This window comes from Streptomyces sp. NPDC107654 (assembly GCF_055639035.1).
Map to the genome: position 1 here is coordinate 57672 of NZ_JBVKBI010000028.1, position 45809 is coordinate 103480.

Annotated in this window: 39 protein-coding genes and 4 pseudogenes (1 of these 43 only partly in view); 26 read left to right on the plus strand and 17 right to left on the minus strand. The window is 72.1% G+C overall.

The annotated features are described in order from the left end of the window. Positions 1-269, plus strand: partial view of an alpha/beta fold hydrolase gene (locus ACZ7N4_RS33620; protein WP_471366298.1) — the final stretch only. The gene continues 1756 nt to the left of window position 1, outside the view; 269 of the gene's 2025 nt are visible here — the last part of the coding sequence; its start codon lies beyond the left edge, outside the window; it ends in the stop codon at positions 267-269. A gap of 155 nt (positions 270-424) precedes the next feature. Here ACZ7N4_RS33620 and ACZ7N4_RS33625 read toward each other — a convergent pair whose 3' ends face one another. Then, the gene (locus tag ACZ7N4_RS33625) at positions 425-898 is read right to left on the minus strand and encodes a hypothetical protein (RefSeq protein ID WP_471366301.1); all 474 of its coding nucleotides are present in this window, start codon (positions 896-898) and stop codon (positions 425-427) included. Positions 899-1077: 179 nt separating this feature from the next. Between ACZ7N4_RS33625 and ACZ7N4_RS33630 the strand changes: the two genes are divergently transcribed. Further along, positions 1078-1785 carry a hypothetical protein gene (locus ACZ7N4_RS33630; RefSeq protein WP_471366305.1) on the plus strand — a complete coding sequence of 236 codons (708 nt, stop codon included), beginning with the start codon at positions 1078-1080 and terminating at the stop codon, positions 1783-1785. 76 nt (positions 1786-1861) lie between these two features. Here ACZ7N4_RS33630 and ACZ7N4_RS33635 read toward each other — a convergent pair whose 3' ends face one another. Next, positions 1862-2527 carry a TetR/AcrR family transcriptional regulator gene (locus ACZ7N4_RS33635; protein WP_471366310.1) on the minus strand — a complete coding sequence of 222 codons (666 nt, stop codon included), beginning with the start codon at positions 2525-2527 and terminating at the stop codon, positions 1862-1864. 307 nt (positions 2528-2834) lie between these two features. Between ACZ7N4_RS33635 and ACZ7N4_RS33640 the strand changes: the two genes are divergently transcribed. The 3 genes from ACZ7N4_RS33640 (at position 2835) to ACZ7N4_RS33650 (ending at position 7245) form a co-directional block, all read left to right on the plus strand. Further along, positions 2835-4157 carry a UDP-glucose dehydrogenase family protein gene (locus tag ACZ7N4_RS33640; RefSeq protein WP_471366315.1) on the plus strand — a complete coding sequence of 441 codons (1323 nt, stop codon included), beginning with the start codon at positions 2835-2837 and terminating at the stop codon, positions 4155-4157. A 142-nt stretch (positions 4158-4299) separates the two neighbouring features. After that, positions 4300-5508: a glycosyltransferase gene (locus tag ACZ7N4_RS33645; protein WP_471366318.1), complete on the plus strand. Its 1209-nt coding sequence runs from the start codon at positions 4300-4302 to the stop codon at positions 5506-5508. 120 nt (positions 5509-5628) lie between these two features. Further along, positions 5629-7245: an MDR family MFS transporter gene (locus ACZ7N4_RS33650; protein ID WP_471366324.1), complete on the plus strand. Its 1617-nt coding sequence runs from the start codon at positions 5629-5631 to the stop codon at positions 7243-7245. A 250-nt stretch (positions 7246-7495) separates the two neighbouring features. Here ACZ7N4_RS33650 and ACZ7N4_RS33655 read toward each other — a convergent pair whose 3' ends face one another. The 4 genes from ACZ7N4_RS33655 to ACZ7N4_RS33670 are packed head-to-tail and all read right to left on the minus strand — an operon-like array spanning position 7496 to position 11942. Then, positions 7496-8446: a ThiF family adenylyltransferase gene (locus ACZ7N4_RS33655; RefSeq protein ID WP_471366330.1), complete on the minus strand. Its 951-nt coding sequence runs from the start codon at positions 8444-8446 to the stop codon at positions 7496-7498. Between the two features lie 41 nt (positions 8447-8487). Beyond that, entirely contained in the window at positions 8488-9732 is a 1245-nt protein-coding gene (locus tag ACZ7N4_RS33660) for a hypothetical protein (protein WP_471366333.1), read from the minus strand. After that, the gene (locus tag ACZ7N4_RS33665) at positions 9729-11771 is read right to left on the minus strand and encodes a B12-binding domain-containing radical SAM protein (protein ID WP_471366337.1); all 2043 of its coding nucleotides are present in this window, start codon (positions 11769-11771) and stop codon (positions 9729-9731) included. The genes ACZ7N4_RS33660 and ACZ7N4_RS33665 overlap by 4 nt, the downstream gene beginning before the upstream one ends. Positions 11772-11780: 9 nt before the next feature. Beyond that, the gene (locus ACZ7N4_RS33670; protein ID WP_471366342.1) at positions 11781-11942 is read right to left on the minus strand and encodes a hypothetical protein; all 162 of its coding nucleotides are present in this window, start codon (positions 11940-11942) and stop codon (positions 11781-11783) included. A gap of 692 nt (positions 11943-12634) precedes the next feature. Here ACZ7N4_RS33670 and ACZ7N4_RS33675 point away from each other — a divergent pair. The 5 genes from ACZ7N4_RS33675 (at position 12635) to ACZ7N4_RS33695 (ending at position 18845) form a co-directional block, all read left to right on the plus strand. Next, positions 12635-13813, plus strand: a complete 1179-nt coding sequence (locus ACZ7N4_RS33675) for a cytochrome P450 (RefSeq protein ID WP_471366346.1) — start codon at positions 12635-12637, stop codon at positions 13811-13813. An 86-nt stretch (positions 13814-13899) separates the two neighbouring features. After that, positions 13900-15201 carry an MFS transporter gene (locus ACZ7N4_RS33680; protein WP_471366349.1) on the plus strand — a complete coding sequence of 434 codons (1302 nt, stop codon included), beginning with the start codon at positions 13900-13902 and terminating at the stop codon, positions 15199-15201. Then, positions 15201-17117 carry a RiPP maturation radical SAM C-methyltransferase gene (locus tag ACZ7N4_RS33685; RefSeq protein ID WP_471366433.1) on the plus strand — a complete coding sequence of 639 codons (1917 nt, stop codon included), beginning with the start codon at positions 15201-15203 and terminating at the stop codon, positions 17115-17117. The genes ACZ7N4_RS33680 and ACZ7N4_RS33685 overlap by 1 nt, the downstream gene beginning before the upstream one ends. A 65-nt stretch (positions 17118-17182) precedes the next feature. Beyond that, positions 17183-17686 carry a DUF5825 family protein gene (locus ACZ7N4_RS33690; RefSeq protein WP_471366352.1) on the plus strand — a complete coding sequence of 168 codons (504 nt, stop codon included), beginning with the start codon at positions 17183-17185 and terminating at the stop codon, positions 17684-17686. After that, on the plus strand, positions 17679-18845 hold the full coding sequence (locus ACZ7N4_RS33695; RefSeq protein WP_471366358.1) for a cytochrome P450: 1167 nt from the start codon (positions 17679-17681) through the stop codon (positions 18843-18845). Before ACZ7N4_RS33690 ends, ACZ7N4_RS33695 begins: the two co-directional genes overlap by 8 nt. A gap of 193 nt (positions 18846-19038) precedes the next feature. On the opposite strand, the gene ACZ7N4_RS33700 is transcribed toward ACZ7N4_RS33695, so the two are convergent. Then, the gene (locus ACZ7N4_RS33700) at positions 19039-20055 is read right to left on the minus strand and encodes a zinc-dependent alcohol dehydrogenase family protein (protein WP_471366362.1); all 1017 of its coding nucleotides are present in this window, start codon (positions 20053-20055) and stop codon (positions 19039-19041) included. Between the two features lie 320 nt (positions 20056-20375). Here ACZ7N4_RS33700 and ACZ7N4_RS33705 point away from each other — a divergent pair. Beyond that, positions 20376-20629 (plus strand): annotated as a pseudogene (locus tag ACZ7N4_RS33705) (transcriptional regulator); the annotation flags it as partial. Positions 20630-20808: 179 nt separating this feature from the next. On the opposite strand, the gene ACZ7N4_RS33710 reads toward ACZ7N4_RS33705, so the two are convergent. The 3 genes from ACZ7N4_RS33710 to ACZ7N4_RS33720 all read right to left on the minus strand — a co-directional run bounded on the left by ACZ7N4_RS33710 (position 20809) and on the right by ACZ7N4_RS33720 (position 23890). Further along, complete coding sequence (locus ACZ7N4_RS33710; RefSeq protein ID WP_471366367.1) at positions 20809-21534, minus strand: SDR family NAD(P)-dependent oxidoreductase; 726 nt, start codon at positions 21532-21534, stop codon at positions 20809-20811. 566 nt (positions 21535-22100) lie between these two features. Beyond that, positions 22101-23114, minus strand: coding sequence for a HEAT repeat domain-containing protein (locus ACZ7N4_RS33715; protein ID WP_471366369.1), 1014 nt, complete (start codon positions 23112-23114; stop codon positions 22101-22103). Continuing rightward, positions 23108-23890: a HEAT repeat domain-containing protein gene (locus ACZ7N4_RS33720; protein WP_471366372.1), complete on the minus strand. Its 783-nt coding sequence runs from the start codon at positions 23888-23890 to the stop codon at positions 23108-23110. The genes ACZ7N4_RS33715 and ACZ7N4_RS33720 overlap by 7 nt, the downstream gene beginning before the upstream one ends. Positions 23891-24141: 251 nt before the next feature. On the opposite strand from ACZ7N4_RS33720, the gene ACZ7N4_RS33725 reads away from it, so the two are divergent. Next, on the plus strand, positions 24142-26130 hold the full coding sequence (locus ACZ7N4_RS33725) for an ATP-binding cassette domain-containing protein (protein WP_471366375.1): 1989 nt from the start codon (positions 24142-24144) through the stop codon (positions 26128-26130). 51 nt (positions 26131-26181) lie between these two features. Here the strand turns inward: ACZ7N4_RS33725 and ACZ7N4_RS33730 are convergent, their stop codons facing one another. Next, positions 26182-26925 carry a dienelactone hydrolase family protein gene (locus tag ACZ7N4_RS33730; RefSeq protein ID WP_471366378.1) on the minus strand — a complete coding sequence of 248 codons (744 nt, stop codon included), beginning with the start codon at positions 26923-26925 and terminating at the stop codon, positions 26182-26184. A gap of 384 nt (positions 26926-27309) precedes the next feature. Between ACZ7N4_RS33730 and ACZ7N4_RS33735 the strand changes: the two are divergent. Next, a pseudogene (locus ACZ7N4_RS33735) lies at positions 27310-27876 on the plus strand (MMPL family transporter); the annotation flags it as partial. A 63-nt stretch (positions 27877-27939) separates the two neighbouring features. Then, a pseudogene (locus tag ACZ7N4_RS33740) lies at positions 27940-28324 on the plus strand (response regulator transcription factor); the annotation flags it as partial. Positions 28325-28432: 108 nt separating this feature from the next. Here ACZ7N4_RS33740 and ACZ7N4_RS33745 read toward each other — a convergent pair. Beyond that, entirely contained in the window at positions 28433-28864 is a 432-nt protein-coding gene (locus tag ACZ7N4_RS33745; protein WP_471366380.1) for a VOC family protein, read from the minus strand. A gap of 154 nt (positions 28865-29018) precedes the next feature. On the opposite strand from ACZ7N4_RS33745, the gene ACZ7N4_RS33750 reads away from it, so the two are divergent. Together ACZ7N4_RS33750 and ACZ7N4_RS33755 are read left to right on the plus strand one after the other, a co-directional pair. Further along, positions 29019-29669, plus strand: a complete 651-nt coding sequence (locus ACZ7N4_RS33750) for a GntR family transcriptional regulator (protein WP_471366437.1) — start codon at positions 29019-29021, stop codon at positions 29667-29669. A gap of 35 nt (positions 29670-29704) precedes the next feature. Beyond that, positions 29705-29950 (plus strand): annotated as a pseudogene (locus ACZ7N4_RS33755) (ABC transporter substrate-binding protein); the annotation flags it as partial. Here ACZ7N4_RS33755 and ACZ7N4_RS33760 read toward each other — a convergent pair. Continuing rightward, on the minus strand, positions 29938-30633 hold the full coding sequence (locus ACZ7N4_RS33760; RefSeq protein WP_471366383.1) for a ribonuclease FAU-1 family protein: 696 nt from the start codon (positions 30631-30633) through the stop codon (positions 29938-29940). The pseudogene ACZ7N4_RS33755 and the gene ACZ7N4_RS33760 sit on opposite strands and share 13 nt — an antisense overlap. Before the next feature lie 187 nt (positions 30634-30820). Between ACZ7N4_RS33760 and ACZ7N4_RS33765 the strand changes: the two genes are divergently transcribed. The 8 genes from ACZ7N4_RS33765 (at position 30821) to ACZ7N4_RS33800 (ending at position 40887) form a co-directional block, all read left to right on the plus strand. Further along, a complete protein-coding gene (locus tag ACZ7N4_RS33765) occupies positions 30821-32059 on the plus strand; it encodes a PP2C family protein-serine/threonine phosphatase (RefSeq protein WP_471366440.1) in 1239 nt (412 codons plus the stop codon). 201 nt (positions 32060-32260) lie between these two features. After that, the gene (locus ACZ7N4_RS33770) at positions 32261-34045 is read left to right on the plus strand and encodes a hypothetical protein (RefSeq protein ID WP_471366386.1); all 1785 of its coding nucleotides are present in this window, start codon (positions 32261-32263) and stop codon (positions 34043-34045) included. A 346-nt stretch (positions 34046-34391) separates the two neighbouring features. Then, positions 34392-35369 (plus strand): thiopeptide-type bacteriocin biosynthesis protein, encoded by a 978-nt coding sequence (locus ACZ7N4_RS33775; RefSeq protein ID WP_471366389.1) that lies wholly within the window; start codon positions 34392-34394, stop codon positions 35367-35369. A gap of 2 nt (positions 35370-35371) precedes the next feature. Continuing rightward, positions 35372-38011 (plus strand): lantibiotic dehydratase, encoded by a 2640-nt coding sequence (locus tag ACZ7N4_RS33780; protein ID WP_471366391.1) that lies wholly within the window; start codon positions 35372-35374, stop codon positions 38009-38011. A gap of 17 nt (positions 38012-38028) precedes the next feature. Then, entirely contained in the window at positions 38029-38181 is a 153-nt protein-coding gene (locus ACZ7N4_RS33785; RefSeq protein WP_471366393.1) for a hypothetical protein, read from the plus strand. Positions 38182-38248: 67 nt separating this feature from the next. Then, the gene (locus ACZ7N4_RS33790) at positions 38249-39433 is read left to right on the plus strand and encodes a lanthionine synthetase LanC family protein (protein WP_471366398.1); all 1185 of its coding nucleotides are present in this window, start codon (positions 38249-38251) and stop codon (positions 39431-39433) included. An 86-nt stretch (positions 39434-39519) separates the two neighbouring features. Next, on the plus strand, positions 39520-40443 hold the full coding sequence (locus tag ACZ7N4_RS33795) for an RNA polymerase sigma-70 factor (protein WP_471366401.1): 924 nt from the start codon (positions 39520-39522) through the stop codon (positions 40441-40443). Positions 40444-40482: 39 nt separating this feature from the next. Beyond that, the gene (locus ACZ7N4_RS33800) at positions 40483-40887 is read left to right on the plus strand and encodes a hypothetical protein (RefSeq protein WP_471366403.1); all 405 of its coding nucleotides are present in this window, start codon (positions 40483-40485) and stop codon (positions 40885-40887) included. A gap of 69 nt (positions 40888-40956) precedes the next feature. On the opposite strand, the gene ACZ7N4_RS33805 is transcribed toward ACZ7N4_RS33800, so the two are convergent. Continuing rightward, the gene (locus ACZ7N4_RS33805; protein ID WP_471366443.1) at positions 40957-41559 is read right to left on the minus strand and encodes a CatB-related O-acetyltransferase; all 603 of its coding nucleotides are present in this window, start codon (positions 41557-41559) and stop codon (positions 40957-40959) included. A gap of 244 nt (positions 41560-41803) precedes the next feature. Between ACZ7N4_RS33805 and ACZ7N4_RS33810 the strand changes: the two genes are divergently transcribed. Beyond that, positions 41804-42448 (plus strand): hypothetical protein, encoded by a 645-nt coding sequence (locus ACZ7N4_RS33810; protein WP_471366405.1) that lies wholly within the window; start codon positions 41804-41806, stop codon positions 42446-42448. A gap of 18 nt (positions 42449-42466) precedes the next feature. On the opposite strand, the gene ACZ7N4_RS33815 is transcribed toward ACZ7N4_RS33810, so the two are convergent. Together ACZ7N4_RS33815 and ACZ7N4_RS33820 are read right to left on the minus strand one after the other, a co-directional pair. Beyond that, positions 42467-43744: an ankyrin repeat domain-containing protein gene (locus ACZ7N4_RS33815; protein ID WP_471366409.1), complete on the minus strand. Its 1278-nt coding sequence runs from the start codon at positions 43742-43744 to the stop codon at positions 42467-42469. Positions 43745-44236: 492 nt separating this feature from the next. Further along, positions 44237-44767 carry a GNAT family N-acetyltransferase gene (locus tag ACZ7N4_RS33820; RefSeq protein ID WP_471366448.1) on the minus strand — a complete coding sequence of 177 codons (531 nt, stop codon included), beginning with the start codon at positions 44765-44767 and terminating at the stop codon, positions 44237-44239. A gap of 148 nt (positions 44768-44915) precedes the next feature. Here ACZ7N4_RS33820 and ACZ7N4_RS33825 point away from each other — a divergent pair, with 148 nt between their 5' ends. Continuing rightward, positions 44916-45224 (plus strand): hypothetical protein, encoded by a 309-nt coding sequence (locus ACZ7N4_RS33825; RefSeq protein WP_471366413.1) that lies wholly within the window; start codon positions 44916-44918, stop codon positions 45222-45224. Between the two features lie 193 nt (positions 45225-45417). Here ACZ7N4_RS33825 and ACZ7N4_RS33830 read toward each other — a convergent pair. Beyond that, positions 45418-45809: type 2 periplasmic-binding domain-containing protein (locus ACZ7N4_RS33830; RefSeq protein ID WP_471366415.1), on the minus strand; the 392-nt coding region annotated here is incomplete at its 5' end.

Sequence of the window (45809 nt, forward strand, 5' to 3'; positions counted from 1 at the left end):
CCGACTCGCCGCACGTCGACGCGGCGAGGGTGACGACGCCCGTGCTCATCGTGCACGGCGGCAGGGACCACCGTGTGCCGATGGGCCAGGCACTGAGCCTGCACCACGATCTCCAACGGCTCGGCGTGCCCGTCCGGTTCCTGCACTTCCCGACCGAGGGCCACACCATCGGAGCACCGCACCACATCCGCCTCATGTACGAGACGGTGCTGAACTTCCTCGACCACCATGTCCTCGGACAGGAGTGGCGACGGCCCGCGATGCTCTGACCGGGACGACCACACGCAGCCTCGGCGATGGCATCGATCACCTGCTGGACGGCGGTCAGGGAGCCGCCATTCAGGGGACCGGAGGCACCGGCCGTCTCCCCCTCGTCACGAAGGCAGTCGGCGGAAACGGCGCGGCCCCGGCGTAAGTCGCCGCGTCACCGCTCGGCTACGGGTGGCCGGCGGGCGAGGAACTCCTCGAACGCCGCCTTCTGCTTCGGGTCCATGAAGCCCTGGCGGACGTCGCGCGCCTGTTCCCGGAGCCAGTGCGCCTCGTCGGGGTGCAGTAGCTCGGCCACCACCACACCTCCGCGAGCGACCGCGGTGCGCCCTCCCACGCGACGGCGGAAGAGGGTGAACGCCCCGTACACCGCAGGGTGGGCCAGTTCCGGCTCGCCTGTGCCAGCCCGCTCCTCGCCCTCTGCGTCACTCGTCGGGTAGGCGGTGGGGGCCCAGTGCTCCCAGAGCGCCAGCGTGGCCGCGGGCACGAGCACGGCGTGCTCCGCCTCCGTACGTCCCTCCCACAGGAACGCGATGTCGACGGGCTCTCCGACCGCCTCGGCGAGCCCGAGCACCCGCTCCATCTCGTCGTTGACCGGATAACCCACCTCTACGTCCATCCGAATGCCCATGGCATGTGAGGCTACCGGCCGCTTCCGACCTGCCCGGCCCCCACGGAGAGCGCAGGGACCACCGCCACCGGTCTCCGCTCCCCCGGCGACTGACCACTCCGACTGGCGAGTGGCGACTGGCACTCCGCCTCGCCCACCGGCCGATGCGCCTGTCGATCCCTCGGTGCGAGGATGGTGACGTGCTGGATGCGATCGAGTCGGTGAACTGGGGTGCGGTACCCGGCCACCCCCGCTGGTACGACCCGGCGCGTGCCGCCAGGGGTCTGCGCGCCCTGACGGACGCGGCGAGCCTGGAACAGGCGGCCGAGGCAGGCACGCTGCTGGACGGTGGCGGCATCGTCCACGGCCACAGCGCCGCGGTGTTCCCGGCGGCTGTCGTCGCGGCGCCTCTGCTCCTCGACATCGTCCGGCAGGGCCACCCGGCAGCCGCGGACACCGCGTTGGGCCTCCTCGATCAGGCCCTGTCGTCCTATCCCCACGCCGAGTACACGCGCGTGACGACCCCTTACGGCGCAGCGGTGCCTGTCTGCTGCGCGATCGCCCACCATCTGCGGGCCCGTACGGAGCTCCTCGCGGGGCGGGGCAAGCGGGGAAGGGCGTTGCTCGCCGAGGCGGCCGAGCACTGGCGCTTCGAGATCCGCGAGTGCGTCGCCGACGGCGACGACACGGCGGCGTTCGGGACTTTGGCAGGCTGTCTCCCGGACGGTGTGCACGCGGCGGAACTGCACGTCGCCGTCGACTTCGACGTCCTGGACGAGGTCACCCTGGAATACCCGCCCGAGGAGGAGTCCCGTGAGGCGTGCCTGCGCGTGAGGGGGTGTCGCCCCGGCGAACTGCCACCGCGCGCCGTCCTGTTGCCGGCGGAGTGCGGTGAACGCGTCCACTGACCGGCCTCTCGGGCGGTACGAGGGCTGACCGGACGGGTCGTCGGCGCATCTGGGGGTGCCCCCTCGCACGCTCCGATCAGTGGTCGTCCGTGCCGGACTGGCCGTTGCCGGGCTCGGGCGGCTCCCCGTCGGACTCCGGCACGGGGCCCAGCAGGACCTCGATGCCCGCGCGCAGGTAGCGTTCCAGGGCGGCGTCGGGTGCCGAGAGCAGGGCCGGGGGGCGGATCTCCGTACGCATCAGGCTGGTGCCGAGCATCCAGGCCGCCAGGAGTTCCGCTCGCAGGCCGGCGTCGGGGCCGCCGAGGCGGGAGGCCAGGCGCTTGGTGAACACCTCCGTGAAGTCCGCCCTCAGCCGGGCGACCGCCTCGTCCCTGCCGGAGGAACGCAGCACCGACAGCACCGGATGCGGGAAGTCGCCGTCCTTGGGCGCCCCCAGGAGCAGCGCGCAGAACCAGTCGGGGATCGTCTCGACCGGCTCCCGCAGCAGCGGCTCGAATATCTTGCCGGTGCCCGTCACATCGTTGAACAGCGCTTCCTTCGAGCCGAAGTAGCGGTAGACGAGGGCGGCGTCCACGCCCACGTCGCCCGCGATGTCGCGCACGCTGGTGCCCTCGTAGCCGTACTTGCCGAAGCGGAACGCCGCGGCGGCCCTGAGCGCGGTGCGTGTGCGCGAGGCCGAGCGCCTGTGGGCAGGCCGGCACGCCTCCGCCTCCGAGGCCTCGCCGTCGTGTGCTGCGGTCACGTCACCGCACCTTTCGTCGTCTGCGAACGTCCCGTCGTCCGCCCCATGTTCCAGCCCGCCCCATGTTCCAGTCTGGAGCGACTGTCTCAAAGTCACCGACCGATGTCACCCATCGTTGACTTGTGTTCGCGCCGCATGCCATACCTGAGGCAGGTCAACGATTGATGACTTGAGAACTCGCTGTACCGGGCCGCACGACGGAGTCGGCCCGTTCCAGGTCGCCCGCACGGCGCGGTGGCGCACGTCCTCGACACGCGTGCCGGCGCCGCCGCGCGCGGGCCCCACCGACCGGAAATGGTGATCTTCTGTGCCTGCTCGTCATGTCGCCGTGATCGGAACCGGCTACGTCGGACTGACCACCGGTGCCTGCCTCGCCTCCCTGGGCCACTCCGTGGTGTGCGCCGACGCCGACCCGCACAAGGTCGAGCGGTTGCGCGAGGCCCGCGTCGACATCCTGGAGCCCGGTCTGCCGGAGACCGTGCGGGACGCCCTGGAAGCGGGCCGACTGGAGTTCACCGGCGACACCGCGGCCGCCGTCGCGGAGGCGGAGGTGGTGTTCCTGTGCCTGCCCACGCCGATGGGAGCGGGCGGCGCGGCCGACCTCGCGGCCGTGGAGGCCGTCGCCGGGCAGATCCGCGAGGTACTGCGACCGGGCTGTGTCGTCGTCAACAAGTCGACCGTGCCGGTCGGCACCTGCGAACGGGTCGCCGCGCTGCTCGGCCGTGCCGACGTGACCGTGGTGAGCAACCCGGAGTTCCTGCGCGAGGGCCGCGCCGTCCACGACTTCCTGCACCCCGACCGCGTCGTGATCGGCGCCGCCGACCGGGACGCCGCCCGCCGGGTCGCCGACCTGTACTCCGCCCTGGACGCGCCTTTGGTGCTCACCGACCCGGCGAGCGCCGAACTGACCAAATACGCGGCGAACTTCTTCCTCGCGATGAAGCTGTCGTTCGCCAACAACCTCGCCACTCTCTGCGAACGCCTGGGTGCCGACATCGCCGACGTCACCGAGGGAATCGGGCGCGATCCGCGCATCGGCTCGGCGTTCCTGCGGCCCGGGCCGGGCTGGGGCGGCTCCTGCCTGCCCAAGGACACCCATGCCCTGTTGACGGCGTGCGACCAGTCGGGCGTCGACTTCCCGCTGCTGCGCGCCACCATCGAGACCAACGTCACCCACCAGCGCCGGCTCGCCGAACGCGTCGCCGTGGCGTGCGGGCGCGGTGAGGGCGGCTCGCTGGACGGCGTACGGCTCGCCCTGTACGGCTTGACCTTCAAGGCCGGCACCTCCGACCTGCGCGACTCACCCGCGCTCGCCGTGGCCCGGTTGCTGCGCGACCGGGGCGCCGAACTCACCGCGTACGACCCGGCGTTGCACGAGGAGCGACCCGACCTGAGCGACCTGGTCGAGCTCGCCGACGACCCGGTGCGGGCCGCCGAGGGGGCCGCGGCCTGTGTGGTCCTCACCGAGTGGCCGGAACTGCGGGACCTCGACTGGGCGGCGATCGCCGCGCGTATGACCGGCCACGAGGTCCTCGACTTCCGCAACCTGCTGGACGCGGACCTGCTCGCCCGGGCCGGGCTGACCCTGCAGGGCATCGGACGTGCGGGCAGCGCGGCGCGGGTGGCCTGACGCGGGAACCACGCGACCGCCGTGAAGCGGGAACAGGGCGGCCGGGGATCCGCCACCGGCACCCCGGCCGCCCCGCCACCCCCTCCCTGCGCCACCCCCTCCCTCTGCCATTCCACCTTCCGTCGAGAGAAAGGCCCAGCTCATGCGCGTTCTCTGCACCACGCTCGGCAGTCCCTCCCACGGGCGCGCTCAACTGCCTCTGCTGCGCGCCCTCGCCGAGGCCGGGCACCAGGTGCTGGTGGTCACCACCGACGCCCTCGCCCACGTGTTCCGGGACGACGACGTGACGGTGAACGCCGCCTTACCGCGGTTCGACCCGCTCGCCATGATCAGTCCGTACGCGGCCGAACTGCCGGAGACCATCGACCTGACCGGGCCGGCGCCGGCGCTGTCCCGGTTGCTGATGCGGGCCTTGGCCGGGCCCGGCGCCAAGCCCCACCTGGACATCCTCCTCCCCCTCGCCCGGGAGTTCCGCCCCGATCTGATCCTGCGGGACGGCATGGACATGAGCGCGGTGCTCACCGCCGAACTCCTCGGTGTGCCACAGCTGCCGACGCCCTCCGGGTTCAGCAACATCATGGATCCCGCCGAGGTGCTGCCACTGCTCAACGAACGGCGGCGGGAGCTCGGGCTGCCCGAGCGGGACGATCCGCTGTCCGTCGTACCCCACGGTCGCGTCGACTACGTACCCCCCGCCTTCTCCTTCTCCCGGCACCTGCCGCCGACCTGGTCGTACCGGCAGACCGTGGACGTCGAGCGGCACGCGGTGCTGCCCCGGTGGGCCGCCGGACTGCCCACGGACCGGCCCCTGGTCTACGCCGCGATCGGCACCGCCCTGCCGACGCTGCGGGAGCACACGGCGGACCGGACCGCCCCGTCGCCGGTGAAGGTGCCGGACACCGCCGAAAGCCTGCGCGCGATCGTGGGGGCGGCGGCCGGACTGGGCGACTGCACCGTGGTCGTGTCGACCTCCGGCGTCCCCCTGGACACCGGCGGGCTGCCCGGGCACGTACACGTCACCGAGCGCGTACCGCAGCCGCTCCTGCTGGAGTCGGTGGACCTGTTCGTCACCCACGGCGGGTTCAACAGCATTCGCGAGGCCCTGCGCACCGGCACACCGCTGGCGGTGCTGCCGCACTTCGGTGATCAGCACGCCAACGCGGAGCGTGTGGAGGAGCTGGGTGTGGGCCGCCGTGTCACCGACCGCAGCGCGGAGGGCATCGCCGGTGTGTGCCGCGAGCTGCTCGCCGATCCCGTGCCCCGGGCCCGGGTCCGGTCGGCCCGGCTGGAGATGCTGACACTGCCGGACGTCGGGCAGGCGGTCGCCGACCTGGGCGGCCTCGCCGGATGACCCGCCTGCCTCCGCCCACGGGGGCCGTACCCGTACCCGTACCGGAAGACGGGTACGGCCCCCGACACCTGTAGCGCGCCCCTGGCCCGAACCCGAAGCTCCCACCCTCTAGGACGACTTGTGACCTCCTCCGACACCCGGCGGCAGGGTGCCGCCGGGGACGCGCCGGGGCGGCTCGGCCACCGGCAGATCACCACGGTCATGTCCGGTCTGGTCCTCGGCATGTTCCTGGGGGCACTGGACCAGACGGTGGTCGCGTCCGCGCTGCGGACCATCGCCGACGACCTGCACGGGCTGACGGCCCAGGCGTGGGTGACCACCGCCTACCTGATCACCGCGACCATCGTGACACCGCTGTACGGCAAACTCTCCGACATCCACGGCCGCCGGCCCGTCTACCTCGCCGCGATCGGTCTGTTCACGGCCGGCTCCCTGCTGTGCGGTTGCGCCACGTCGATCCACGAACTCGCGGCGTTCCGCGCCGTGCAGGGGCTCGGCGGCGGCGGGCTGATGTCGTTGGCCATGACGATCGTCGCCGACATCACGACCCCACGGGAACGCGGCCGCTACCAGGGCTACTTCATGGCCGTGTTCGGTGGCGCCAGCATCGTCGGACCGCTGGCGGGCGGGGCCCTCGCGGACCGGGAGACGCTGCTCGGCATCGACGGCTGGCGCTGGATCTTCCTGCTCAACGTGCCGCTCGCCGCGGTGGCCGCCGTGGCGATCGTCCGCGTCCTGCGGTTCCCGCACCGGCGGGTACGGCACCGGCTCGACTACCCCGGAGCCCTCGCGCTGGCCGCCGGGATCGTGCCGCTGCTGACCGTCGCCGAGCAGGGCCGCGCCTGGGGGTGGGGCTCGTCCCGGGCGCTGCTGACGTACACCGTCGGGGTGCTGGGGCTCGTCGTCTTCGTGCTGGTGGAGCGGCGGAAGGGGGACGCCGCGCTGCTGCCGCCGCGGCTGTTCCGCATCCGCGCCTTCCGGCTGGGTGTCGCCCTGCACTTCGTCGTGGGGATCGGCATGTTCGGCGCGATGACGACACTGCCGCTGTACCTCCAGATCGTGCGCGGCATGAGCCCGATGGCGGCGGGGCTCGCCACCCTTCCCACCGTTGCCGCGAATCTCGCCGTGACGCTCCTGGTCGGCCGGTTGATCGCGCGCTCCGGCCGGTTCAAGGTGCATCTCGTCGCGGGTATCGGCTCGTTCACCGCGGCGATGCTCGTCTTCGCCACCCTGCGCGTGGACAGCCCGCTGTGGTACGCCGCGCTCGGCATGGCGCTGATGGGCGCGGGGCTCGGTGCGTCGATGCAGACGCTCACCACGCTCGCGCAGTCCGAGGTGCCCCGTACGGAGATGGGCGCGGCGACGGCGTCGGTCAACTTCTTCCGTTCCAACGGCGGTACGGTCGGCACCGCCGCCTTCCTCTCCGTCCTGTTCTCCACGGCGGCCGGCCGCATATCCGAGCGGCTGGCCGAGGCCCGCCACGACCCCGCCTACCGCCGTCTGCTGGCCCGGCCCGACAACGCCCACGCCCTCGCGGGTGTCCTGCGTCCGGGCGGCGGCGTCGACCTGGAGGACTCTGCCTTCCTGCGCGCGCTCGACCGGAGCGCGGCCCTGCCGTTCCTGGAGGGGTACGTCGCCTCCATGCGTGTCGTCTTCCTCGCCGGAGCCGCGGTGGCCCTGGTCGCGTTCGTGATCGCGTCCTGGAGGGTCCCCGACCTGACGCTCTCCGACGAGTAGCCCCGCGGGCGGCGCTGCGGCCGGGGCGGTCAGTCGGAGAACCGGTCGTGCACGACGTGGGCCCAGCCGCCGTCCGGCCGGCGTCGGAGGATGACGGTGGTGGTGGACACCACCGGCCCCGGACCCGGCCGGGTGAGGATGGCGGTGCCCGACGGAGGCGATGTCGTCGACGCATCGGAACTCGTGCGGGTGCGCCAAAACTTGACGGGCGCTCACGAGATACCGGGGCCAGAGCTCTCCTTCCGCACTCTCAGGTCAAGGCCGTCCCCAGCAGCTCGACCCGACGCGAAGTCGTTCGGGCGCTCACACCGAGTATGCCGAAGATGAGATCACGGCCCATCGTCGCACCCACCAGCGTATTGACCGGGCCGAACGAGGCCGCCATAGGCGTAACCGCGGCTCCGGCCGCGGCCTTCGCCTCCTGGAGCGACGCGAGGAAGGCCGGGACGTCGGCGGGCCGGATCAGCGGGCCGCTCGATCCCGTCCGGAGGCCGCATCCGCCCGTGATCATCGACACTCCGCGTTCCAGACACGCCTGGGCACACAGTTCCGGCAGCGACGCGGGACGGTCGGCCGCCACGACGAGGAACCCGCCTTCGCGCAGGTGGGGCACCAGCGCCTCGCTGGTCGTGATGGTCTCCATGGCGGTGGTGAGCTCCGCTTCGGGGAGGCGCTCACGCACCCACTCGCCGGCCGCGTCGACCTTTGGCCGTCCGACGTCACGACGCCGGTAGAGGTACTGGCGGTTCAGGTTCTCCAGCGCGACCCGGTCGCCATCCACGAGCGTGAGTCCGCCCACACCCGCACCCACCAGCTCGGCCAGCACCACGCCGCCGATGCCGCCGACGCCGAGGACGGTCACGTGCGCCGCGCGCAGCTGTTTTTGTGCCGCGCCGGCGTCCAGACCCAGGGCCGCGAAGTACTCGACCTGGTTCCGCCAGGCGGACGACTGCCACGAACGGTCGAACGGTGCGACGACGAGGCGGAGCCGAAGGAGCGTGCGCACGATGGCGTCCGTGTTCCCTCCGCTCGGCGCCGGAAGGCCCAGCGGGTCGTCGGAGACCGCTTCGAGCCATGCGAACATCGCTTCGGGGCAGCGCCGGACCAGCAGCACCTCGTCGGAGAAGACGCGCAGCTCGTCGCCGTTGCGGGACCAGGTCGCCGCAGGCGAGAGCACGTAGCGGTCGCTTCCGTCAGCCATCCCTGGCCTTCCTTCGTAGCGAGATCACCGTTTGCCGGGGGTCAGGGAGAATCGGCGCGCCAGCTGAACCGGGGGAAGCGCACGGCGTCCATCGACGGCCAGGGCCGACCCGCCAGTGCCTCGTGCTGCAGCCAGTGGCCTCTGAGCCGCAGCAGCGGCAGGGTCTGGCACTGCTCGCGCACCGCTCGCCGCAGCTCGTCGGCCGCGTCCTCGTCGTCCGGGTCCTCGGACAGCCGGCGCAGCAGCGGCGCGAGGACCGGGTCGCGGCGTCCCGGGTCGAGCAGGTCCAAGGCGCCGAACGGATCCTCGAAGAGCGGACCCCGCAGGGCGAGGAGCAGGTCGAAGGACTGGGCCGAGCCCGAGACGAAGTCGGCGGGTGCCAGCTCGACATCGACGCCGAGGTTCTCGGTCAGCTGGGCCGCGACCTCTTCGGCCACGCCCAGGTTGGGGTAGTAGTCCCAGTACCCCAGGCGCAACCGTTCACCGGCGCCGGCGGTGCTGGGCGGTGCTTCGACGTGGTGGTCGGGCGCCGCCGACTCCACGCCGTTCCAGCACCGGGCGACCAGGCGGTCGTAGCGGAGCGCGCCGAGGAGCCGGCGGCGGAACCCCGCGTCGCCCACCGCGGACCGGCTGCCGGGGACGACCTCCAGGCACATCTCGATCGCGGTCGGTGCCGTATGGAACGCCCGGTCGTCCGCGAAGTCCGGGACGCGGTCGAGCGGAAACGCCGTCGCACACGTCACGTCGACCTCGCCCCGCCGGAACCGCTCCGGGGCACCGTGCGGATCCCGGCGCACGAGCACCCGCACGGGGGGCGTGCCGGCCCTGACAGGTTCGAGCCAGTACTCGTCGTCGGTGGTGCGCACGGCACGCTCGTACGCGCCGGAGGACAGCTGTCCGCACGAGGAGATGGGAGCGAGGTCGACGCTCTGGAGCAGGCTGGGGAGGTGCGGCACCGGGCGGCGGAGCTCGATGACGAGCGTGTCCTTCGAGGTGCGGACCGCGCGGATGTCGAGCAGGAACCGCTGGAGCGACGGCACCGTGAGAGCGGTCCGGATCGCCCGGGCGTGATCGCTCGCACGCACCGGGCTCCCGTCGGAGAAGGACGCGCCCTGCTGGACGCGGTAGTGCTGGCTGAGCCCGTCGTCCGTGACCCAGAGGAGGTCGAGCCGGCTGTGCTGGCTCGCCGAGGCGAACCAGCGGCTCAGGTAGTCGCCTCCCGTGGGTCCGTGCCATCGGATCGGGTCGTCGTCCACCTCGACGACGACGGGGCGCATGGTGCTCACGGGGTCAGGAGGGTGTTGTCGGCCGCCGGCGGAGTCCGCTCGGGGGCGTCCGGTGAGGCGTCCATCCGGGCACAGAGTCCCGCCACCGCCGTCGCGACCTCGCGCAGCCGGCCGGGGGCGACCTGGGCGAGGAGGGCTTCGCGTTCCTCGGGCCCGCGCGGTATGAGGGCCTTGAACATCCTGGCCTGCGCCGGTGTCAGGCGGAGAGTCGACACCTCCGCCTCGCTCGCGCGATACACGACCACGACGGTGGGACGGTCCAGCTCCGGCTCCCAGGTGATCTCCCGCGGGTCGGAGACCATCGCGACGACGTCGACGTCGAGGTCCGCGGTCAGGAAATGCGGCTTCTCCCTCACGGTGGCGGGCCGCCGGTACACGTTGACGAGTTCTTCCTCGACCTCGTCGCCGCGGAACTCCGCGAGCATCGAGTCGTACGTGAACAGCGCCCTGGCGGTTCGCGCGTGCGCGCCGTCCAGCCTCACCAGAATCTCTTCGAGCGCTTCCTCGACCGGCATGCCGGACCGCTCCAGCAGTGCGTCGACGACTTCCACGTACGTGAGCCCCGCGCCCTGCTTCAGGAAGCGCAGCAGGTGGTAGTAGCGACGCGTGAAGTACCGGGAAAGGCGCAGCACGTCCTGGTAGTACTCGTACTCCCGGTTTCCGCTGCGGATGAAGCTGAAGCCGGTGAAGATCTCCGCCTCTTCCCTGATGAGCGCGCGGACGTCCGGCGGGAGGAAGGTTCCCATGACGTCGAGTTCGCCCTTGAGCGGTTCGAGTTCGGCCCGGTACTCGTCGGTGATCTCGGCACCGGGAAGCGGCTGGAGCACGCTGAGGTCGCTGTTGACGGCCCCGTAGGCGATCGCGTCGAACACGACCTCCAGAGACTTCTCGAGGTCCTCGGCGGCTTCCTCCGGGTAGCCGACGATCGTGTTCGTCTCGAACTGGATGCCGACTTCCTGGGCGGACCGGAAGAACTCGTAGGTCCGCTTCGTCGAGGGCATCTTCAGCATGGACTTGAGGATCTTCTCCGATCCCGCGTCCGTGCCGCAGAAGATGTTGAAGCACCCGGCGTCGGCCATACGACGCAGAAGGGACGGATTGACGTTGTCCGGCCGGACCGCGCAGCCCCACTCGAAGATGTCGTTGTGCTCGGCGAAATAGGACACGAACTCGTCGAGGTACGTGCGCTTGTTGGCGAAATTGTCGTGCAGGAAGTTGAACTGGGTGACTCCGTAGGTGCGGTGCAGGAACCGCAACTCGTCGAGGATGACCGCAGGGTCCTTGATCCGGAAGTCGCGGTCCCAGAACGTCGACGTCATACAGAACTTGCACGAATAGGTGCACCCGGAGCCGATGTGCACATCGAAGATGTGCGGGGTCGAGAGCCGGATGTAGTCGCCCATCGGTACGGCGTCGTACGCGGGCATCGGCACGAGGTTCAGGTTCGTGGTCGGCTGCGGCCCGCTGGACACCACCTGGCCGTTCTTGCACGACCAGAAGCCGCGCACCTCGGCGGGGTCCACCCCGTCGGCGAGGGCGTCCGCGAGAGCGGTGATCGCGAGCTCTCCCTCGCCACGGCACACGAAGTCGACGCAGTCGGCGAAACGCGGGAGGGCGTCGGGGAAGACACCGAACGTCCCGGGTCCACCAAGCACCACCGTGACATCGGGCCGGAGCGACTTGACCCGGCGCCCGATGAGAAGGCACGACGGGAGGGTGTCCGCGAGGCAGGTGAGGCCGACCACGTCGGGATCGGCGGCGAACAGACGCTCGCAGGTCTGGTCGAGCCAGTCGGCGTCGCCGGGCTCGAAGGCACCGATCCGGTGCTCGTACTCCAGGTCGACGACGACGGTGGGGTGGCCATGCGCCATCAGGGGCGAGGCAATGCAGAGAAGTCCGAGAGGAACGAAGAAAGGGGAATTGACGTCGGAATTGATCAGGGGCCGACCCAGCGTCACGCGAACATTCCGCGTGGACGAACGGACCGACACCTGGCCCTCCCCGGCGAACGAGAGGGCCAGTCGTTTCGGAGTCGCCATCAGATGCGATCAGCAGCGCCGCGCGACGATGGCACCCAGGGTGGCCGATGACAGGGAGATGAGCTCCACGTCATCGACGAGGTCAAACCCTTCGCCATCGGTGAAAAGCACCATGTCCGGCTCCGCCTCGGTCGCCGCGATCACCGGGCGCTCCTCAAGTTCCTGCATCATCGTTGTCCTTTCTTCACCTCGACTGGCACCAACATCTCCATCCCATACAGACCTTGAGGTCCTGTCAATGGTGAATGCACACCTAGTCCGGCGCGTCATCCGATCCCGGTTCCCGTCGGCGAACGGCGGGACCGCCGCCGGCCGATCTGTTCCGCCTCCCCTCCGGCCGTCGACCCGGCATGCCATGAATCCCCTGGTCAGAAGCCTTGTAACGCCAAAACATGGAGGGGCACGTCGCCGCTCCGGACGGAGAGCATTCCGCAGCGCTGGAACCGCTGACGGCCCGCGCGGTTCGGGCGATTTCGCTTGGCAGAAATCCTGCTTCGGGCACGTTCCCGGATCTTCGCCGGCCCAAGGATGCAGTACCTTCCTGCCTCTTGTAGGGATTGATCAACCCTGGGTAGGGTGCTTCGGGTCCGGAACAGTGCCAGACGGAGAGGTCACCGTTCAACGATGCCCGCCTTCAGCGGGTAAGGGCCGGGTATGACCGGTTCTCCAGCCTGGTGCGCAAAGATCGAGCACCGGAACCCGCAGGCCGCGGAAGCCGATCCGGCGATCACACCATTCAGCGGGCATCGGCCCCCATTGTTCATGCGTCTTCCGTTATGGGACATTCGGAACGGAGCCAGATTGTGACGTCTTCGCATGCCAACGTTCCCGAGCTGGAAGCCACGGCAATCCCGTACTTTCCGATGCCCCGGGCGTCCGGTTGTCCGCTGGATCCGGCACCCGAGCTCGCCGAGTTGCAGGAGCGGGCGCCGCTGGTCCGGGTCCGGCTGTGGGACGGCAGCACTCCGTGGCTGGTGACGCGGCACGCGGAGCAGTGCGCGCTGCTGTCGGACCGCCGGGTCAGCGCGGACTGGATGCAGCCGGGCTACCCGTTCCACACCCGGTTCCTGCGCGACCACCACGGCGAAGGCCAGTTCCTGACCGCCATGGAGGGCCCCGAGCACCTCCGGCTGCGCCGGATGATCGCCCGGCCGTTCACCCCCCGCATGGTCGAGAAGCTACGGCCCACGATCCAGCAGGTCGTCGACGACCGCATCGACGCCTTGCTGGCCGGCCCGCAGCCGGCGGACTTCGTGTCGGCGTTCGCCCTGCCGATCCCGTCCAGGGTCATCTGCCACGTGCTCGGCGTTCCCTACCAGCACCACGACTTCTTCCATCACGCCATCAGGGCGGTGACCGAGAGCGACGTCCCGGCCGACGTCGCGAGCAAGTCCGAGCGCGAGCTGTACCACTACCTGGCCAAGCTGATCGGCCACAAGCTCGCCCACCCCGATGACGGCCTGCTGTCCCAGCTCGCCACCGAACGGCTGGCCACCGGTCAGCTGAACCGGCACGAACTGGTGATGCTGGTCCTGTTCCTGCTGATCTCGGGGCACGAGACCACTGCCAGCATGATCGCGCTGGGCACGCTGGCCCTGCTACTCCATCCCGACCAGATCGCCGTGCTGCGGGACGCCGGCGAAGCCGGGGTCGCCGGGGCCGTCGACGAGCTGCTGCGATACCTGACCACCGTCCAGCCCGGCCGCCGCCGCGTGGCCGTGGAGGACATCGAGATCGCCGGACAGCTGATCCGCGCCGGTGAGGGCCTGATCCTCCCGGAGGAGATCGGCAACCGCGACGAGAGCGTGTTCCCCGACGCCGAGAAGCTGGACCTGGGCCGCGACGCCGGCCAGCACCTCGCCTTCGGGTTCGGTGTGCACAAGTGCACCGGCCAGCCGCTGGCCCGCCTGGAGCTCCAGGTCGTGTTCACCGCCCTGTTCCGGCGCATCCCGACCCTGGCACTGGCCGTCGACCTCGACGACCTTCCGTTCATGGACGACGGGCTCGGATACGGCCTCAAGGGAATGCCGGTGAGCTGGTAAGTGAACGAGGCCGAGCAGGAGCCGAGTCCGCCCGTGATGGTGGAGAACGTCCTTGACCACCGCAGTCACCAGGGGGAACCCGCAGCATGACCGGCACCACGGAGGCCCTTGACGGATCGGCGGCGGTCGACGCGGCACGAAGCGTCACGCGCCCGTTCTACCTCTACGCTGTGCTCTCCAACTCGATATTCCAGCGCGGCGTGTTCGTCATCTTCCTCTACCGGCAGGGCTTCTCCGCCGGGCAGGTGGCCCTCCTCCAGACCCTGCTCTTCCTGGTCAGCGGACTCGCGGAGCTGCCCACGGGGATCATCGCCGACCGGATCGGGAGGCGCGCCAGCATCGTGATCGGCCAGGTGCTGGTGGCCGCATGCCTGCTCGGTCAGGTGGCGACCTCCGACTATTGGCTGTTCCTGGCGCTGTTCATCGGCCAGGGCGTGGGCATGGCCTGCGTGTCCGGTTCGGACACCGCCCTGCTGTACGACCTGCTCGTGCGCCGTGGCGCGACGAGTGGCTACGTCAGGATCCGGTCCCGGTTCACCATGCTCGGGACGGTCACCTCGGGGGTCGCCATCAGCCTCGGCGGGCAGCTGCAGCGGCTCTCCTGGGGGATCGTCTACGCCGCTTCGGCGTCGTGCCTCATCGTGGCCGTGCTGGTGCTGCTGACCCGGGTGCCCGAGATCCGCGGCACGGACGCGGAGGACGAGCGGGACGGAGCCGGGAAGAAGCACGGCGACACCACGGCATGGCGGGCGATGCTCCGGGTCGCCACGCCGGCGCTCGTGACGCTCGTCGTGGTGTCCGGACTGATGCACGCGACGCTGACGCCGTACATCATCTTCACCCAGAAAACGCTCTCCGATCAGGGCGCGAGCACCGCACTGGTCAGTGTGGTCGTCTCGGCGGGATTCTTCATCGGCGGCCTCACCCCCCTGCTGTCGGACCGCGCCGACCGGCGCGTCGGGTACCGGGTCATCGCCCCGCTGTCCCTCCTGGTGCTCGCCGCGGCCCTCGGCCTGACCGGCCTCGGCCTCGTCTGGGTCACCATCGCGGCATTCCTGCTCCTGGTCGGAGTCCCCGAGATCACCGCCGTGCTCGTGGACAACGTGTTCAACGAGGCGGTGCCGTCGCGCCACCGGGCGAGCCTGCTGTCGATGATCGCGTTCGTGGAATCGGTGCTCATCGGCATCGGCTATCTCGTCCTCGGCGCGCTCATGGGCGGACTGGGTTCCAGCGTGGGCATGGCCGTCTACGCAGCGGTCCCCCTGCTGGCGTGTCTCCTGTGGCTCCCGGTGCTCATCCGAGGAACGCGGGTGACCACCGGTAGCGAACAGGCCGCCGTCCCGTCTCGGACAACGCCCCTGACCGATGAGGAGCCGAAGTGGAACTGATGCAGATCGGGCACAAACAACCGGCGCCGGATCCCACCCCGCCGGTCGTGCACGAGGACGCCCTTTCGGTTGCGCTGGTCTGCATGCCCTGGGCCGTGGTCGACATGCCCTCCCTGGCCCTGAGCACGATCGCCCCGTTGTTCGAGCGACGCGGAGAGGTCGAGAAGCTCGACGTCGTCTACGGCAACATCCGGTGGCTCGACCACCTGGTCCGGGAGGTGGGCCTCGAACGTGGGCACTACGAGCTGATCGTCGACGCCGAAGTGTTCGGGGTCGGCGAATGGGTTTTCTCCAGTTGCTTCCGCCCCGGTGTCGACCCGCGCCACACGAGCTTCTACGACCTCGTGCGCGACAGCGAGCATGTCGACGCCTACTGTGCGATGTTCAGCGCGGCGCCCGCCTTCATAGACGAGCTGGCCAGGGATCTCGTGGCGTCGGGCGCCGACGTCCTGGGGCTGACGACGACCTTCGACCAAAACATCGCCTCGTTCGCGCTCGCGCACCGCGTCAAGGAATTGCGGCCGGACGTCGTGACCATCCTCGGCGGGGCGAACTGCGACGGCGTCCAGGGCACAGCGGTCCACCGCGCCCGCCCGGAGTTCGACTACGTGATCCGGGGGGAGGCGGAGCACTCGATCGCGCCGCTCGTCGCCCACATCGCGGAATGCCGCAGCGGTGACGGGAAGACGGACGACGGACTGCTGCGTGCCGTGCCCGGCCTGTGCTGGCGGTCCCACGCCGACGGAGCCACGGTCAGCAACCCCATCGGGCGGACGCCCGTCTCCATGAACGTGGTGCCGGAGCCCACCTACGATCACTACTTCCGCGATCTGGGGAAGTCTCCGGCCGCTCCGTTCATCGACGTCAAGATTCCACTGGAGGCCAGCCGCGGTTGCTGGTGGGGCGCGAAGCACCACTGCACATTCTGCGGCCTGAACGGGTCAGCCATGACCCATCGCGCGAAGCCCGCCGAGCGCGTGCAGGCGGAGGCCAGCCGGGCCATCCGCCGGCACAACGTGCTCGACCTGGTGTTCTCCGACAACATCCTGGCGCCCGAGCACGTCGTGCAACTGACCACGGATCTTGCGCTGCCCGCCGAATGGGACGTCCGGCTGTTCGCCGAGGTGAAGTCGAACCTCAACTTCCATCAGCTGGAGTCCCTCGCGCGCGCCGGTTTCACGCAGCTGCAGCCGGGTGTCGAGAGCCTCTGCACGCCCATCCTGCGCATCATGCGCAAGGGGGTGACCGGGTGGCAGAACGTGCGGTTCCTGCGGGACTGCGCCACCTGCAGGATCTACCCGTCGTGGAACATCCTCGTGGGCTTCCCCGGGGAGCAGGACAGCGACTACGAGGCCTTGGTCGACTCGCTCCCGACCCTCCATCACCTGACGCCGCCCGCCGGGGCGTTCCGGATCAAACTGGAACGCTTCAGCCCCTACTTCGACGATCCCGCCCTCGGTCTCCAGGCTCTCGGCCCCTCGCTCAACCTGGTGCGCGCTTACGAGGGGGTGGCGGACGACCTCGACGACCTCGTCTACGTCTTCGAGTCCGAGCCCGCCGGCCTCTCCGCCGAGACGGGCGAGCTGTTGCGCGAAGCAGTCGCGAACTGGAAGACCGCCGCATCGGTCTCCCGGCTGGTCGCCCTGCCGGCGCCGGACGACTCGCTCGTCGTCATCGACGACCGGCCCGCCAGGTCCTCCCGTGAGCTGGTGTTCCGGCCGGGTCTCGAAGCCGAGGCGTACCGGGCGCTGGCCAAGGGCAAGACGCTTCCCGCGCTCGCTTCCGCGATGCGTTCGCTCGGGATCGCCGTGCGGGAAGGCCGGCTCGAAGAGCTCGTCGAGAACTGGACGGAGCTCGGCATCGTCTTCCATGAAGACTCCACCTATCTGGCGCTCGCGACGGGATTGCGTTGGTGACGAAGCAGACAGCAGAGCGGCGGTCGCACCGCCGGAGGCTCTTCGCGCCGGTGGATCTCCACTCGGTGCGGAGCAGGGAGGACCTCGTCGCCCTGACCCGGTCGGGATACGCCGGGATCCGGCTGGCCAGCCACTTCGCCATGCCGGAGATGGACGAGGCCGAGCTCGTCTCCTTGATCGCGCTGCTGCGTGACGCCCGCGGGGTCGGTCTGCGGGTTTCGTGGAGCGGCGACTGCGGCACCCTGGAGGTCGGGGACCTGCGCCACCTCGACCCGCCGCGCCGGCCGGACGGCTCCTTCGCGTGGTCGGCGCAGCAGGGAGGATCCCTCGTCGTCCGGCGCGGTCCGACGTTCCTGGCCGTCGAGGACACGCGCCACGGGGAGCGCCGCCGCATCGACGTCGACCGCTCGGAACCGGCGGCGGCCGTCCTCGACGAAAGCCGCTGGGGGCGCACGCTCACCCCTGCCGAGGCGGCCAGTGTGGACGCTCTCGAACTGCGCGACCTCGTCTTCCGTGCCGGCGACCACGGTGTGGGCATCGCCGTGAGACAAGGAGTCTGGTGTGTCTGAAGGCCACATCCTCTTCCGCAGGACTCTCGACGAGCGGACCGTGACGCGAGGACCGGGGGATCCGGCCGCCGCCGTCGTCCCCATGCGCATGGGGACGGCCGGGCTGGGACTGCTCGTCAACGATCACCGCGAAGCCACCCGCATCCTGTCCGACGTCGAGACCTATGGCAGCGCGGGCGAACTCATGGCGAGCGTTTTCGACGAGCCGAACGAGTCGCATCCGGACGGGACGTCCGAGACGGTCTTCGCGGTCAACCAAACCGATGGGGAGGAGCACCGTCGCGTACGGCGCGCACTTCGAAGGGTCATCGATGCTCGCGTGCGCGATGTCTCGGACCAACTGATGCAGGATGTCCAACTCTCGATCGAGCGCGCTCTCACACTGGGACGGCTCGACGCGGTCGCGTCGATCGGCGTGCCCATCGCTGACAGTGTCATGTCGCGATTGCTTGGACTTGACGAAAACCTCGTCTCGGCCCTGAGAACCGCGGTTTATCAGGGACACCCGGTGCGCGAGCTTGATGCCACGCTCGTCGACTGGGTGCGCGACCGGCGTGCTCACCCCGCCGATGACCTCGTGTCGGACCTGATGGCGGAACTCCCCTCTCTCGACGATCGACAGGTTTCGGCGAACACTCGACTGCTCGCACTATCGGGTGTTGAGGTGCTGGCGGCACTGATCACGAACGGGATCCTCTGCCTGGCGCAGGATCCGAGGACCCAGAGTCTCGTACGCGATGACGAGACGCTGCTGCCCGGCCTCGTCCATGAGGTGCAGCGGTACGCGAGCCCGATTGCGCGGGGGATCTATCGGATGGCGAAGGAACCATCCGTGATAGGCCAGTACGCAGTCCCCGCAGGTACTTTGCTCGTCATCGGGGTGGACGTTTGCAACAGGGACACGTCAGTGCTCCCCGATGCTCACAGGTTCGACCCCACTCGCGGTCGGACTTTCGAATATCTGACGTTCGGCCGCGGGCGGCATTCATGTTTGGGTATTCCAGTCACACGTCTCGTTGCGGCGCAGGCTCTGCGCGTGTTCCTCTCGGGAACAACGAGCTTCGGCCTAACCGTGGAGCCGTCAGAGCTGCGTTTCCACGATACTTTGGTCATGAACGGTCTCGTCGAGCTCCCGATGTGGGTGGAGTGCGCGAAGTGACCTCGGTCTTCCGTGACGGTCCGTCGGTTTCCTCGGCGGGCCGCTTCGGTTGTTCGGGCTGGTGGGGGTCAGCATGACTGTCACCCCCCTGCAGTGACGCGACGGCCGGCCGAACACCCCTCCGTCGCCCCCGGCCACGCCTACTGCGAGGATCCGCTGCCCGGCTGGACTGTGCGTGTGGGAGCCGGGAGGATCAGGGCTTGAGGAGGGTCTTGATGGCGCGGCGCTCGTCCATGGCCTTGTAGCCCTCGGCGACCTGCTCCAGGGGCAGGGTGAGGTCGAAGACCTTGCCGGGGTTGATGCGGCCGGTCAGGACGCGGTCGATGAGGTCGGGCAGGTAGCGGCGTACGGGGGCCGGGCCGCCGCGCAGGCCGACGTGGGAGAAGAACAGTTCCTGGCCGTCGATCCGCACCTCGTGGGGTACACCGACGAAGCCGACGTTGCCGCCGGGGCGGGTGGAGTGCAGGGCCTGCTGCATGGCCTGGGCGGTGCCGACGCACTCCAGGACGGAGTCGGCGCCGATGCCGCCGGTCAGCTCCTTGATCCGGGCGATGCCCTCGTCGCCGCGCTCGGTGACGATGTCGGTCGCGCCGAACTGGCGGGCGAGCTGCCGGCGGGTCTCGTGGCGGCTCATGACGATGATCCGTTCCGCGCCCATCTCCTTCGCGGCGATCACCGCGCACAGGCCCACCGCCCCGTCACCGACGACCACGGCGGTGGCGCCGGGCCCGACCTCGGCGGCGTCGGCGGCGTACCATCCGGTGCCCATCACGTCGGAGACGGCCAGCAGGCCGGGCCAGAACTCCTCGTCCGGCACCTCGTCGGTGGCCACCAGCGTGCCCTGGGCGTTGGGGATACGGACGTAATCGGCCTGGCAGGTGCTCATGAACTCGCGGTTCAGGCAGTTGGACTGCCATCCGTTGCGGCAGTTGGCGCAGGTGTTGTCCGAGGTCGCGAATGAACCTACGACGAACTGGCCGGGCTTGACCGAGGTGACCTCAAACCCGACCTCCTCGACGAAGCCGACGTATTCGTGGCCCATCGGGTGCGCCTCGTCGGTCGCGTCCAGGCCGCGCCAGGGCCACAGGTCGGAGCCGCACACACAGGTGACGGCCGTGCGGATGATCGCATCCGTCGGCATGAGGATCTTCGGATCGTCCAGGGTCTCGAAGCGCACGTCGCCGGGGGCGTGGATCACTGCTCCGCGCATGGGGGGAATCCTTTCGGTTTGCCGGAGGGCCCGGGGCCTGGGGGGCGGCCCTCGGACAGCCGTGTGTGCGCCGGTGCGGATCGGGGGCCAGCGGGGCTGCCGCTGTCCTTCGCGCGCTGCCGGCGGGTATCCCCCGGGGGGCGGCGGCGCCGTCCCAGGGGGTGCCTCTGTTCCAGGTAACCGCGCATCCCGGCGGCCTGCGAGTTACCAGCGAAAGGTGTACTGCCAGTACATGCCTCCGGAGGCGGGCAGGCCGTACGGTCGGAGGAATGGACGACCGCGAGGAGGTCCGCGATGTCCTCACCTCGCCGTGAGCGGAGATCACTTACGAGCAGGCCGGCCAGCCTGCTGGATCCCGGCGGCGCGTGCCGGGGCTGCGCAGGAGCGGGGTCGCCGCGCCGGCCGACAGGAGGGTGGGGTACTGCGCGAAACCGGAGCGGGCCGGCCTGGTCCGGCGCCGCCCCACCGCTCGGCAGTGGGCCCCGCATCCGGCCGGCAATGGACCCTCGACGCGATCACCGCGGGACCCGCGGTCGTGTGCCGGGACCGTATGGACGTCCTGACCGCCGAACCCGGACCCCACATGACCGTCTGCACCCGCGCACCCGGCTCCCCCTCAGAAGAGGGGCTCCCTGCTCGCCTCCCCGGCCGCCACCGGGGAACACCGACCCGGCCATGCGGCACCCCGCCACCTGAGAGCCCGCACACGGGACCGCGCCCATGTGAGCCGGCGAGCCCGCGCCGGCTGGTTGCTCAGAGCGCGGTGGCCGTCTCCTGTGCCAGTGTCCGCAGGAGACGGTCCTGGAAGGCCTCGTCGTGGACCGCACGGTGCGGCTGCAGGCGCCGGCGGTGGTGCCAGTACCCGCCGGTGGTCAGGGCCTCGGGCTCGTCGCTGGAGGCCAGCCACTCCTGTGTCCGATGGCCGAGTTCGAGGTCGTCCGGGGCGTTCGGTCCGCCCATCCTGGTCGGCACCCAGCCCGGGTCCACGGCGTTGCTGAGCACGCCGGGGCGCAGGCGGGCCACCGCGGCCGCGAGCGTCGTGACGAACAGCTTGCTGTCGGCGTACGACCCCGCGCTACGCCCCGCCCAGTCGACCCCGTCGAGCGAGGGACTCCCGCCGAAGTGCGAGCTGCTGCTCAGGTACACCAGGCGCCGAGGGCCGCGGAGCAGAGCCGTGAGCAGGTAGGGGGCGACGATGTTGACCGGGACGACCGCACGTCCGCTCCACACGCCGGCGTTGTGGATAACCGCGTCGAGGGGTTGGCCGTCGTTCAGCTCGGCGGCGGCGCTCCGTACGGCGTCACGGTCCTCGAAGTCGCCGACCACGAGGTGCGCCCCCCGGTCGATCAGCGGGGCGAGGGTCGACGCGCGCTCCTGGTTGCGGGCGTGCACCACGACCTCGTGCCCGGCGGACAGCAGCGCGTCGGCCGTGGCACGTCCAAGGCCGTCGGTGGAACCGGTCACCAGGATCCGACTCACGGTCGCATCGCCTCTCGTACGCGCGATGTCCGGCGCGATGTCGGGAAGACGCCGCCGCCGGGACGGTGAGGGCCGTTCGGCCCCGTGCGTGACTGTACCTCGCAGCGGAACGCTTCCTTCCGTTCTGACGTGTCACCGCTTCACCGTCCGGCGGATGCCGTTGACCCCGTCAGGGACGCACGACCGGCAGGCACCGCTTCCTCGGCGGCGGGGCCTCCTGTCGGCCGGCGAGAGGGGCCTCACCCGCCGCCGCCCGCCTGCGACGACGGCAGCACCCACCGCGGTGGCGGCGATGAAGGGCGTGCCGTGCGAGGGCCGACGAGCGAACCGAGGTCGAGTGACCGGCGCGGTGCGTCAGCCGTTCGTCCATCCGTCCGCGGTGCGGACGAGGTCCTTCCTCACCACCGGCTGGCGGCACCGTACGGCGTTCGAGCGCGCCGGCTTGGACATGGACGAGTCGGACACGATCCTCCGGATGCGGTGCCTCGACGGGGCGGCGGGATCGGTACGCCGACGGCAGCCGGGGGCGTTCGTTCACCACCGTTCTCCGGTTGTGAACTCGCTGGTCACGAGGAACGGTTGTCGAGAACGCCGAGGAAAGCCGACGCTACGAGGGCGACAGCGCGGTCGTCGTCGTGTGCCAGTTCGCGCAGGATCTCCGCCGCGGTGCTCCCCGGCAGTTCGACCAGGGCCTGGGTCAGGCGTATCCGCGTCGCGGAGTCCGCGGTGGGCGCTGCCAGTTGCGCGACCAGGTCGGTCGTGATCCGGTCCGCGCATCCGGGGTCCCGGGACAGCGTTCCCAGGACCTCCGCCGCGTCGACGTCGTGGGAGCCCTCGACCACCATGCCGACGAGGGCCGGCACGGCCGCGGTCACACCGCGCCGCCCCAACGCCAGAGCGGCCTGCCCACGCACCGCCGGGTCCGGGTCCCCGAGCGCGTCGGCAAGCACCGCGGTCGCTCCCGGGGCCTCGGCCATCCCGACGACCGCCAGCACCGCCCGCCGCCGGATGTGGACGTCCGGCGAAGCCATGCCGGCGGCCAGTGCGGCCACGCCGTCGCCGCCCGACCGGGCGAGCGCCCAGCGCAGGGCGCCCGCGACATGGGGATCGGATTCCGACAGGACCGCCCCGGCCAGCAGTTCGGCGGGAACCGACATGCTGTGCGGCCGGGTCAGGACGGCCTGCTGTCTGCGCGCGGGACTGGTCGAGTCGAGGCCCTGCATCAGTTCGACGATGCGCAGGACGTCCTGCCAGCCGGTGGGTTCCGACGCGTCGACGGCGCGGAGCCGCTCCAGCAGCTCCCGCTCCCGCCGCAAGCGGTCTTCCGTCCACCGGATGAGGTCGCTGACCAGAGCCGACGGCGTGAACGCCGGGTCCTGGAGAGCCCGCCCTGTCTGCTTGAGCGAGAGCCCGAGGGACCGCAGGCTCTCCACGTGGAAGATCCTTCGGACGTCCTCGGTGGAGTACTCGCGGTAGCCGCCCACGGTACGGCCCGTGGGGCGGACCAGCCCGAGGGCGTCGTAGTGCCGGAGCATCCGGGTGCTCACCCCGGAGTGACGGGCCACCTCACCGATCAGCAATCCGCAGCCTCCGCAACTTCCGTGGCGGTCGCGGCGTTCACGGCGTTCGCCGGCTCGGCGGCTCCCGGCGCGGCCGAGTCGGCGGCAGCGGCTCCTTCCGGACCCAGTGCGACGACTCGCCTCGCCTCCTCGACCGCCGCATCGAAACCGGTCTCCGGGTTCTGTCGGAGCAGCTCGGTGGCACGGGCGTGCGCGGCCACCTCCGGGTCGGGATGCGCCACCGCCTTGCGCACGGCGGGCTCGATCACGTCGCCGAGGTCCACCAGGGCCCGGCTCAGGCTCAGCCGCCTCTCCCGGTTGCCGCGCCCGAGGTGCAGGACCAGTTCGTCGACCAGGCCCTCCTTCTCCTCCTCCGGCACGAGGACGACGGCGACGCGCCACGCGGTCCGCGCGACCTCGTCGTCGGTGTCATGCAGCAGGTCGCGCGACATCCAGGCCCACGCCCTCTTGTCGCCGATCTTGGAGAGCGTGTGCAACGCCTGGCTGCGGGCCCGAGTGCGCTCGGAGCCGAGTTCCCGCCGGATCCGGGGCAGGGCGGTCTCCGGCGAGTGGCGGGTCAGCGCCCAGGACAGCATGTCTCGGACGAAGAAGTCCGGCTCGACCGCGCACCGTTCGACAAGGGTCTCCAGGAACCCGGGGTGGGGGTTCGAGCCGGCCGCCAGGGCCGCCTGCAGCCGGACCGACGAGTCCTCGGCGCCGAGGGCACGGGTGATGCGGGTGTTCCGCGGGGTTCCGTCTGTCGTGTTGATCGGGACCACCTCCTGCGCCCAGGGCACACCTTATCAACGTGTCAAGGTCAAGCCCGGTCCGTGAACGGTCGGTGCATCGGGGGCGCGAGCTCCGTATCGCGGTCCCCCATGGATCGCCAAGACGGCCGAAACGCGGCTGTTCGCGGTTCCGGCCGGGTCGTTGAGCCGTACGAAGCAGCTTCACCACCGTCGAGGGGGACCACGTTGACCGCGGCCATGACACGAACACCCACGCCGGCTGTCCGGACGCTGAGCCGGTCCGGGCCGGGAGGTGCCCTGTGAAGCGGTTCTTCGGGCGGGTGCGGATGGCCGAGCCGGAGGTCTCCGACGCCGAGGAAGAGTTGTTCGGCGGCCCCTTGCGCTACGACTTCGGCTGGTCGGAACACGAGCGCGCCCGGCTCGACCTGACGATGACGTCCGCCCTGCGCTCCATGCCCGGGCTGGTCGGAGCGACCTTGCGGATGGCGTGGCGCGCCGACCGCCGTGCTCTCCTGGCGGTCGCCCTGAGCGAGATCGGTCAGGGCGTCGCCGCCGCGGTAGGGCTGCTCGCGGTCAACGCCGTCATGCACGCGCTGCTCGGCCCGGGCACCCCCGGGCAGCGGTTGCACGCGGTGCTGCCGGGCCTGTTCGCCGCCGCGGCGGCGGCCGTGGTCAACTCGGGCCTGGCCGGCTGGTCGACCTCGCGGGCGGGCCGGCTGGAGCCGCTGGTCGAACGGATCGCCACGACCCGGTATCTGGCCGCCGCCGCGTCCGTGGAGCTGGAGGCCATCGAGGACCCGGAGTTCCGGCGGCTGATCGACGTCGCCCAGTTCGGCGCCGGATCCGCCCGCCGCATGATCAGCGCCTGTGTGGCCGCGCTGAACGGGACCATCTCCCTGGTCTCGACCGCCGGCGTCCTCGCCATCCTCCACCCGGTCCTGCTGCCGATGCTGCTCCTGATCGCGGCGCCGCGCGGCTGGGGTGCGATGCGGGTGGCGCAGGAACGGTACGTGTCGGTGATGACCTGGGTCGAGCACGTGCGGGCCAGCCGCCTCATCGGCAACCTGCTCACCGAGCGCACGGCCGCGCAGGAGGTGCGCATCCACGCCGTCGGGCCGTTCCTGCTCAGCCGCTACGAACGCATGGCGGAGAGCGCCGAGGCCGAACAGGAGCGGCTGGCCGCCGGCAAGGCCGTCACCGAGTGGGTGGCCGCCGCGCTGTCCGGCCTCGCCATGGCGGCGACGTACGCGGCCATGTACCTGCTGATCACGAGCGGGCGCATGAGCCTGGCCGTGGCCGGGACCGCCGTCATCGCCGTCCGCTCCGGCTCGGCGAGCCTGGGCGCGCTGGTGATGAACATCAACCAGTTGCACGAGGAGTCCCTCTACGTCCGCGACCACGCCCGGTTCCTGGACGAGGCGGCACGGCGCACCATTCCGAGCGGAGGCGATCCCGTCCCGGCACGGGTGGGGCGGGTCGTCCTCGACCGGGTCACCTACCGCTATCCGGACCGGGAAGCTCCCGCCCTCGACGAGGTCTCGCTGACGCTGCCCATGGGCGCGGTCACCGCCGTGGTCGGCGAGAACGGCTCCGGCAAGAGCACGTTGATGAAGGTGCTGTCGGGCCTGCTGCTGCCGCAGAGCGGGACCGTACGGTGGGGTGAGGCCGATGTCGCCTCCCTGGACCGCTCCCAGATCTTCGACCGCGTCGCCCTGCTCACCCAGGACTTCCAACGGTGGCCGGTGACGGCGGCGTTGAACATCCGGATCGGCCGGCCCGCCCGGGAGGCCGGCCCCGACGACCTCCAGCCGTCCGTCGACTACGCGGGGGCCGGGCCGGTCCTCGCCAAACTCCCCGACGGACTGCGCAGTCTGCTGGCGCGGATGTTCCGCGGCGCCAGCGAACTCTCCGGCGGCGAGTGGCAGAAGATCGGTCTCGCCCGCACCCACTGGCGCAGCTCCACCTCGGACGACGACAGCGTGCTCATCGTGGACGAGCCCACCTCCGCCCTCGACCCGGAGGCCGAGATCGCCGCGTTCGACCGCATCCGCCGGCTCGCCGCCCCGGACCGGGCCGTCGTCCTGGTCACCCACCGCATGTCCGGTGTCCGCCACGCCGACCGCATCTACGTCCTGCACCGGGGACGGCTCGTCGAACACGGCGGCCATGACGAACTCATGGCCGCCCGGGGCCGGTACGCCTCGATGTTCGACGCCCAGGCCGCCCAGTACGCCCCCTCGGGCACCGTCCCCCGTCCCGGCTCACCCGCCGTCGCGGATCCCGCGTGACCCGGCCGGACGCGATGCCGGCGCGGTGCCGGGGCCGACGGTACCGACGCGTCAGCCGGTGAGGGTGCTGTCGAGGAGGGAGAGCAGGCGGTCCCAGTGGAGCCGGAGTGCCGCGGGGTTGAAGGCGTCGGTGTCGGCCATGGTGAAGCCGTGGACCGTGTCGGGGTAGATCTCGGAGGTGTGGTCGACACCCGCGGCGTCCAGGGCCCGGTTGAGCCGGCCGAGGGCCTCGGGCGTCATGTCGGTAGCGGCGTGACCGAGGTGCACCCGGGCGGTGATCCGGGAGAGGAGGGGGTGCGGGCCGTCGGGCTCGTCGGCGCCCACGGGACCGTGGAATCCGGCGACGGCGGCCACCTGTCCGGGGTGGGCCGCAGCGGTGCGCAGCGCCAGGAGACCGCCTATGCAGTAGCCCGTCACCGCGACCGGTCCGGGGCCGACCTCGGGCTGGGTGGTGAGGAAGCCGAGGTAGGCCTCGGCGTCGCGCAGGACGCGTTCGGTGGTGTGCGCCTCGATCAGGGGCATCAGCTGGGCGAAGACCGCGGGCCTGGCCTCTTCTCCGATGTGCTCGGGGAGTTCGATCACCGGCGCCGGGCCGTGCCGGTAGAAGAGGTTGGGGACGAGCACGTAGTACCCGTGCCCGGCCAGTTCGCGGGCCAGCTCCCGCAGCACGGGCCTGATGCCGAAGCCGTCCGCGTACATCAGCACGCCGGGGTGCCGCCCGTCCTGGTCGGGGAACGCGGCGAAGGCGTCCGCCCGGCCGTCCGCGGTGGGGATCAGCAGTGTCTTGGTGCGCATGAACTCTCCTGTCGTGTCGGTGTGCAGCGTCTGTGGTCCACACGACGGAGGCGGATCCCGCGCGGCGGCGGCGCGGGACCTTCTGTCGGACACCGGGCCCCCACCGGCCCGTACGGCGCTCAGAGGAGCACCGGGTCACCGATCCGTGTGTGGCGCGATGCCGTCCCGGTCGTCATCCCCCCAACCTAGTCCGCCCGGCAGAGCCGGCGCGACGGCTTTGCGCACCGCGGGCGGCCGGTCCCGGCACCGCCGGTCTACTGCGATCGCGGTAGCCCCGGGTGTCTGCGGGCGGCCGATGACCAGAGACCGGGTGGCTGCGAGCGTGAGGGCGGGGCCCGAACCGTCGGCGCGGCTCGTGCGACGCACCCCTCGGAAGGCTCGTCGATGTCCCCTCCCGCCCGCTGGTGCCGCAGGCACCGTCTCGCCGTCGTCCTGGCCTGGGTGGGCCTGCTGATCACGCAGGGCGCCACGGTCGGCGCGGCCGTCAGCCACTTCGACCACAGCCCGACCACGCAGAACGCCGGCTCCGCCAAGGCCACGGCCCTGCTGCGGAAAGCCGCGAGCAGCGCGGCGGGCAAGAGCGGCCGGGTCGTATGGGGGGTGGAGGACGGAAAGGTCACCGAATCCGCCGCCGAGCAGCCGATGGCCGACGCCCCGCGGAATATCGGGAACGCTCCGGGCGTCGCCTCCGTGAGCAGCCCCTTCACGGCGGTGGGCAGGCGTCAGATCAGCAGGGACGGTACGACGGCCTACGCCACCGTCGCGTTCCAGCAGGACGTCGGCGACACCCGCATCGAGCATGTGAAGCGGCTGGCCGCGGGACCGGAGTCGGCGAGTCTGCACATCGCGTGGAACGGGCAGGCGTTCACGGTCGACCCCGAGGCGAACCCGGTCACCGGCGCGATGGACATGGTCCTCGCCTTCGTGGTGCTGCTGTTCGTCTTCCCGGCGGTGTCGGTGGCAGCGCTGCCGATCATCATCACCGCCGTCGCCGGTGTCGGCACCTCCGCGCGGCGGGCCGGGGCGAGCGGTTTTTTCGGCAAAGGGGTCGAACCGGCGCAACTCCTCGACGCGATCCGCCTCGTCGCGGCCGGCGATGCCTCGCTCTCCCCCACCACGACGAACGGCCTGGTCTCCCGCTCCTCGCTCGGCCCTCCCCGGACGAACTCACCGATCCTCGGCGGCCGGCCGCCCTCACCCCGCGCGAGCGCGAGGTCATGACGCAGTCGCCGCAGGCCTGTCCGATGACGAGATCGCCGGACCCTCTTCGTCATCCCGGTCACCGTCAAGACGCACGCCCGCCGCCGCCATGGCCGAACTCGGCGCCCGGGACCGGGACCAGTTCGTCGTCATCGCCTATGAGGCCGGCCTCGTACGCGCAGGAGGGGTTCCGGCCTGAGGGCACCCCGCCCGCACGCCCCGGCCGGAAGCCGTTCAGGCATCGCTTCGCCGTGCGTGCGCTTCGGCAAGGAGGGCAACCGCCGTCGGTTCCTTGGCGTGGCGCCCGTCAGGCGGCGAACACCTGTGAGTCGTCGGCGAACGCCTTGAACTCGAGGGCGTTGCCCGCCGGGTCGAGGAGGAACATCGTCCACTGCTCGCCCGTCTGGCCCTCGAAGCGGACGTGGGGCTCGATGACGAACTCGGTGCCCGCTGCGCGCAGCCGGTCGGCGAGCTCGTGGAACTCGGCGATGGTGAGGATCAGCCCGAAGTGCGGCACCGGGACGTCGTGTCCGTCGACCGGGTTGTGCACGTGCCGGCCGCGCCCGGGGGCGAGGTGCGTGACGAACTGGTGCCCGTGCAGGTTCCAGTCCACCCACGTGTCCGCGCTGCGGCCTTGCTCCAGGCCCAGTACGTCACCGTAGAACCCGCGGGCGGCGGCCAGGTCGTCGACCGGCACGGCCAGGTGGAAGCGCGGGATCGGCGAGTCGAGAACGGTCATGGCAACTGCCTTCCTGGTGACGGACGAAGGGCCATGGTCCAGGTCACCTGTCCCTGCTCCCCTCACCTCTTGTCCTGATGTTGACATTCCGACAACGGGTGAATGTTAACGTCGGCACATCGGGGAGGTGGGCGGGTTGAGCGAACGCGGTCGGGTGGCTCCGGCCCGGCGTCGCGGTCTGGCCGAGGAGGTCGCGGACCGCATCCGAGAGGCCGTCTTCGACGGGACGTACGCCCCCGGCGCGCAGCTGCGCGAGGTCGAGCTGTCCGCTGACATGGACGTCAGTCGCGGTCCGGTCCGCGAGGCCCTGCGTCTGCTGGAGCGCGAGGGCCTGGTCCACTGCGCCTGGCACCGGGGAACGACGGTGACCACGCTGTCGGCAGCGGACGTGGAGGAACTGGACAGTCTGCGCGGCGCGTTGGAGGACCTGGCCGTCCGCCGGGTCGTCGCGCGGGCCTCGGACGAGGACCTCGGCTCCCTCGCGAAGGCGGCCGAGATGATGGAGCGGGCCGCGGACGCCCATGAGTTGGTGCGCTGTGACATCGCCTTCCACGACGCGGTGTTCGCCGCCACCGGCCACCGGCGCCTCACCGACGCGTGGAACGGCATCCGGTGTCAGGTCCACCTGTTCCTGCTGACCCGGATCGGGCACCGTACCGAGGACTACCTGGACCGCATTCCGCGCGAGCACCGGGAGCTTGTCGCCGCGTTGCGCGCCCGCGACGCCGGCACCGCGCTCGACCTCTTCGCCGTACACCGGCGCCACGCGGTGGACGTGGTCAGGGGCACCACTCAGCCGGGCTGAGCCTCGTAGCGACCCCGTCGTCACGGCCGCGGACGCCGTCGTTCGTCGCCTTCCAGGGCTACGGCACGGTCGCCGTCCTCGCCCAGGTGCTGGGTTCGCACGGTGTCGACCGGGCGCGATCGCCGAGGCCCGGCCTCGCGTCGCCGTCGACGGCACCCGGGGCCGGACCGCCTGGCCGCACGTCCGGGACCAGTGCCCGGCAACGGGCTTGGCCACCGGTTTACGTCGTTGATCGTGATCCGGCGCGGCCCGATCGCTTCCGGGTTCTTCACCCCGGCTGAGCGAAGTCGGACATCAGTCGGCCGGAGCGCTCCCCCGGTGCCGTGGCGGGTCGCGGGAGACACGGGGCAGGCCAGGCCGGGTCCCACCGCCAGGCCGACCACGCGTCGACGTCGGCGAACGGGCCGGAGCGCTCGGCGAGCATCGCGAGGACCTCGGTGCGGGCGGCGTCCACGGCCTGGTGCTCGGTGTCGGTGACGATACCGAGCCGTCGCACGTGCGCGTACTCGTCCTCGTCCTTCCACTGCCAGCGGCTCAGGTCGGGGGCGACGACCAGGTCCACGGCGAGGTCGAAGGTGTCGAACCCGTCCGCCGTACGACGGGTGGGACGCTCGAAGTTGACGTACCAGTTCCGCAACCCGGCGGGAGTGTAGAAGGCGTTGACGCTGAACCACGCCGTCGGCGGTTTCCACAGCAGCAGCTCGGTCTCCTGCCAGTGTGCGCTCGCGAGTTCCCACGCGCCGCTCGCCATGGCGTCGAACGCCTCCGTACGCGTCGAGCGGTCACCGTCGGAGCGGGCCTTGGCATACAGCACGGGCCAGCGGGCCTCGGCGCCCGGCGGGCACGCGGTCACCAGGGCGTCACCCGTGTCGGCGACGACGCGCAGGGCGTGCTCGCTCCACACGCGGCCGCCACGGTGGACGTCACGCCGTACGACCGTCTGTCCCGTTCCGAAGCCGTGCACCGCTCCCCCTCCGCCCCTCACCGCCGGCCGGCGGCCCGCCCAGGCCGCCACACGGACAAGCATGCCCCCGGCCGGCGGGCTCCAGCCTGCCGGGGTGCGCCGGGCCGGGGCGGCGGCGATGCGCCGGTCACGGTCAGGCGCATACTTTCTGTGAGGACACCCGGCGGCGGGACGGGAGCCGCACGTGATCACTTCACAGATCGACTACCAGGCGCTGTTCGCCGTGACGCCCAGCCCCTATCTGGTTCTCGACCCCCACCTGGTGGCCGTCGAGGTCAACGAGGCGTACCTGCGCGCGACGGGCCGGAGCCGGGACGAGCTGATCGGCCGGTACATCTTCGACGTCCACCCCGACAACCCGGCGGACCCCGAAGCCGACGGTGTCCGCAATCTGACCGCCTCCCTGCAACGGGTCCTGCGCTCGAAGAAGCCGGACACGATGGCGGTGCAGAAGTACGACGTCCCGGTCTCCGGCCGGCCCGGAGAGTTCCGGGCGAAGTGGTGGTCGCCCATCAACACTCCCGTCCTGGGCCCCGACGGGGAGGTCGCGTGGATCATCCACCGGGTGGAGGACATGACCGAGTTCGTACAGAGCCGCCCTCCGCGCGCCGGACCGGGGGATCCCCGCGGTGACGAGTCCGCGGTGGAAGCCGAGCTGTACTCCCGCGCGCAGGAACTGCAGCACCTCAACGAGGAACTCCGCGAGGCCCACCACCGGGAGCGCCGCACCGCCCTCACCCTCCAGGAGGCCATGCTGCACTCCCCCGACCTGGCCGGGCACGAGGACATCGCCGTGCGGTACATGCCCGCCGCCCGGTCCCTCAACGTCTGCGGCGACTGGTACGACGTCGTGGACCTGACCGAGGGCTGCTTCACCGTCGCGGTCGGTGACGTCGTCGGCCACGGCCTGGAGGCCGCCGCCGTCATGGGCATGCTCCGCAGCACCCTGTCCGCCGCCGTCCGTGCCCTGCACGAACCGGGCACGGCGATGGACGTCGTGAGTCTGTACGCCCGGACCTGCGAGGGCGCTCTGGCCGCGACCGCGGTCCAGGCCGTCATCGACACCCGCCACCGGCGCATCACGTACACCAGTGCCGGCCACCTGCCGCCCGTCCTGTCCCGGCCGGACGGCACCACGGTCCTGCTCGACCAGGCCACCGACCCTCCGCTGGGCGTTCCCGTCGGCCACGCCCCGCGCCCCGAGGCCGTGCTCCCCTACGCCCCGGACGACACCCTGGTGCTCTACACCGACGGACTCGTGGAACGCCGCGACGAGGACATCGACGCCGGCCTGCACCGGCTCTCGGACACCCTCGCCCGCCATGCCCGGTCCGACCCCGAGCAGCTGTCCGACACCCTGCTCACCCGCCTCGGCGTGGCGCAGGGAGGCCGGGACGACATCGCTCTGATCGTCGTCCGTCTGTAGTCGGTGGCGGGTCCGTCCCGTGCGGACGGAGCTGGTCCGTGACACCCACCCAGGGGTCGTCGAAGGGAGTACGGCGGGCATCCGCGCCGTACTTCGCTAGGGTCGGCACACCCGCTTCGCCGGCGTCGTGAAGCTCCGGCCCTCCCGTCCCGTCCCACCACGGCCACCGGGACGACCGGCCGTCAGCCCGTGAGGAGTTCCATGCGCGACTACGACTACGACCTCGGCGGCCACGGCCGGCGCGTGACGACGGCGTCCCCCGAGGCGCAGACATGGTTCGACCGCGGCCTGACCTGGACGTACGCCTTCAACCACGAGGAAGCCGTCCGCTGCTTCGAGGCCGCTGCCGCGGCGGACCCCGGCTGCGCCATGGCCGAGTGGGGCCTGGCGTACGCCCTGGGGCCGAACTACAACAAACCGTGGGAGTTCTTCGACGAGGACGAGCTGGAACGGACGGTGGAGCGTGCGCATGCCGCCGTGCGGCGCGCGCGGGCGAAGGCGGCCGGTGCCACGCCGGTCGAGCAGGCGCTCATCGGTGCCCTGCGGGCCCGCTACCCACGGGCCTCGGCGCCGGACGCCGGGGACTGCCCGGTGTGGAACACCGCCTACGCCGACAGCATGCGCGCGGTGCACCGCCTGGCCGGCGACGACCCGGACGTCGCCGCCCTGTACGCCGACGCGCTGATGAACCTCACCCCCTGGCGGCTGTGGGACATCCGCACCGGCCGGCCGGCCCAGGGCGCCCGCACCACCGAGGCCAGGGCCGTGCTCGAACAGGCGATCGCCACGGAGGCGGGCGAGCGGCACCCCGGGCTGCTGCACCTGTACATCCACCTGATGGAGATGTCCCCCACCCCCGAGGCCGCCCTGTCCGCCGGTGACCGGTTGCGCGGGCTCGTACCGGACGCGGGTCACCTGCTGCACATGCCCTCGCATCTGGAGGTGCTCTGCGGCGACTACCGCCGTGTGGTCGACGACAACACGGCGGCGGTCGCGGCCGACGAGAAGTTCGCGGCCCGGGCCGGCGCGATGAACTTCTACACGCTGTACCGGTGCCACAACCACCACTTCAAGATCTACGGCGCGATGTTCCTGGGCCGCTTCGGGGACGCGCTCGACGCGGCGGACCGGCTGGAGGCGGCCGTACCCGGGGAACTGCTGCGCGTGGACAGTCCGCCCATGGCCGACTGGCTGGAGGGTTTCCTGGCGATGCGGGTGCACGTGCTCATCCGCTTCGGGCGCTGGGAGGACGTCCTGCGCCTCGCGCTGCCGGCCGACGCGGAGCTGTACTGCGTGACCACGGCGATGCTCCGGTACGCGCGCGGGGTCGCGCTCGCCGCCACCGGCCGGATCGGCGAGGCGGAGCGGGAACGCGAACTGTTCCGGGACGCGGCGGCCCGGGTCCCCGCGACTCGGATGCTGTTCAACAACACCTGTACGGACATCCTGGCGATCGCGGCGCACATGCTCGACGGTGAGCTGGAGTACCGCAGGGGCGCGTACGAGGCCGCGTTCGCGGCGCTGCGCCGGTCGATCGAGCTGGACGACGGTCTTCCGTACGACGAGCCGTGGGGGTGGATGCAACCCACCCGCCACGCCTACGGTGCCCTGCTCCTCGAACAGGGCCTGGTCGAGGAGGCCGAGGCCGTCTACCGCGCCGACCTGGGACTGGACGACACCCTGCCCCGCCCGCTGCAACACCCGGGCAACGTCTGGGCGTTGCACGGCCTGCACGAGTGCCTGGTGCGGCTGGGCAGGCAGGCGGAAGCGCACCTCGTGGCCCAGCAGCTGAAGTTCGCCGCGGCGGTGGCGGACGTGGAGATCGAGGCGTCCTGCTTCTGCCGGCTCCAGCCCTCCGGCCACCCGGCCGGAGAGGGCGGATGCTGTGCCGGGGACGGCGGATGCTGTGCCGGAGAGGGCGGATGCTGTGCCGGAGAGGGCGGATGCTGTGCCGGAGAGGGCGGATGCTGTGCCGGGCGGGGCTGAGGCCGGAGGGCTCACGCACACCGGACCTCGGCCCCTCACGCCGGCCTGGGGCCGGTGTCACGGCCGGATCAGAGGGGCTGCTCGCGGGGGGAGCAGGGGTCGCAGCAGGAGGGGGCCGGTTCGACGCAGACGGTGACCGTGTCGGTGTTGGCCGTCAGGTCGGGCGGCTCGCCCCGCCCGTCGGCGGCGCCGGTGGGAGAGCGGCGCGTCGGCCGCGCTTCCCCCGGGGGTCGCCTACCTCCCGCGCACTCCTGTTGATCATATGACCAATTCGCTTTCGCGCTTCGGGACGTGCGCCGTGCGGACATCACAAGGGTGGATCCGTCTTCCCCGGTGAGGAGGCCGCATGGTGCGAGTGGAGCGTCTACTGGCCGACTGCCTGGAGGACGCGCGGACCGAGCCGTTCGGCACCGTGCCCGTCGCCGCCCAGGACGCCGGTTACGCGGCGGCCCGCAGGACTTTCCTCGCAGCCGGTCTGCACGCCCTGCGCACGCACACGCCCGACGCCGGATGGGTGCAGCTCAATCTGGGCTGCGCACCCGCCCGGCGCGGACCGCTGCCGTACGGGCACCTCGCCGCCACCGCACGCGAGTCACTCGACTGCGGACAGGCGCGCGAGTTCTTCTTTATGCACAAACCCCCGGGGCTGCGCGTGCGGTTCCTCGCGGCCCGGCCGTCCCGGGCGGGTGAACTGCGCGACGCGCTGCTGAGGCGTCTTGGGCCCGGGCAGGCGGAAGACGCGTGGGGGCCGCCCCTGGCCGGTGTGTACGAGCCCGAGACGTATCTCTTCGGCGGGCCCCGCTCCATGCCCTGGGTGCACACCCTGTCCACCGCCGACTCGCTCGCCTGGCTGGACGTCCACACCCTCGTGGCCGGTGCCCCGGCGCCGCCGTCCTGGCGGGTGTCGCTGGCGTTGCTGCACGCGGTGTTCGACGGCCTGGACATCGTCGGCTGGGAACATCGCGGGGTCTGGCAGGCCGTCCGGGAGGAGACCGGCCGCCGGCTTCCCGCAGGGCTCGGCGAACCGGACCTGCGGCGGGCCGCCGCCGGGATCCGCGGCTGGTGGGAGCTGAGCCCCGGCGCCCGGCTCGAAGCGCTGCCCCGGGGATGGCGGGACGTCGTGGGTGAGCACGTCCAGGCGGTGGGGCGGGCCGCGGAGCAGTGGCGCACCCATTACTTCGCCTCCGGCGAGGCCACGATCGGCGCACGCCGGGCCGCCGCCCACTACGCGATCTTCCACTGGAACCGGGGGGCGTTGTCCACCGCACGCCAGTGCCTGCTCGCCGAGGCGCTCGCCGACGACGGCCGTGAGGGGGTGCGGTGAGCATGGCGCGGGTACCGGCACAGGCGGCGGACACCGGTGGCGCGGTGCCGGGGGCGACGGCGCTGCTGCGGGTGGGCGGGATGCCCGGCGCGGCTTGGACGGCCGGGGCCGCCGACCACCTGTTCGAGAGCGCCGCCCGGCAGGCCGACACCGCCGAGCGAATCGCCGTACGGGCCGGAGCGCTGGCCGACCGGCTGGGCGACGAGGTCGTACCACACCCGTCGCTGGCCGCCGCCGACCGGGGGGCCGTACTCGCCCTGCGCCGGCGCCTGCACTCCGGCGCGGCCCCCCGCAGACCGGACTGCCTGGTCCTGGAGCACTCGCCCGCCGTGCCCGCCGATCTCGTGCGGCAGGCGCGCGCCCTGCTGGACGAGGCGGAGGCCGCCGAGGCCGCGGTCGCCGCACTGCGGCAGGCGGTCGTGGCCGAGCAGGAACGTGTCGCCGAGCAGGTCTGGCGCACGGTGCGCTCCAGCCCGGTGATGCGGGCGTTCGTGGCCAGCGCCGCGCCCGGACTCGCCGACGACGTCGAACGGCGGCTCGCCGCAGGGCAGTCCTGGTCGGGCAGGCAGCTGCGCAAACGCGCCGCCTACCTGTGGCGCGTCGTGGGCCGGGCCGCGGTGAAGACCACGCCCCGCGGCTGGGCGGGCCAGATCGCCCCGCTCGCGGTGACCGGCGGGCCGGACGGATGTCCCCCGCTGCTCGCGCCCGGTACGACGCTCGGCGCCCTGGCCGCGATCACCGTGGAGAACGTCCACCTCGTGCGCGCGCGGACCGCCCCCGCGGACCTGCGCACCGCAGGCCCGGACACCCTGCTGGCGCCGACGCCCCTGCACTTCGCCGAGCCGCCCGCCACCGCGCCCGGCGACGCACCGGGCCGGCTGCGCTGTTACGTCGTGGCTCCCGGCGAACCCGGCCGGCTGCGGCAGATCCTGCTGCGCCGCACCCCCCTGCTGGAGGGCGTGCTGGCCCTCCTCTCCGACGGGCCGCGCCCGCTGGTCGAACTGGAGCCGGCGCTGGCGTCCCTGTCCGCGCCGCCCGGCCGGCCGCCCCTGTCCCCGGGTGTGCTGCGCGGGTTCCTCCAGCACCTGCACGGCCTGGGCCTGCTGCAGATCTGCCAGGCGCCCCGGCACCACCACAGCGGCTGGGTGGAGGTCGATACGGTCACCGCCACCGGCACCCTGCCGCGGCCGGCGGCGGGCGGCGGCTCCGACGCCTGGTTCCTCGACTCCTACCGCCGGCTCGGAGCCGACGCCGCCGTGCCCGCGGCGGCCGTCGCACGCGTCCTGCGCGGACTGCGGATCGCCGCCCGGACCGCCGCCCTGCTGGCAGCCGACCACCCCGCGGACCCCGGCGAGCGGCAGCCCGCGCTCGCCGGACTGACCGAACAGGCGCGCCCGCTCGGCGAGATCCTCGCCGACCGGCTGAGCGCCGACGAGCCGCCGCCCGCGCCCCGCCGCTACACGGGCTGGTCCCCCGCCCACGACCACGGCGGCGGCTACGCCCGGCTGCTGGACCACCTCGACGCCGCCGCCCGCCGTGGCGCCGCGTGCGTCGACCTCGACCACACGCTGCTGGACACCCTGGGCGCTCCCCCCGCCGACGACGCCCTGCCGCCCTGGCCGGTCGACTGTCTGCTGCGCCCGCTGGCCCCCTCCGCCGGCACCGGCCCGGTGGCCGTCCTGGAGACCGCCTCGGCCGCCGGGGTGCTCGACGCCCGGTTCGCCGACGGACTGCGCGCCCTGCACGGCGGCTACGGCAACGGCGACGCCTACCGCGCGTTTCTCGCCGCCGTCGAGGACCGCACCGGCGTCCGCTTCGTCGACCTGCTGGTACCGCCGCTCACCGAGCGGTCCGCGAACGCCGTGCGCCGGCCCGTCACGACCCGCTGGTGGACCGGCGACCCGGACCCCACGCCGTACTACGGCGCCCCCGGCCGGCACGCCCGCCACCTACCGCTGGACCGCATCAGCCTTCGGCGCAGCCGGGGCCGGATCGTGGCCGAGGCGGACGGCCGGCGCATCATCCCCGTGTACCACGCCACCCGGTCCCCCGCCCCGCCCTACGACACCCTGGTGCGCCTGCTGCTCGCCGCGAGCCACCCCGCCGCCTCCTACCTGGTGCGCCTGGACGCGCCGGAGGCGGCCCTGCCCGACCGGGTCAGGCTGCCGCGGCTGACCGCGGGCGGCGACCTGGTCCTGGCCCCCGCCACCTGGCGGATCGACCGCGGCCGGCTGTGGCAGCCGGGCGACGACCTGTCCGCCAAGGTCCGCACGCTCGCCCTGCTGCGCCGCGGTGCCGGCCTGCCCCGGCACGCGTTCGCGCGCACCGCTCCGGGCGGGAAGCCGGTCCCCGTCGACTTCGCCTCGCTGACGGCCCTCCAGCAGATCGAGCGGCTGTGCGCCCGGGAGGCGGGCACCGCGCTGCTGGTGGAGGAGATGCTGCCGGCACCCGACGACCTGCTGCTGCGCGACCCGCTGCACGGCGGCGCGGCCGTCGCCGCGCAACTGCTGCTCCGGCTCCCCCACGACCAGAGCACCGCCCGGCTCGCCGCAGCCGCCGCGGACGCCCTGGCCGTCGGGGACCGGCACGACGTCCCCGGCCCGCCCGCCAGGCGGCCCGCCGGGGCGGCCCACAACCGATGAGCGAAAGGGGAAGTCCCATGCCCGCCAATGAACTCACCGAACTCGACACCCTGATCAGCGACCTGGAGGAGCGGATCACGAGCGAGGACCTGCCGTCGTCGGCCGCGTACAGCGAGGGCTGCAGCGGCGTGTGCACGATCATCATCTGCAACACGGTCGTGATCTGCTGATCCGGCCCCGGGAGCCGCCCGCCCGGGAGGGCGGCTCCCTCCCGGCCCGGCGCACGCGAGGAGGACGATGGCACACGACACGGCCGTACCGGTCACCCCGCTCGACGACGTCCGCGGCTTCGCCGTCCGCTACCTGAGGGAGTGGGCCGCCGCGCCCGAGCAGGGCGCACACCCCTGCGACCCCGGGATCCCGGTCCTGGCCCATCTGGTCGCCGACGGGCGGGCGGCGCCGGAGGCCGTGGCCGTGTGGTCCCGTACGGCGGGCCGCGGACCGTCCCACCCCGCCCTGTACGACGGCGGCCTGGCCGGCACGCTCGTCGGCCTGGGCCTGGGCGCCCAGGTACAGCCCACCCTACGGCCCGCCGCGGACCGGCTCGCCGCCCACCTCGGCGGACGCCCGCTCCGCCACCGCACCGGCGCGGTCGCCTTCCCCGACTACGACCTCATCTCAGGCCCCGCCGGCACACTGCTCGCCCTGTGCGCCACCGCGCCGGCCGAGCCGCCGCCACGACCGCTCGCCGAGCACTTGGCGCTGCTGTGCGACGACCCGGAGCTGGGACGGCTGCGCACCGGGCACTACGCGCACCACCCGCACCTCGCCTGGGTCCACGGCCGCGTCAACACCGGCATGGGGCACGGCGTCGCCGGAGTGGTCACCGCGCTCACCGCCGCGCTGCGCCGGACCGGGTCGGACACGGACCTCGCCGCCGGGATCGCCGCGGCGCTGGGCCGGGCCACGCGCTGGCTGGTCCGGCAGGCGTACGACGACGAGCGGGGCATCCGCACCTGGCCCGGCGCCGGCCTCGACCGTCCGCCCGCACGCCGGGCCGACCCCCGCCAGGCCTGGTGCTACGGCACCCCGGGGGTCGCCTGGGCGCTGTGGGACGCCGCCGACGCCCTTGGGGACGCGGCGGCCGCGGACTGGGCCGCGACCGCCTTCACCACGCTCGCCGAGCACTACGACGAGACGTTCCACCTCTACGGCGACACCCCGGCCGACCGCCTGGGGCTGTGTCACGGCGCCGCCGGTGTGCTGGCCGTGGCCGACGCGTTCGACCGCCACGCGCGGCTGCCCGCCGCCGCCGCGCTCAAGAACCGGCTCCTTCACCACCTGACGGCCCGTCTCGCCGCCCCTCCGCCGGCCGCCTGGCCCACCGACCTGCTGACCGGCCTGCCCGGCACCCTCGCCGCCCTCCTCACCGTCGCCCACGGGACACCTCGCGACTGGCTGTGCTGCCTGGGGCTGCGCTGAGGCACAGCGCCGAGTGATCTGCCTCACATGTCGTCACGGTGGCCGCGTGCGCGGTGTCTTGTGGTCCCGGGAGACGAGGAGACGGCATGCGTGAAGGACAAGGGCACGACGTGAGCGACCGCGCCGCGGCCGATCCGGCGACCGAGAGGTTTTTGGAGCACCGCAACCTGCTGTTCACCGTCGCCTACGAGATGCTCGGATCGGCTGCCGACGCCGAAGACGTCCTGCAGGAGACCTGGTTGCGCTGGGCCGGGACCGAACTGGAACGGGTGAGCGATCCGCGCGCCTACCTGGTGCGGATCACGACCCGGCAGTCGCTCAACCGGCTGCGCGGCATGAAGCGCCGCAGGGAGGCCTACGTCGGCCAGTGGCTGCCCGAACCGATGCTCACCGCGCCGGACGTGGCCGAGGACGTCGAACTCGCCGAGAGCGTGTCGATGGCGATGCTGCTCGTCCTCGAGACGCTCTCACCCACCGAGCGGGCGGTGTTCGTGCTGCGCGAGGTGTTCGACGTCGGCTACCCCGAGATCGCCGAGGCCGTCGGCAAGAACCCCGCCGCCGTACGCCAGATAGCGCTCCGGGCCCGTCGGCACGTCGACGCCCGCCGCCCTCGTACACCGGTCTCCCCGAGCGCCGCCCGGGCGGCGGTGGAGTCGTTCCGGCGTGCGCTGGAAACCGGGGATCCGCAGTGCCTCCTGGACGTACTCGCCCCGCACGTCGTCCTGATGAGCGACGGCGGCGGCCTGAAGCGGGCCGCGCTGCACCCGATGACCGGCGCCGAGAAGGTGATCCGCTTCTACACCGGCGACGCCCGCGTTCCCGGGGTCACGATCAGCTGCGAGCCCACCGTGGTCAACGGTCACCCCGCGCTCCTCGTGCACCGGGACGGCGCGTTCGACGGCGTCATGGCCGTCCACGTCGAGGACGCCCGGATCACCGGCCTCTACTACGTCCGCAACCCGCGGAAACTGACGCGTATCTCGTCGGAGACCGCGCTCACCCTCCGGTGAACACACCGGACGCCCAGACACCCCGGAGGGAACCACACCATGACGTCGCGGACGACGGCACACCACCGCAGCCAGACGTTCCTGAGGGTCTCGATCGCCCTGCAGACCCTGGCGCTGTTCTTCCAGGCCGGCACCGCCGGACTGCTGCTGTCCTCCTCCCACGGCGAGGCGCTGCACAGCGCCGGTGCCCGTGTGATGTACGGCGCTTCGATGCTGTACGTGCTCGCCGCGGTCCTGGCCTGGCGGCCGGGCGGTGCGCCACCCCGCCCCATCCTGTACGCCTCGGGTTTCCTGACCCTGGCCTCCGTACAGGTCGTCCTGGGCATCGCACACGTACCGTCGCTCCATGTCCCCCTGGGCGTCCTCATGTTCGGCCTCAGCACACTGGCCCTGGGGCAGGCGGTGACGGGGCGCCTGCCGGTGCGTTCGGACACGGTGCGGTAGCCGCACCGAGGTGCCCGGTGGCCGCCGCGGTGTTCGGTGCGGCGCCCGCGGGGTTCGTGGAGCTGAGTGCTACGCCGGTGCGGCGGCCTCCAGGTCGGGGATGCTGCCCGACATGATGGTCCGCACGTGCTCGGTGATGTGCTCCGCCGGCCAGTCCCACCAGGCGACGGCCAGCAGCCGGGCGATGTCCTGCTCGCTGAAGCGGGTGCGGATCAGTCGGGCCGGGTTGCCGCCGACGATGCCGTAGTCGGGTACGTCACCGGTGACCACGGCACCCGTGCCGATGACGGCTCCGTGTCCGATCCGCACGCCCGGCATGATCGTGGCCCCGTGGCCGAACCAGACGTCGTTGCCGACGACGGTGTCCCCTCGGTTCGGCAGACCGGTGAGCAGGTCGAAGTGCGCGGACCACGCACCGCCCATGGTGGGGAAGGGGAAGGTCGACGGGCCGTCCATACGGTGGTTGGCGCCGTTCATGATGAACCGCACGCCCGTGCCCAGCGCGCAGAACCTGCCGATGACCAGCTTCTCCGGCCCGTAGTGGTAGAGCACGTTGCGGGTCTCGAACGCGGTGGCATCGTCGGGGTCGTCGTAGTAGGAGTACTCACCGACCTCGATCAGCGGGGACTTCACCAGCGGTTTGAGCAGTACCACACGCGGCTGCTCGGGCATGGGGTGGAGGACCGTCGGGTCGGCGGGGGCAGGGGTGGCGGGTGTCGCGGGCATCGCGGGCGGGTCCTCGCAGTTTCTCGGCGGTTGCGGTTCGGTGACGGGTCCATGGTCCCGCCACCGGACCCTCCGTGCCCACCGGTTTACCGCCGACCCCGCAGGCCGCTCCCCTTGCGTCGGCCCGGGTCTCGTCCTCGTACCCTCGTCGGCGTACGACGGCTGATGACGTTCGGGAGGCGACGGGGGTATGAGCGGGTCGGGAACTGCGGCGGGGACCGTGCCGCCCGGCGGTGCGGTGAGCGGGAGGCGGGCGTGGAGCCCGGCCCGCAGGGCGGTCGACTCGTCGGCGTGGGCCGTGGCGGTACCGGTGCTGCTGCTGTTCGGGGCCGGGGTGGCGCAGTGGGTGACGCTGCTCGGCGTGGTCGTCGTACTGGCCGTCCTCGCGGTCGCGACGTGCCTGGTCGGTGGGGTGTGGCACCGGGCCGGGGCGGCCACGCTGGTGGCGGTCTCCGGTTTCGCGCTGACGCTGTTCGCCGGGCCGGCGGTGTACGAGGGGTACATGCGGGTGGTCGGCGAGCCGGTGGACGCGGTCGTCGTGGACGTCGCCGACCTGCACCGCGGGCACGGCGCCGACATGCTGTGCACGGTCCGCGAACTGGGCGGTGGGCGGCGCACGTTCGAGGTCTCCCAGATGCAGAACTGCTTCGGGCAGGCCGGGAAGGGCGACCGGATCACGGTACGCGAGGACCCGCTGGGTCTGCTCGATCCGTGGCTGCCGTACGGACCCGTGGACCAGGGCACCGGCGAGGTGACCGCCGCTACGACGGCCGGGCTGACCGTGGTGGTCGGGGCGTCCGTCTTCTACGGCGGGCAGCGGCGGCGCGGCCGTTAGCCGCCGTGGAAGAGGGCGTCAGCGGCCGTCGCGGCGCCACTCGTAGCGCCATGCCGCGCCGAGGTAGCGCTCCTCGTCGGGGCGCTCGGGGTGCGGCGGGCCGAGGCGGCGGGCGCCTTCCACGCAGCGTGCGTCGTCGTGGAGGGCGAGTCCGTACACGACGACGGCCTGGACCCGGCGGTCCGTGTCGTCCAGCAGGGCGGCCAGGGCGTCGGTGAGGGCCGGGTCCCGGTCCGCGCCCTCGGCGACCGTGTGACAGGCGTGCTCCCGCACGACCGCGTCCTTGTCCGCCATCAGCTCCCGCAGCGCCGCGCGGGCCGGGCGGGAGAAGGCCGGCGGGGAGGACCAGGCGTTGAGCCCCTGGGCCACCGCCCGCCGTACCTGGACGTCGTGGTGGCCGGCGTGGGGCAGGAGGGCCGCCTCCGCGCGGGGGCCGGGGTGTTCTCCCAGGGCGACCAGCACCTCGGTGAGCACGGCGAGGTCCGCCTCCTCGGCCGCCCAGTCGGTGAAGATGTCCAGGGCGGGCCCGGCGAACGCGTCCTCGTCGCTGTCGTCGAAGAGGTGGGTCAGCCGCAGCACCTCGGCACCGAACAACCTGCGGACCGGGTCGGGATGGGCGCGCAGCGCCGCGGCGGCCGTCCAGGTCTCCTCGTCGCGCCGGTGGGCCAGCAGGATGGTGACGGTTCCCCACGCGGTGTGGTCCTGGTCCGGGTGGGCCAGCGCACGGCCCATCAGCTCCTCGAAGCCGACGCGATTGCGGAGGAGTTCCTCCAGGCGGGTGAGGATCGCCGCGTGCCCGTCCCGTACGGCCGTCCCGCCGAGGGAGAACTCCTGGACGCTGTGGAACTCGTCGTCCTGGACCCGGGTACGGCCGGCGGAACCTCCGGCCCCTGTGCGGTGGCGCAGTTCGGCCTCGACGCCCGTCTCGTGCCAGTGACGCGCCAGGTCCCGCAGCTCCAGCAGCTCCTGCTTGCCGTACCGCCCGCGTGCCCTGCTGTCCAGCAGCACCTCGACCAGCGCCGGCGACCCCCAGTCGACCGCCTCGCGCAGCGGGAGCGGCCCGTCCGGCCCGCTCCGCCCCGGATCGGCTCCGTGGTCGAGCAGCAGCCGCGCGACGGTCGCGGAGCGGGCGTGGACGGCCAGCCAGAACGCGGGCGTCCCGCGGACGTCGCACACGTCGGCGTCGCTGCCCTCCCCGAGAAGCCTCTTCACCAGGTCGGTGTCGCCGTCACGAGCCGCGGCGACCAGCGGAAGATCGCCGTCCGCCGCACCGCTCGCGCTCGCGTCCCCGCTCATGTCCCTCCCCCGTCGCGTTTCCGTAGCCCGTGAAGTCTAGGGATGCGGAATGCGTACCCGGGCACCTTTTCCGGCAGGTGGCAGGCGGTGACGCGGCCGGGTGTACGCCCGTGGTGACGAGCCGGTCCCCGTGCCGGAGAACCACATACGGCCCCAGGCCGCCCCGCACGGCCTGGCGTAGCGGACTTTGAACGCGGTGGTGCGGCGCGCGTCATCAGCGTGCGCAGCGTGCGCCTCGCTGTACGGGTGCGCTTGCGCACGCCCCGTTGCGCAGTCGGCCGCGGGTGTGCCGTTCACCGGGCGGGCGGGCCGGGCGCGTCACCGTCGCGGGGTCGGCGGGTCGGTGATGGCGTGCGCCGGGCGGGCGCGCTGTGACGGGTGCAGGGAGCGGTGGTGGTGGTGGAGGGAGCGGTGGCAGTGGAACGTCAGGCCGCCTTGTGCCATGACCAGCACGCGCTACGCGTCGAGCGCGGCCGTTGACGCGACGGGGTGTCACAGCCGGTCGGCCGGTGCCTGCGGTGAGGGAAGCTCCCACCTGATCTCATCCTCGTGCCGGTGACCGGTGGGAGCGAGGCCGGCAGCGGCGGCAACGGCGGCGGATGCCTGGTGGTCCGGATGGATGTGGGCACGGATCGTCCGCACGCCCTGCTCCCGCAGCAGCCAGGCGACGAGTCCTCGTGCCGCCTCGGTGGCGATGCCTCGCCGCTGCCACGGAGTTCCGACCACCCAGGCCACCTCGGCCACACATCCGTGGTCAGTGGCCGTGACCGTGGCCTGGACCGTTCCGGTCAGGCGTTCCTCCTCGCGGAGCCGGATCACCCAGTTCCACCACGTGCGGGAAGGATCGGGTGAGCCGGCGACCAGGCGTTCGTACCGGGTGCGCAAGGCCTGCGGGGTGTGCGGGGTGCCGCCGATGAAGGCATGCAGGCCCGGGTCGGAGAGCACCTCGGCCATCTCGTCCGCGTGCTCGACGGCGAGCGGCACGAGGCTCAGTCTGCCGGTTTCCACCGCCCCGATCTCCATGCCGTTCACGTCGTCTCCTGTCCGGGCGTTCCATCCGCTGACGCCCCGTCCGAGCCTACGGGGCCGGGGGGGCGGTTACCGGCCGGTTAACAGGTCTCTGTAAGATCCACTTCGACCGACTCAAGCCCTACCTGGGGGATTACAACCTATGACCAAGCGTATGTCCGCCCTGGCCGTCTCCGCGGTCATCGCCGGCGGCTTCCTCGTCACGTCGGTGCCCGCGCACGCGGCCACGCCGGCCGGCCACGGCGCGATCGTGTCCAAGGCCACCGTCACGTGCAACGAGCGTCAGATGCGCCAGCAGATCTCGCAGCTCAAGACCAAGGCCGCGGAGCTGAAGCGACTGGGCGAGACCACGGCGGCCAGGAAGGCGCTCGCCGACGCGGCCGCCATCCAGCGGCGGCTCGACCAGTGCCGGAAGGCCGACGAGGACCAGACCAAGCCGTTCCCCGGCTAGTCTCCGTTTTCCCGTGTGGCGCCGCTCGCCCCGTTCCCGGGGTGGGCGGCGCCACATGTTCGTTGTCGCCCAGGCGGCCTCCGGCTCCGCCGATCTCCGCATGCGTCCCCACGTGCGTCCCCGTCTGCGTCCTGAACGGCCGGAAGGGCTGGGCAGGCCTTGAGCGCTCACGGGCTCCGGGGCGCGCGTGCGCTCAGAACGCCCCTGCCAGGGAGGCCGCTCCACCGCCGCGTGCGCGCTTCAGCCGCTCCCGGTACGCCGGTACCTCATGGGCGACGGTCCAGTAGGCCTCCTCCAGTTCGGGGAAGACCTCGTCCAGTTCGGTCTCCGTGCGGGCCGCCAGCAGGAGGCGCACCCCTATGGGGTCGCCCTTCAGCGGGCGGATCGCCAGGTCGGGACGGGGATGGGCGGTGGGCTGGCTGATCGTGACGACCTCTCCGGTGGCGGCCAGGGAGTAGGCGGTCAGGTAATCGCCGTGCAGCATCTCGGCGTTGAGGCCCGCCGCGCGCAGGGCCCGGCACAGGCCGTCCCACTCGCCGTCTACCGTGGAGTCCACCATCCAGCGGTCGCCGGCCAGATCGGCGA

Coding starts and splice junctions, on each gene's coding strand:
- ACZ7N4_RS33625 (WP_471366301.1), bottom strand. CDS start 898: ATGGGCATTCGGATGGACGTAGAGGTGGGTTATCCGGTCAACGACGAG.
- ACZ7N4_RS33645 (WP_471366318.1), top strand. CDS start 4,300: ATGCGCGTTCTCTGCACCACGCTCGGCAGTCCCTCCCACGGGCGCGCT.
- ACZ7N4_RS33655 (WP_471366330.1), bottom strand. CDS start 8,446: ATGGCTGACGGAAGCGACCGCTACGTGCTCTCGCCTGCGGCGACCTGG.
- ACZ7N4_RS33665 (WP_471366337.1), bottom strand. CDS start 11,771: ATGGCGACTCCGAAACGACTGGCCCTCTCGTTCGCCGGGGAGGGCCAG.
- ACZ7N4_RS33670 (WP_471366342.1), bottom strand. CDS start 11,942: ATGATGCAGGAACTTGAGGAGCGCCCGGTGATCGCGGCGACCGAGGCG.
- ACZ7N4_RS33675 (WP_471366346.1), top strand. CDS start 12,635: ATGCCCCGGGCGTCCGGTTGTCCGCTGGATCCGGCACCCGAGCTCGCC.
- ACZ7N4_RS33680 (WP_471366349.1), top strand. CDS start 13,900: ATGACCGGCACCACGGAGGCCCTTGACGGATCGGCGGCGGTCGACGCG.
- ACZ7N4_RS33685 (WP_471366433.1), top strand. CDS start 15,201: ATGCAGATCGGGCACAAACAACCGGCGCCGGATCCCACCCCGCCGGTC.
- ACZ7N4_RS33700 (WP_471366362.1), bottom strand. CDS start 20,055: ATGCGCGGAGCAGTGATCCACGCCCCCGGCGACGTGCGCTTCGAGACC.
- ACZ7N4_RS33730 (WP_471366378.1), bottom strand. CDS start 26,925: ATGCGCACCAAGACACTGCTGATCCCCACCGCGGACGGCCGGGCGGAC.
- ACZ7N4_RS33745 (WP_471366380.1), bottom strand. CDS start 28,864: ATGACCGTTCTCGACTCGCCGATCCCGCGCTTCCACCTGGCCGTGCCG.
- ACZ7N4_RS33770 (WP_471366386.1), top strand. CDS start 32,261: ATGCGCGACTACGACTACGACCTCGGCGGCCACGGCCGGCGCGTGACG.
- ACZ7N4_RS33775 (WP_471366389.1), top strand. CDS start 34,392: ATGGTGCGAGTGGAGCGTCTACTGGCCGACTGCCTGGAGGACGCGCGG.
- ACZ7N4_RS33780 (WP_471366391.1), top strand. CDS start 35,372: ATGGCGCGGGTACCGGCACAGGCGGCGGACACCGGTGGCGCGGTGCCG.
- ACZ7N4_RS33785 (WP_471366393.1), top strand. CDS start 38,029: ATGCCCGCCAATGAACTCACCGAACTCGACACCCTGATCAGCGACCTG.
- ACZ7N4_RS33790 (WP_471366398.1), top strand. CDS start 38,249: ATGGCACACGACACGGCCGTACCGGTCACCCCGCTCGACGACGTCCGC.
- ACZ7N4_RS33795 (WP_471366401.1), top strand. CDS start 39,520: ATGCGTGAAGGACAAGGGCACGACGTGAGCGACCGCGCCGCGGCCGAT.
- ACZ7N4_RS33800 (WP_471366403.1), top strand. CDS start 40,483: ATGACGTCGCGGACGACGGCACACCACCGCAGCCAGACGTTCCTGAGG.
- ACZ7N4_RS33805 (WP_471366443.1), bottom strand. CDS start 41,559: ATGCCCGAGCAGCCGCGTGTGGTACTGCTCAAACCGCTGGTGAAGTCC.
- ACZ7N4_RS33810 (WP_471366405.1), top strand. CDS start 41,804: ATGAGCGGGTCGGGAACTGCGGCGGGGACCGTGCCGCCCGGCGGTGCG.
- ACZ7N4_RS33815 (WP_471366409.1), bottom strand. CDS start 43,744: ATGAGCGGGGACGCGAGCGCGAGCGGTGCGGCGGACGGCGATCTTCCG.
- ACZ7N4_RS33820 (WP_471366448.1), bottom strand. CDS start 44,767: ATGGAGATCGGGGCGGTGGAAACCGGCAGACTGAGCCTCGTGCCGCTC.
- ACZ7N4_RS33825 (WP_471366413.1), top strand. CDS start 44,916: ATGACCAAGCGTATGTCCGCCCTGGCCGTCTCCGCGGTCATCGCCGGC.